The organism is Vibrio sp. S12_S33 (assembly GCF_963889785.1).
GTDB classification, from domain to species: Bacteria; Pseudomonadota; Gammaproteobacteria; order Enterobacterales; family Vibrionaceae; genus Vibrio; species Vibrio aestuarianus.
Genome location: NZ_CAWPQZ010000001.1, coordinates 1 through 57,671, shown reverse-complemented (window position 1 = coordinate 57,671; position 57,671 = coordinate 1). Strand labels below are relative to the sequence as shown.

General features: G+C 43.8%; 36 protein-coding genes, 1 other RNA gene and 1 pseudogene (1 of these 38 running past the window's edge). 24 read left to right on the top strand and 14 right to left on the bottom strand.

The features are described 5' to 3' along the window. A protein-coding gene (tesB, locus tag AACW06_RS00190; protein WP_192073508.1) for an acyl-CoA thioesterase II crosses the window boundary here: on the bottom strand, window positions 1–9 show its start. It extends 852 nt beyond the left edge of the window; the window shows 9 of its 861 coding nt (coding positions 1–9); the start codon lies at window positions 7–9; the stop codon falls past the left edge of the window. A gap of 137 nt (window positions 10–146) precedes the next feature. Here tesB and AACW06_RS00185 point away from each other — a divergent pair, with 137 nt between their 5' ends. Then, entirely contained in the window at window positions 147–578 is a 432-nt protein-coding gene (locus AACW06_RS00185; RefSeq protein ID WP_192073507.1) for a YbaY family lipoprotein, read from the top strand. A gap of 29 nt (window positions 579–607) precedes the next feature. On the opposite strand, the gene AACW06_RS00180 is transcribed toward AACW06_RS00185, so the two are convergent. Continuing rightward, a complete protein-coding gene (locus tag AACW06_RS00180) occupies window positions 608–910 on the bottom strand; it encodes an MGMT family protein (protein ID WP_192073506.1) in 303 nt (100 codons plus the stop codon). 52 nt (window positions 911–962) lie between these two features. On the opposite strand from AACW06_RS00180, the gene AACW06_RS00175 reads away from it, so the two are divergent. The 6 genes from AACW06_RS00175 (at window position 963) to AACW06_RS00150 (ending at window position 7,748) form a co-directional block, all read left to right on the top strand. After that, window positions 963–1,700, top strand: a complete 738-nt coding sequence (locus AACW06_RS00175) for a hypothetical protein (protein WP_192073505.1) — start codon at window positions 963–965, stop codon at window positions 1,698–1,700. Window positions 1,701–1,828: 128 nt separating this feature from the next. After that, on the top strand, window positions 1,829–3,850 hold the full coding sequence (locus tag AACW06_RS00170) for a GGDEF domain-containing protein (RefSeq protein ID WP_192073504.1): 2,022 nt from the start codon (window positions 1,829–1,831) through the stop codon (window positions 3,848–3,850). Between the two features lie 163 nt (window positions 3,851–4,013). Next, an RNA gene (ffs, locus tag AACW06_RS00165) (signal recognition particle sRNA small type) lies at window positions 4,014–4,110 on the top strand. Window positions 4,111–4,232: 122 nt separating this feature from the next. Continuing rightward, the gene (locus tag AACW06_RS00160; RefSeq protein WP_192073503.1) at window positions 4,233–4,856 is read left to right on the top strand and encodes a TnsA endonuclease N-terminal domain-containing protein; all 624 of its coding nucleotides are present in this window, start codon (window positions 4,233–4,235) and stop codon (window positions 4,854–4,856) included. 1 nt (window position 4,857) lies between these two features. Further along, complete coding sequence (locus AACW06_RS00155) at window positions 4,858–6,765, top strand: Mu transposase C-terminal domain-containing protein (RefSeq protein ID WP_192073502.1); 1,908 nt, start codon at window positions 4,858–4,860, stop codon at window positions 6,763–6,765. Next, window positions 6,762–7,748: a TniB family NTP-binding protein gene (locus tag AACW06_RS00150; RefSeq protein ID WP_192073501.1), complete on the top strand. Its 987-nt coding sequence runs from the start codon at window positions 6,762–6,764 to the stop codon at window positions 7,746–7,748. The genes AACW06_RS00155 and AACW06_RS00150 overlap by 4 nt, the downstream gene beginning before the upstream one ends. 2 nt (window positions 7,749–7,750) lie before the next feature. Here the strand turns inward: AACW06_RS00150 and AACW06_RS00145 are convergent, their stop codons facing one another. Further along, entirely contained in the window at window positions 7,751–8,053 is a 303-nt protein-coding gene (locus AACW06_RS00145; protein WP_050907887.1) for a helix-turn-helix domain-containing protein, read from the bottom strand. Between the two features lie 83 nt (window positions 8,054–8,136). Here AACW06_RS00145 and AACW06_RS00140 point away from each other — a divergent pair, with 83 nt between their 5' ends. Together AACW06_RS00140 and AACW06_RS00135 are read left to right on the top strand one after the other, a co-directional pair. After that, a complete protein-coding gene (locus AACW06_RS00140; RefSeq protein WP_192073500.1) occupies window positions 8,137–8,706 on the top strand; it encodes a hypothetical protein in 570 nt (189 codons plus the stop codon). 109 nt (window positions 8,707–8,815) lie between these two features. Further along, complete coding sequence (locus AACW06_RS00135) at window positions 8,816–9,121, top strand: hypothetical protein (RefSeq protein WP_178310196.1); 306 nt, start codon at window positions 8,816–8,818, stop codon at window positions 9,119–9,121. A 362-nt stretch (window positions 9,122–9,483) separates the two neighbouring features. On the opposite strand, the gene AACW06_RS00130 is transcribed toward AACW06_RS00135, so the two are convergent. From AACW06_RS00130 to AACW06_RS00110, 5 genes are all read right to left on the bottom strand, one after another. Then, window positions 9,484–10,659 carry a hypothetical protein gene (locus tag AACW06_RS00130; RefSeq protein WP_192073499.1) on the bottom strand — a complete coding sequence of 392 codons (1,176 nt, stop codon included), beginning with the start codon at window positions 10,657–10,659 and terminating at the stop codon, window positions 9,484–9,486. 47 nt (window positions 10,660–10,706) lie between these two features. Beyond that, entirely contained in the window at window positions 10,707–11,735 is a 1,029-nt protein-coding gene (locus AACW06_RS00125) for a nucleoid-associated protein (RefSeq protein WP_192073498.1), read from the bottom strand. 830 nt (window positions 11,736–12,565) lie between these two features. Then, entirely contained in the window at window positions 12,566–14,899 is a 2,334-nt protein-coding gene (locus AACW06_RS00120; RefSeq protein ID WP_192073497.1) for an AAA family ATPase, read from the bottom strand. Continuing rightward, on the bottom strand, window positions 14,874–15,539 hold the full coding sequence (locus AACW06_RS00115) for an ABC-three component system middle component 1 (RefSeq protein ID WP_192073496.1): 666 nt from the start codon (window positions 15,537–15,539) through the stop codon (window positions 14,874–14,876). The genes AACW06_RS00120 and AACW06_RS00115 overlap by 26 nt, the downstream gene beginning before the upstream one ends. Then, window positions 15,520–16,749: an ABC-three component system protein gene (locus AACW06_RS00110; RefSeq protein WP_028303909.1), complete on the bottom strand. Its 1,230-nt coding sequence runs from the start codon at window positions 16,747–16,749 to the stop codon at window positions 15,520–15,522. Before AACW06_RS00110 ends, AACW06_RS00115 begins: the two co-directional genes overlap by 20 nt. 551 nt (window positions 16,750–17,300) lie before the next feature. On the opposite strand from AACW06_RS00110, the gene AACW06_RS00105 reads away from it, so the two are divergent. Both AACW06_RS00105 and AACW06_RS00100 read left to right on the top strand, forming a co-directional pair. Next, window positions 17,301–22,283: an AAA domain-containing protein gene (locus tag AACW06_RS00105; RefSeq protein ID WP_192073495.1), complete on the top strand. Its 4,983-nt coding sequence runs from the start codon at window positions 17,301–17,303 to the stop codon at window positions 22,281–22,283. Next, window positions 22,280–23,716, top strand: coding sequence for a hypothetical protein (locus AACW06_RS00100; RefSeq protein ID WP_192073494.1), 1,437 nt, complete (start codon window positions 22,280–22,282; stop codon window positions 23,714–23,716). The genes AACW06_RS00105 and AACW06_RS00100 overlap by 4 nt, the downstream gene beginning before the upstream one ends. A 477-nt stretch (window positions 23,717–24,193) precedes the next feature. On the opposite strand, the gene AACW06_RS00095 is transcribed toward AACW06_RS00100, so the two are convergent. From AACW06_RS00095 to AACW06_RS00075, 5 genes are read right to left on the bottom strand one after another with little or no spacing between them, the layout of a single operon-like run. Beyond that, window positions 24,194–25,018 carry a class I SAM-dependent methyltransferase gene (locus AACW06_RS00095; RefSeq protein WP_017050260.1) on the bottom strand — a complete coding sequence of 275 codons (825 nt, stop codon included), beginning with the start codon at window positions 25,016–25,018 and terminating at the stop codon, window positions 24,194–24,196. A gap of 11 nt (window positions 25,019–25,029) precedes the next feature. Next, the gene (def, locus tag AACW06_RS00090) at window positions 25,030–25,542 is read right to left on the bottom strand and encodes a peptide deformylase (protein WP_017050261.1); all 513 of its coding nucleotides are present in this window, start codon (window positions 25,540–25,542) and stop codon (window positions 25,030–25,032) included. 17 nt (window positions 25,543–25,559) lie between these two features. Continuing rightward, the gene (locus tag AACW06_RS00085; protein WP_192073493.1) at window positions 25,560–31,715 is read right to left on the bottom strand and encodes a non-ribosomal peptide synthetase; all 6,156 of its coding nucleotides are present in this window, start codon (window positions 31,713–31,715) and stop codon (window positions 25,560–25,562) included. Then, window positions 31,702–37,251 carry a type I polyketide synthase gene (locus AACW06_RS00080; RefSeq protein WP_192073492.1) on the bottom strand — a complete coding sequence of 1,850 codons (5,550 nt, stop codon included), beginning with the start codon at window positions 37,249–37,251 and terminating at the stop codon, window positions 31,702–31,704. The genes AACW06_RS00085 and AACW06_RS00080 overlap by 14 nt, the downstream gene beginning before the upstream one ends. Window positions 37,252–37,311: 60 nt before the next feature. Next, the gene (locus tag AACW06_RS00075; protein WP_192073491.1) at window positions 37,312–38,988 is read right to left on the bottom strand and encodes a non-ribosomal peptide synthetase; all 1,677 of its coding nucleotides are present in this window, start codon (window positions 38,986–38,988) and stop codon (window positions 37,312–37,314) included. Window positions 38,989–39,386: 398 nt separating this feature from the next. Between AACW06_RS00075 and AACW06_RS00070 the strand changes: the two genes are divergently transcribed. Further along, a complete protein-coding gene (locus AACW06_RS00070; protein WP_238336601.1) occupies window positions 39,387–40,109 on the top strand; it encodes a 4'-phosphopantetheinyl transferase family protein in 723 nt (240 codons plus the stop codon). 366 nt (window positions 40,110–40,475) lie between these two features. On the opposite strand, the gene AACW06_RS00065 is transcribed toward AACW06_RS00070, so the two are convergent. Continuing rightward, window positions 40,476–41,396 carry a hypothetical protein gene (locus AACW06_RS00065; protein ID WP_192073490.1) on the bottom strand — a complete coding sequence of 307 codons (921 nt, stop codon included), beginning with the start codon at window positions 41,394–41,396 and terminating at the stop codon, window positions 40,476–40,478. A 196-nt stretch (window positions 41,397–41,592) separates the two neighbouring features. Between AACW06_RS00065 and AACW06_RS00060 the strand changes: the two genes are divergently transcribed. The 12 genes and pseudogenes from AACW06_RS00060 to AACW06_RS00005 form a co-directional block, all read left to right on the top strand. Continuing rightward, complete coding sequence (locus tag AACW06_RS00060; protein ID WP_192073489.1) at window positions 41,593–42,387, top strand: hypothetical protein; 795 nt, start codon at window positions 41,593–41,595, stop codon at window positions 42,385–42,387. A gap of 201 nt (window positions 42,388–42,588) precedes the next feature. Then, complete coding sequence (locus AACW06_RS00055; RefSeq protein WP_192073488.1) at window positions 42,589–43,800, top strand: TniQ family protein; 1,212 nt, start codon at window positions 42,589–42,591, stop codon at window positions 43,798–43,800. Window positions 43,801–43,803: 3 nt separating this feature from the next. After that, a complete protein-coding gene (locus AACW06_RS00050; protein ID WP_192073487.1) occupies window positions 43,804–45,891 on the top strand; it encodes a type I-F CRISPR-associated protein Csy2 in 2,088 nt (695 codons plus the stop codon). A gap of 6 nt (window positions 45,892–45,897) precedes the next feature. Continuing rightward, window positions 45,898–46,941, top strand: coding sequence for a type I-F CRISPR-associated protein Csy3 (gene csy3, locus AACW06_RS00045; protein WP_192073486.1), 1,044 nt, complete (start codon window positions 45,898–45,900; stop codon window positions 46,939–46,941). Then, window positions 46,938–47,543 (top strand): type I-F CRISPR-associated endoribonuclease Cas6/Csy4, encoded by a 606-nt coding sequence (gene cas6f / locus AACW06_RS00040; protein ID WP_192073485.1) that lies wholly within the window; start codon window positions 46,938–46,940, stop codon window positions 47,541–47,543. Before csy3 ends, cas6f begins: the two co-directional genes overlap by 4 nt. Before the next feature lie 459 nt (window positions 47,544–48,002). After that, window positions 48,003–51,698 (top strand): ATP-binding protein, encoded by a 3,696-nt coding sequence (locus tag AACW06_RS00035; RefSeq protein WP_192073484.1) that lies wholly within the window; start codon window positions 48,003–48,005, stop codon window positions 51,696–51,698. 2 nt (window positions 51,699–51,700) lie between these two features. Further along, window positions 51,701–52,333 carry a hypothetical protein gene (locus AACW06_RS00030; RefSeq protein WP_065819582.1) on the top strand — a complete coding sequence of 211 codons (633 nt, stop codon included), beginning with the start codon at window positions 51,701–51,703 and terminating at the stop codon, window positions 52,331–52,333. Beyond that, window positions 52,333–53,574, top strand: coding sequence for a hypothetical protein (locus AACW06_RS00025; RefSeq protein WP_192073483.1), 1,242 nt, complete (start codon window positions 52,333–52,335; stop codon window positions 53,572–53,574). Before AACW06_RS00030 ends, AACW06_RS00025 begins: the two co-directional genes overlap by 1 nt. After that, on the top strand, window positions 53,567–54,439 hold the full coding sequence (locus AACW06_RS00020; RefSeq protein ID WP_050907717.1) for a DUF7281 domain-containing protein: 873 nt from the start codon (window positions 53,567–53,569) through the stop codon (window positions 54,437–54,439). Before AACW06_RS00025 ends, AACW06_RS00020 begins: the two co-directional genes overlap by 8 nt. After that, window positions 54,436–55,275, top strand: coding sequence for a helix-turn-helix transcriptional regulator (locus AACW06_RS00015; RefSeq protein WP_050907718.1), 840 nt, complete (start codon window positions 54,436–54,438; stop codon window positions 55,273–55,275). Before AACW06_RS00020 ends, AACW06_RS00015 begins: the two co-directional genes overlap by 4 nt. A gap of 593 nt (window positions 55,276–55,868) precedes the next feature. Continuing rightward, window positions 55,869–56,219, top strand: a pseudogene (locus tag AACW06_RS00010) (Tn7 transposase TnsA N-terminal domain-containing protein); the annotation flags it as partial. A gap of 575 nt (window positions 56,220–56,794) precedes the next feature. Beyond that, window positions 56,795–57,671, top strand: an 877-nt coding sequence (locus AACW06_RS00005) for an Ig-like domain-containing protein (RefSeq protein WP_202883924.1), incomplete at its 3' end; no start/stop codon positions are given.

Genomic DNA, 57,671 nt, shown 5'->3' with positions numbered 1-57,671 from the left:
CTTACTCATAGATCCTCACCTAATTATCAATATCTTTATTGTATTTTTTACTGAGTCATTATTTTGTCAATATCTAAAAGCTTATATGACAGAAAAGTGAACCATGCCTATACTCACCGACAATTCAATATCATAAGTGAGGTTTTATGAAAAAGGCATGGTTATTAATCGTATCAGCAGCTCTAGGTTTGGTTCTAGTTGGTTGTCAGTCATCACCAAAACTATCTTCCGCGAAACCAATCCAAACTATTACTGGAACGGTAGCGTATCGTGAGCGAATTGCATTGCCGGACCACACATTAGTTACCGTGACGCTACAAGATGTGTCATTAGCGGATGCACCAGCCCCAATCATTGCTAAGCACCGCTTTGAAACCAATGGCATGCAAGTGCCGTTTGAATTTGATTTAGCTTTTGACAGCAGAAAAATTGATGCACGTCATACCTATAGCGTAAGCGCTCGTATTGAAATTGACGGGAAACTTCGCTTTATCACGGATACGCATTATGCCGTAATTACTGATGAGAATAACACTAAACATGTCAATTTGCGTTTGATTGGTGTCGGCAGCAAATAAAAAAGTTAACGAATAATAAATGGCAGCATTTATGGCTGCCATTTATAGAGCCGTAATTTAACTTTACCACTTTCCGTAACCTCGACCCCTTCTGCGATAAGCTTTCGTTTTTGACGTTCTAAATCATCAGCTTTCAAGGATATTTCCCCTTTACTATTAATAACCCTATACCAAGGTAATTTACTGCTTTCTGGTATGCGGCTTAAAGCCTTGCCGACGTGGCGAGCATAGCCGGGGTAGCCTGCTAAATGTGCAATTTCACCATAGGTTGTTACTCTTCCTTCTGGAATTTGGTGAATCACCGCAAAGATCTGTGCTAAAAATTGGTCCATACTAATAATGTCCTAGTTCGATTGTTACCAAGGAACGGTATAAGGAGAGGGCATGCTATTTTCAACATTTCAATTTCTGATCACAACAGCGTTAGCTGTAGTTTGCGCGCGCGCCATCGGTTTAAGTGACGGTAACATTCCCGTTTTGGCCGTTGTCATTCCTGCTTTGTGGATTTTGCCACAAGGTGGAGTGGCAGGTTTAGTACTTCTTGCAGCGATGACAATATACGGCTTTACGTTGTCTTATCAACCGATTGCTTTATCCGTTAGTATTTGGGTGCTGCTGCCATTATTGATGGTGGCATTTTCCAAGCGAAGTCGGCTTGGAGTTGTATTAATCAGTGCGCTTATTGTTGTCACTCTGCAAGTGGGTATTATTGTTACGCAGTCGGCAGGAAAACTGGGCGGTACTGGTTGGTTAACCATCATTCAAACCTTGTCGGTGATACTGGTCTGGTGGGCAGCTTCACATTGGAAACCCTCAAATAAACATCGCTGGTGGGCTCTATGTCTGTTATTACCCTTGTGGATGGCGGACTTCTCTTATGCGGTGCTGATTGCACTCAGCATCATTGGTATCATGGCATCGATGGAAAGTTTAACTAAACTTACCACGTTTAGTTGGAACCCTTTACTGTGTTGGACATTGCCTACTGTCGGCTTTGCAACTTTGGTTGTGTCACCAACGAGCGAGGTACCTAGCTCGGTATTTGTGGTTTGGATCTGCCTATTGTGTACGGCGTGGATGACGGATTATTTGCTCAAAAGCACAGAAGAGCAAATAGAATAAACGTGAATGCAAAATCACATTTAGTGCAAATTCATAGACAGTAATGTTAGCTCATACTTATGTATACCAACGGCATTGGTATATGATGTTTTTATCAAAAAAAACAGATAAAAATAATGTTACACGTCATGTTTAAAGCTTTTTTACATCTTTGTCTTTTGGGGTTGATATTAGCGGCTACTATCGCGGTGTCAGCCCCGATAGTAAGTGATAAAACCTACCGCGTTGCCACAGAAGCTGATGATGTCGTCACTCGCGTTTTGTTTGATGCCGTTGCTTACCAATTCCATCTTGATATTGACTATGTCAATTACCCCAGTTTTGATGCGATTTTAAAATCGGTTGAGTCTGGTGAAAGTGATTTTGCCGCGAACGTTACCTATACCAATGAGCGTGCCGAACGATTCGACTTTTCTAGCCCAACCAATATTGAATACACTTACGTATTCAGTCATATCAATGTTAAGTTGAATGAAATGAGAACTGTAGGCGTGCCGAAAGGGACCATTTATGGAACATTGATCCGCGCTCATTATCCTCACATTGAATTAATTGAATATGATGGTGCCATTGAAGCAAAAGCATTACTCAAAGCGGCAAAAGTGGATGGTGTAGTTGATGCGATTAATCAGCTAAAACCAATGTTGATGGAAGGTCTTGATGCACAGTTGCTTAATGATCAATTACCTATTCAACCCGTTTCAATCATTACACCTAAAGAACAGAATGCATTATTGTTGAAGCAAATTGAGTCGTATGTACATTCTGCTGTTGTGCAAAAATTATTACGTGAGTCGGTACAGAAATACCAATTTGATATTCGGAAACAGGCATTGCGCCAGTCCGTTATCGACAGCGGGCTCAATGTGCAGCGACCATTAAAAGTAAAGTTAGAAAATGTTATTCAATTTGCGCAATATCAACGCAACGGTGAGGTCAAAGGGATCAGTGCGGATATTGTATTTCAAGCGTGTGATATCTTACTGCTTAAATGTCAATTAGTCAGTACGGCTGATGAAACATGGGAAAGCATGTATGGTGATTTACTTGATAAACATATTGATATTCTTGCCCCGGTTACGATTTCTCAACAGCGGAAAAGTCTGCTTTACTTCAGCGACAGTTACTATCGACCAGAAGCTATTTTGGTCAAGCGTGAAAACTACAAAGATAATGTCTATAGCAATGTATCTGAACTAGTGGTAGAGCGTATAGGTGTGATTAAAGATGATTTTTTTGAAGAACTACTTAACGGAATGTTACCGCATAAAACATTAAACGTTTATCAAACGCAAGATCAACAGATCAAAGCGCTGTTAAATAAAGACGTTGATTATGTCATTTTAAGCCGAGCCAATTTCAACCAGGTGCTGCGTGAAGCGGATAACTTATTACCTTTGGTCGAAGATATTTTAATCGGTAGTTTTTATTCTTCTGATATTGCTATTGGATTTCCTAAAAATAGTATGGGAGCCTCACTTGCTCCGCTGTTTTCTCGTGCTATTAAGATGATTGATACCCAAAAAATTATTAATAGCTATGACTATCAACCAGATTGGCGTGCCACGCTAGCCGTAGAGCAAGCATTTTCACGACAAACTCAATGGTTGTTTATGTTGGTGCTCGGTTTTCTATCCATTGTCGCTCTGTACCTTCATTCGCAATCAAACACGGATAACTTAACTAAACTGCGTAACCGCCGAGCGCTGTATAGCCGCTACTCCGGAGGATTAAATCGTTACGTAACACTGATCTATTTAGACGTGAACAACTTTAAACCGATTAACGACAATTATGGGCATGAAGTGGGAGATGAAGTTCTTAAATCACTAGCCGGTCGTATCAATAATATCTGGCGCGGTCGCAGCTATCGCATTGGTGGTGATGAGTTTATCCTTATCGGCCAATATAATAATGACTCGCTCTCTTCCATTCTAAAGCAGTTAGAATCATTCTTATTTATTGATGAGAAGAGAGGTTTAAGCATTGAAGTGAATGTGGCGATTGGTGTATCAAACCAACGCGATCATTTCATGAGTTTGCAAGATGTACTTCATGAAACCGATATTGCAATGTACCAAGCAAAACATCGATATACAGAGCTCAAATCTACTCCAAAACTAAAAGTGATAGATACATCAACTCGTTAATAAAGGGTAAATATGTATTTTTGCTTCCCGAATTGTTTAAATGCTAGTCACTTAAAACCAAATGACGAAATCTGTCAGGATTTCGGCTTGCATTAGTCAGAGTGATGCTTGATAATCCTCGCACTCTTTGGTGATTCAAACCAAGATAAAAAATCTATGGAGGCCCTGGTCCTCCCGCAACAATAGCTCGTGAACTCGGTCAGGTCCGGAAGGAAGCAGCCGCAGCGAGTGACTTGTGTGCCGGGATGTGGCTGGGGCTTCCACCCTTCTTGTCGCTGAAAGTATATCCTGTCCCAAAAAAAACATAAGATGTCCTTTTAAAACTCATAAAGTGTCCTAAACTTATTTTGGTTGTTTTATTACAACGAAATGAGGACAGGTTATGTACGTTCGCAATCTCAGAAAACCATCTGCAAACAAAAACGTTTATAAGTTTGTTAGTGCCAAAAATGGCTGTACCATCATGTGTGAAAGTTCACTGGAATATGATTGTTGCTACCATTTAGAATATTCCGATGATGTTGTTCGCTACGAGTCACAACCGAAAGGTTATCGATTCTCTTATCAAGGGAAAGAACGTCCTTATACTCCTGATTTTTTGGTACATAAAAAAGATGGAACGTCCTATTTCCTCGAAGTAAAACCACTATCAAAAACATTTAGTTCTGAATTCCAAGATATGTTTCGTCAGAAGCAAGCCGTTGCAACCGTGTTGGGAGCTCCTCTACTATTGGTAACAGAAAGACAAATTCGCGGCAGTGCTTATCTGGCTAACTTAAAGCTGGTACATCGATATAACGGTTGCATTGAAAATTCGGAGCATCTCGAAAGTATTTGGGCTGTTCTTAATCAATCGATATCCATCCGTATCAAGTCACTTTCAACGTTACTGAATCTATCGACAGGTGAAATTTTGGCTTCAGTGTTTCGTTTGATAGGGCTTGGAAGAGTAAAAGCGAAGCTGGACACTTTACTTGACGAACATTCAGTGATTTCGGTGGCCTAGCATGTCGTTCGGGCCGTTTAAGGATGAGTTTGGCTCCATCACCGATGAAGTCAAACAACAGCATGATGCGAGTCCAGAAGCGAAGTTAGCTCATCTCAAATATGCATCCCTTACAGCTACAAAAGTTATTGAACGAGACCTTTCTTCTTTTCCTGAAGACCAAAAACAAAAAGCACTGGAACGTTACAGGCTAATCTCTTTGATCGCTAAAGAGATAAAAGGCGGTTGGACGCCTAAAAATCTTAATCCCCTTATCGATAAGAATATCGTTGGCCTGTCGATACCCAAACCCAGTGATCGAACGGTAAAGCGTTGGTACAAAGCGTTTTGTGAAAATAATGGTGATATTAAAAGCCTTGTCGATAGCCATCATTTAAAAGGGAATCGCCAACCTCGTGTGTGTAATGATGAGCCATTTTTCATTGAGGCTGTTGAACGATTTCTAGATGCTGTTCGTCCTTCTTATGCCAAAGCTTATCGGGTCTATGATGACTTAATTGAAATTGAAAATAGCACTATCGTTTCCGGCAAGATAACTGCGGTCACTTATCAAGCGTTCAAGGAGCGGTTGAAGAAGCTTCCCCCTTATACCGTTGCCCTAAAACGACATGGTAAGTATTACGCAGATAAATTATTTAACTACTATGAATCGGTAAAAATGCCGACGCGAATACTTGAGCGTGTGGAGATCGACCACACACCACTTGATTTAATCTTACTTGATGATGAACTTCTTATTCCATTGGGACGAGCGTATTTAACATTACTTGTTGATGTTTTTAGTGGTTGTATCATTGGGTTCCATCTTGGTTTTAAAGCACCTAGTTACATATCAGTATCAAAGGCAATTATCCACTCAGTTAAAACGAAGGCGTATGTCAATGAATTGCCTATTGAATTGGGTAATCAATGGCTTTGCCACGGTAAAATTGAAAACCTCGTCGTTGATAATGGCGCGGAATTTTGGTCTAACAGTTTAGATCAAGCTTGTACCGAAGGTGGTATTAATATCATCTATAACAAAGTGCGTAGACCTTGGTTAAAGCCTTTTGTTGAAAGAAAGTTTGGAGAATTAATTCAAGGTATCGTCGGATGGATTCCTGGTAAAACATTTTCGAATGTACTTGAGAAGGAAGACTATGATCCACAAAAAGACGCGGTAATGCGTTTTGGCGTTTTTGTTGAAGAACTACATCGTTGGATTATTGATGTACACAATGCGTCGGCAGATAGTAGGAATACAAGAATACCAAATTATCATTGGCAAAAGAGTGAAGATGTATTGCCACCGCCTACGCTAAGTGAGAGTGATGAGAAAAAATTCCGTGTCATTATGGGACTATTTGATAAAAGGACATTAACTAGTCAAGGTATAAAATATAAACACTTAATGTACGATAATGTGGCTTTAGAGCATTATAGGAAGCAGTATCCGCTATCCAAAGATAGCAAGATGAAAACGATTAAGATTGACCCTGATGATTTATCCAGAATTTTCGTATTTCTTGATGAAATGGGTGGTTATATCGAAGTACCTTGTAAATATGACCCATTGGGTTACACCAATAAACTTAGCCTTTGTGAGCATATAAGAACAGTAAAAGTACATCGAGATTTTATAAAAGGTCAAGTCGATTCGTTATCGCTAGCGAAAGCGCGTCAGGCTTTGCATGAAAGAATCAAGTTAGAACATGAAAACATACGGCAAATGTCTTTACCTCAGCGCTCTAAGAAAGCTAAAAACGGTAAGAAAATGGCTGAACTTGCTGGCGTTAACAGCGATAGCCCCAAATCTATAACTGCCGATTATCAGATAGAAGAGAGCATACAACCAAGCGAATCAACACCCGTTGATGACCTTCAATCACTTTGGAACAAACGTCGAGCATTGAGGAAGTCAAACAAGTGAAAACACTTCATTCAACGAACAACGACGTCGATTTATTACTAGCGGAGTTCCATCAGTCATTTGTCGTATATCCTGATGTTGAAAAGGTGTTTGAAGGTTTAGATTGGATTGTCCGCCGCAGCCAGTTTGGTAAGTTTGCTCCTTCAATGCTGATTACTGGTGGGACAGGTGCGGGTAAGACTTCAGTCGTTGAAATCTATTTGAACAACCATTTTTCCGCTTCAGAAATTTTGATAACAAGAGTCAGGCCAAGCTTTGTTGAAACATTAGTTTGGGCAATTGAAAAGCTGAATGTTCCTTACAACAGTCGGTCGAAACGTTCTGAGATTGGCCTACAAGATTATTTCATCGATAGTGTTAAGAAATCTAAACTTAAGCTGTTGGTCATAGAAGAAGCTCAAGAACTGTTTGAGTGCGCATCTCCCAAAGAAAGGCAAAAAATACGTGACCGACTAAAGATGATCAGTGATGAATGCCGGTTACCTATCGTCTTTATAGGTATTCCTACCGCCAAACTTATTTTGGAAGACTCCCAATGGGACAGACGAATTATGGTGAAGCGAGACTTACCATATATCCGAATAATGAACGAAGAGTCTCTTGATGTTTACATAGCTTTATTAGAAGGGATTGAGCAACAGTTACCGATTCCTGTATCTCCAGAGTTATCGGATATGGATATCGCTATGCGTTTGCTCGCTGCTAGCAAAGGAATGTTAGGTAATATCAAAGAATTGATTGGTTATGCACTTGAATTGGCGTTACTTTCCGGGCAAAGCCAAATGACGATATTGGAGTTTACACAATCGTTTCAAACTATTTATGGTTCGGATACCTCAAACCCTTTTGAATGCGAGCTTGAAAAGTTATTGATCCCACAGATCATAGAATACGAAGGTTACTTAATCGATCCTGATAGTGGTGACATCAAATTTACTCAACAGATATTTGCGGATGTGCCGTTAACCGACTTATTGCGTTAGACTCATTTCTTGGTGGTCAGTTTTTCCAACAAGCCCTGTTTCTCTTCATCACTCAATTTATCAATTAAGCAGACCAACTCAGCAGTTACATCGTCTTTACAAAAGAAATAATTCAACGGCACACCCAATTCTTCAGCCATACGCGATAACGTTCCGATATCTGGAACATGACGGCCCTTTTCGTAATGGTTCATTCGACCACTTGCCGAGCTTTCTTCCATACCTATTTTTACACCCAAGTCTTTTTGGGTAATTTTGGCTTTTTTACGCGCTGCTTTGAGCCTCGCAGGGATTGGGTTTTCCACTTAGACATTCTTTTTTGTACCTATAGATAACTTAGATTGTCTAAGTTTTGCTTATTTTTGTATACTTAGCAATCCTAAGTTTTATGTCTATTTATGCAATCGTTATGAAGCAAATAAAAAGGCTGAGCAAGCCTGCATGTAACTTTCTGATTAAGAAGGGGATTAATGAGTCTACTAATGTTCAGGCACAGGATGGGATGGTGAAAAAAACGGAGCACTCCAAGGGTATATATGAAGATGATGAGTATGTTTATCACCAGATAAGTGACCAAGTTATAAACGGCTATCTTGAGAAAAAAGGGGAGGAGCAACACAAACGGTGTGCAAAAACAGGATTGTGTGAACAGATGACCTTTGTTTCAGAAGTCGAAGCAACGAAAGCAGAGGAGACTATCAATAAAGAGTCTTGTTCTTACTCGGAATTGTTAAGTTTAGAGAAAGAACGGGATCAATATCTTGAGAGGTTATCTGTGTTGTTAGCAGAGGAAGAAGAATATGCAGAGCTAATTCAACGCTTCCCTCACACAGAGGATCTACTGCAACCAATAATTGCAAACGCCAACTACCGTTCCGCAACTGTGCTTGGAAAAATAAATGCTTTAACTTCAGCTCTGGAAGTTCTTCAAACAACAGAAAACACAATATGCGAATAACCTCGGTGGAAAATATATCGCTCAGGACTAAAAGTCTGTTTGGGGCTCCTCATTCTCATGACACAAGAATTGGGTAAAGTATCAACTAGTATTATTTTAAGGAGTATAAATGTTCTATATCGGTGTTAGCCATTATTACGCGACAGGAGAGGGCGTAGTAATTTATGTTGCTAGTGGTAGTGAAAAAGAAATACGATCAGCTATTCCTGAGTACTTTCATCAAGGACTCACTATTTTAACCCCTTCAGAGTGGCTAAAAGCCGAAGCTGGGGACTATGAAGATGAATACCACCAATCGGATGTAGAAGTTCTTCAAACCTATTTGCCAGTTTTATGGAGTCAAATTGAAGAAAGAGCTTTAGGAAGAGGGTGTGGTCTGGATTTTTATATGAAACATCATTTTAACTACTCCTAATGTAGGTTAGCTAATTTCAATTGAGGGAAGCTCACAACTAAGTTGAATGGTCTGTAACCATCCCCCTCTTACTCAGCTACCTACACTGGAACTATTGAGCAAATAGAAACGTTAATGTCTTGGAACATGATGGTTAAAGATTAGATTGTTGTGGTTGGGATATTAGCTATGCTAAGTAATTAGCGCTTATAAACTATCAAGACCTGAAATACTTAGCGGCGTACTTTTCTAGCCAGAATTAATTGTATTAGTCGATACAAACAAAAAGCCTTCGACAATGTCAAAGGCTTTTCTAACCTGTACTAGTTCAAACCTGATTATGAGCAGCATAGCGCCTCTAGTAATATGTTTATTGTGATAATTTATCCAGCTACTATGGGAAGCGTAATCGCTTTGTATGTGACCAGCACTGTAAAACCAAGTAATACGATAGCAAAAATCATAGTAGCTACGAGCTTGAGCCACACTCTCAGTTTTCTTGTGTCTAGGTCCTGCTCTAATGTTCCAAGCTCACTCTTTTGCCCATCTTCAAGTTCATCACCAAGACGTTTGAACAGGTCTTTATATTCATTCTCAGTAGCACTTAATGTCGCAAACTGACCTAACAGATTCCAACAGACTACAACAACTAGGAAGAACACCATAACGCAGTACGAGATATTCTTAAAAAATTGAAGACTTTCCATCGAGCCTGTTGCTTGCATTTGAGAAGTAGCAAACCATACACCTAATGGAATCGAGAATGTTTTGGTGGCAACTTCATCAAAAATTTTATTTACTTTATCAATGTATTCTGTTGCTTTCTCTCGATACTCTTTACGAACTTTATCAAATGAATAGTTTCGAACATATTGCTCATAACTAACCAATAGCTTACTTGTAAAAGCGTTAAAATGGTTAACTAGATGAGACAATCTTGACTTAGGGTCAAGATCACTTAGTAGGTTGTAAAGGGCCTCACGAACTAAACTGTTCATCGCTTCTTTGTGCTGGTCTTTACCGAGCAACTCATCATAAAAACCAATATCGATTTCTGCACTAAGCACTGAGTTATTAAGAGACAAAGTTATGTCTAGTGGCTGACCACATAAAATAGTATATATGTTGCCTTTGTTTGTATGGGCAACATCTTTAACTAAGTTACACACTTTCGAAACATTTAGATAAGTTGTGAACTTAGCATCTTTAGAATCTTTTGTGAGAATCTCGTTGAGATCGCTGATATAGACAGCTTTAACTGGATTGAGCAGATAATCTGTATAGTTTGTTAAATCAGCCCAAGTAGAGCATATAAAGTGATCTTTGTTTTGAGCTGATTGTTTGCTTAATTCGATCTTAGCTCGATTGCACGCATTGTAGTGCTTGTCAGTAATCTCATCATTTACTGTTAAATCAAGCTTTCTAGTATCGTCTTTATAAATACCAAATGAAGCCGAGCACAGCTCAACTTCATTCAACTGCTTAAGCTTGTCAACAATATCTGCGTTAAAGTCTACATAACCAGACACGTCGTTACCGTCAACAACCACATCGGTCATCAACTCTCTTATCGACTTGTATAGCTCTAACGTCTCAATGTTCATAACTAGTCATTGTCTTTAGCTTCTCGCTGAAGGTCTATAATGCTCTGTTTTAATGTCTCTGGGATATCAGTAAAAATCAACTGTTCATTTTCAAATGTAACAGTCTTACCGAGCAATTCGTTGTCAAAGCTAATTGATACACCTTTACCACGCCCGCTTAAGCGAACATAACGTTTCAACTCTGCTGAACTAATCGCTATTTGTTCACTTAGTTGATGTTCATCGTTACGAGCAATTGCTAAGAAATCGTCAGTTGAATCAGGGAAAACCGCATTAGCGACATGTGTTAGGAGCACTTCTTTACCCGCTTTCTGTTGCTCTTGGATAAAGCTATGAGCACTATCTAATTTTGATTGCGTCTCATCACTACCTAAGCCTAGCTCAGAAGAATAAGTTTTGATCGCAGTTTTTAAAGCACTCGTTTCACGAGTTGCGGCTTGTTTATCACGCTGACACCCAATGAAAGACTCAAAGTAATCACGCATTTCAACGGAACGACCTGTCTTGAACTTGATGTAACGACTGCTCAAGTCCTCTTCCCAGTCAGTTAAGTTGATAGAAGCACCTAAGTGTAAGCGGTTAAGGTCTATGATTGTAGCTGAACTTAAATCAAGATCTTTACTAGCGTTAATACCGTCAATTCGATTTAATACGGTAATTGCTAACAATGTATTCTCACGATACTCATACATGTAGAATGCGAGTATACCACCTTTTACACTTTGGAGCTTAGGCTCACTGATAATCTCAGCAAATCGTTCAGCCATGTCCTTGGTAGTTTCAACGAAGGTTTTCTCTTTGTTATGTAGGCGCTTTAATTGCTGCTCGAAAGCTGGTTCAAGCGTCGGATCACCATCTACACCAAATTCACCAATGTTAAGCGTTGATTGAGAGAACAATTCAATTAGTTGTCCAGTTAGCTTGCTTCCCAAGCCCTCAGTGGAGTTTTCTTCATCACGCAGATTTGTTACTACAGGGGCACCATCTTTGTCACGAGTAACTTCATGAAGAATGACGTTCTTTATTGCCATGCTCTAGCCTTCATATAAAAATATTATGCATATGGTACAGTACGCTAGTATTTTCAATGAAGCATTTTGTTTGATGAAAGCAGCTTAGCTCTCAATAATATTAATTAATATGGGTAATAGTCCATATCATCACTTCACATCTGACGTCTCAGTCTAATCCTTTTAGGGAATGTGTTAATATTGGTTTTTTAAACATCATTTGCTCCACTCCGTGCTTAGCCAAGACTTCGTCATATGCGTGTGGCTTTATTGCTCTGATGTACCGTAACCTGCAATGGCTCTCACAAAGCCTTTCTTCTTGGTATACCTTTCGATGCTGGATGTTTCGTATGTCGTTGGTGCAACTCAAACATCATAGGGGGGATGTTTGAATTTACGATGTTTTGGATTCTTAACAAATTGGTATTTTGTTTGGTATGAGTGTAAGCAAAATCACTAGCGCGATAAACCTCACGATATGGAGCTTTTATTGTGGAAGCTTGTAAATAAACAGCTTGTGAAGAACCACCAACTTCATCGACGTATTTGGGTTTTTCTTTGCAGAAACATAGCTTGTTCGAATGCGTCAATTTAGTGCTTTGGTTCTGGTTCTAAAGTATTTCTATCTAGAGCCTTAAGCGAATGATGTTTTTTAACCTAGAAGCGCCCCACAGTAAGTTATGGTTGACAGAAGGTCCATTAATAGAGATCTGATTTTGCAATACTTAATCTAATGAAGGAAAGCGCAAAACCAGATCCTATTGTTGTTTTTGACATCCTCTTCAGGATGGCTAACCCATCCATATTAACATCTCGGTCACCCAGCTCTACTGCATTGCCATGGGCTGCTTTTACAAAGCATCTTTCGCCAATAGCTGCATGTTGAGTGAACTTGTATTTAAGCCTGCTCTGTTGAACCTATAGCGCATATAGGCAGAGATATCGTCCTCATGCGATGAGACAATCAACTGGCAATGCTTGAGTTCGCAACGGAGTAGGTCGGTCAAGGAAGCAACGTTAATTTCATCCAGAGATTGCGACGGATCATCAATCAAGATGAGAGGCACTTTAGCATAGACCTTGTTGAGAGAGAGAAAGAAGGCAAGGCCAAGAGCGGACACCTGACCAGAACTCATGGACATGACTGCGTCGTGTTCAGACTTCTCGGCAGTCAGAAATCTCAACTGTGTACCTTCGCGGCTCTCGATAAATAGGCCGAGACCACGCTGGTAGTTTTGGATCAGTCGGCCACTGTAGATATGGAATATGAGCTCAATAGCCGAAATTGTCTGGTCGGTATACCTTTGCTCTGTCTCCTTCAGTGTGTCGCGGAGCTTTTTGATTTTACCTTGTGCTTTTTGGGCCGCTAGGGTTTCTTTTTCGATAAGTTTAAGATCGGAAATACAGGTTTGGAGCCTGGCATTTTGAGCCTCGTTAGCTTTAATCGATATGTACTGCTCTTTATCCCTCAAGTCTTCAGCCGTGATTATGTAGAAATCCTGTAGGCCTTTAAAGGTGCTGTTTGTTGTTTCTCGCCAGTCCTCCGGCAGCGCTAAAGCGTCAGCTTCAATCTGTTTTTTATTCCTTAGAATCGCTTTGAGCTTTTCAAGTCGCTCATTTACTACGTCATCACTGTCCGTAAATGAGTCAGTAAATTGAATATTATCGCTTTTCAGCTTCTCCATTAGCTGGGTTATTGCCGGGAGCCGAAGCTTAATTTTGGTCAGCTCTGCATGAAGATTTGGTTCAAATGTAGGCTTGAGAACTTTCAAGCTGCCTTGGATATGGGTGTCGATGAGCTTCAGCTCAGCGTCCATAGCAGCGATAAGGTTAACTAAGTCCTTACCGTCCTTGCTTAGTGATTCAGAGATCTGCTTGGTTCTTGCTTCAATGGCATCCACCATTGATTTGTGATCTTCCCAGTCTGTGCCACAGAGAGGGCACAACTGATCATCTGGATAGGACTTCTTATGTTCATCAATCAGTTGCCTTTTCAGGCGTTCCAATTCGGCTATGACGTTCGTATTGGCGCTGCTTTTTTCACGTAGGCTATTTCGGGATTCAATTTGTAACTCAAACCACTCAAGGCGCCCATCCGCCCAGTTTGGTAGTGATTGGGCTTCTTCGACCTTGATCATCGAGGCTCCGCGCTTGATGATGGCCGCTGAACTCTCCAGTTCATCAATCCCCTTCTTGATTCCTTCAAGCCCATCAAGCTTCTCAAGGTCTTTACCGAACTGAGCTAAGCTTCTCAGAGATTCTTCGTTACGTTCGATGTCGGCATCGATTGCCTCGTTGTGAACCCTAGTTTTTATCGTGGCTTTGAGCGGTAAAAGGGCAATAATTTTTCGAATTGATTCTTGGTAGGCAGCATGATCTTCCGCTGAGTACGCTGAGAATAGGATCTCCTTGTCCCATATTGGTTGGACATCAGTCGTGGAGAGTTTTTTGTACTCAACATTACTTGTCTCTGCCTGCAATGTGCTTTTTAAGCTGGCTATCTCTTCTTGAAGTGATAAAACTTTTCCCTTGCGTTCAGGATTGTTGATGTACCTTGTGAATTTATTGTATATGGTGTTGCAGTGTTCAATCTCAGCTTCGATATCGCTGATGTTAAAGAGGTTTCCTAGTTTATCCTTGCGTTCGTCTACCCGAGTGTGTAACAGTCGGTTTTGTCCTTGCTCCAGATAGTTAAGGAAGGAGAAGTTTTCCCTGAAGTTTTTACCGAAAACTTCGTCAAGGAAGTTGTTGTCGCGTAGATTGATCTTCGCAAAGTCAGATGATTCAAATTCCGGCAGCTCGTAAAGCTTAAAGCTTTCATACTTGTCTGCACGATTGTTCGTTGGTTTTTTGAATATCGCAGCTGGGCAATGTCTTGCTAAAATAAGTTTACGTTCACCATTAATGAATTCAATTTTAATGCAGAGATCGTTCTCGCCGGAGCGATTGTTCCAGAAGAGATTGTCCGCGTAGCCCCTTTTGTTCTTGGTTAGTAAAGTAGAGAATAGGTTTTGTATTCGATTGATTTGGCCAGTGAGCAGCAGTTCAATGGCGTCGAATATGCTGGTCTTACCATAACCGTTCGGCCCGTCAAGAGTTAGCAGGGAAGACCCGCCAAGATCCAAGTAGATATGCTTGAATGCTTTGAAGCTAGAGACTTCAATCTTGGATATTTGCCAGTTCATTATTAATCATTTCCTTAATTATTTCGTCGGCGTTTACGTTTGTGACTTGCTGAATAGTCGAATACGTATCGCTCAGGCCAGCTTCTGCAACGGCCTCAGTTGCTTGCTGTCTTAAGGACACGAGGTTTCCTTGATGACTAGGTAGCTCCAAGAAAGGTAGCTTGATAAAGGTCTTCGCAGCGAAACTGTATTGTGAAGCTACAAGAGGATTTTCTTTGTAATCAATAAATTCCTTTTTGTCAGCAATCACGGATACAAGTTTGTCGTAGGTAAAATCAGTGAGAGCGCTTTCTTCAGTAATACTGTAATAGAGGACATATTTTTTATAAAAATGCGGGTCTTCCTCGATATCGAAGATTCCTTCTTCGTGCTCCTTGAACTCGGCCAAAACGTCAAGGCGATAAATACAAATCAAGTCACAGTTTTTCTTAAAGCTTGGGTTTCTGAGAAATTCCTCAGGAGCAAGCTGATTGATCTGGCTGTTCAGCTCTGCTGGTGTAATGAGTTCATCAAGATTATGTACGACAGCGAACCTAATGGCAGACCCAGAATCACGAATATAAAAACTTGTGGTGTCCAATTCACGCTTACTCTCGAAGCCATGAGCAACAAGTGCTTCATCAATGAGTTGCTTTATCATTCAGTCGACCCTCCGCGTCGTCTTTTGTCATTACGCTAATGCATAGCGACTTGGTAATGTTGCTTTCAAGCTTTTCAGTGGCCAGCTTGTCGTCGAAGTCATCCGAGTTTGTGAATTTTGTATCAAAGGTGAATGAAGCTTCCGCTTTGCTGGCTATTAGATGGTTGTACTCAAAAAGTAGTCTCAACAGGTCACCGTTGTTTTTCATTTCATGGTTCATGTCAGACTCACACTCTTCACTTTCATCTACGTCAAGCGCTGTAGGTACGTAGAACCGATTTTCGCTGTCGAGGTAATGCGGAAGATGGTTGAATGTGGGCTCCACTGAAATAGCCTGTATGAGCTTGGTGTAGCGCCTGATATCGTTCTTCTGAATGTCTTGAAACCGCTCGGATGGCTTCATCATCTGGCATAAGTTTTTTAATTCATTGATATGTGTATCGCGTATGTGCAAGCACAGGCGCCTAGCTCTTTCATAGGTGGCGTCACTCATTGTTGGTAGCGCCTGTTCTAGTCGTTCTTCTAGGTAGGTTTGAAGTCTGGCCTTCAACTCAACGGCATAGTAGTCACGATTCTGATAGGGGTTTTCGGCCAGCAATTCCTCTAGGATATCTCTTGCATTGATACGGCTCTCGTAAGCAGCTTTGTTTTCTGAAAAGCCGTCCACTTGATTTAATTTGTGATTGTGTATCGCCTTGGTACTTATTTTTTCTGAGAGTAAGCAATAGTTAAAATTTATGAGATTATCACTTACCGTGATGGACCGCTTCTCACATATTTTTTTTATTATTGCTTTGGTCAGTCCTTCAATTTCACCCAGTCCACAATGAAAATTGTCTCCGTAGCGGTAGAGTTTCACTATTTCTCCGCTAGCGCCTTTGTGATCATCGGTATTGTCTAGCTGTACGGATACGTGAAAGTAACGGGGCGTCCCTTTTATTTTGTCGTATTCGATTAACGTGGACTGCTCCAGAGCCTTGGAATAGCCACTACGATATTTACTAATCTTCGCTTTGACTTGATGGGCGGTTTGTAGCTCTCCATCTTTATAAATAGCGAAGTCGTCACTACTATCTAGCTGAAGCTCGAAGTCTAAATCACCATCATGAATAAGCTTAAGTGAATGATATAGAGCAACTTTTCCTTGATAAACGAAGCCGCTCCACGAAGATATCGCGCTGGCTGGGTATTTTTCATCTTCTTGACTCACATGAACTCCTTGCTGCCAATGTGACGGAGTCATATTACTGTATTTATGGGGGTTTCTGTACTTTATTTGGCGAACATATTCTGCATTTTCCGGTCTTTATCAAGAATATTGTCAGAATAGCTACATAATCAGTAGATACTTTCGGACCTTTTATGCCCAGACTCTGCTTATGCGAAGCTTGTGGTTTAGGACCTTTACACTTGTCGCTTCGTACCTCAAAAGTGCCAAGTGTGTATTGGAGAGAATACTTGGTCACAAGTTATCAATACAGTTTTGACATGCCAATACTTATCCGAAAGATCCTATACATCAACTCAAGCAATTGACTGGATTCAGTCTATCAAGACGTTGGCTATTTACGTATACAGATATCTATTTAATATGAATCAAGTTTTTTATCATTCTATATGATACATTCCTTCAGAAGAATAGACATTCCTTCTCTTAGTCATGAAAACGACTCAATGTTATAGAAGTGGCTGCGAGGGTGCCTTATCGACAAATAGACAACCAAAAAGAGAATAACAAGCCAGATAGAGAGAGGACTTCAGTTGGAGATAGAAATCTGGGATGGTGGCTTACAAGAGCAAGAAGTAGCTGCTATCGAAAAAATTAAGGCTGCATTTTCGGATAAGGTTTCTACACCTAAGAAGCCTGCACGCGGCGGTTCACTTGGAGATCAGTTGCAAAGCTATGGCTATGGTAGTGGTAACAACGGGATGTTTCCATGGAAAGGCTATGCCGGTTTTCGTTTTGTTGAGTCAAAAAAAGAAGGTGAGTTCGACTTAGTCATTGTAACGCACTGCAACGTTATCATCGTTGAGTTGAAAGACTGGAACCATCAGCCTGTTACAGCACGCGGTGATACTTGGTATAAGGGCGACCAGAACATGGGACGCTCGCCAGTCAGCGTAACTCGTGGCAAAAAGTTCACACTAGACAACAAGCTAAAGCGCCTGGCTCAACGTTTTACGAACAAAAACTATGCCCCTTTTGTTCATTTCTTCGTAGTCATGACTGGAAATGCAGACTTCAGTCAGTTGCCTGAAGATCAGCTTCACCATACGATTTCATTAACGGATTTTCTTAAATTTGCTGATCGAAATACCTTTAATAAACACTTCAGGCCACACCCCAATGCACAGGTTCTGAACCAAGATTTCCCTATTTTTGATAACTTATTCTTAGGGCCTCAGACTGCGCCAAAAGCTCTAAGGGTAGATGGTTACGAAGCCAAGGATAAAATCTTCGAGCACCCGAAGAAAGTGTATCGGGAGTACCTTGCAAAGTCTGAGATCTCGTCTAGTACCGAAGCATTGCTCCGCGTATGGAGCTTCAAAAATGTTCAGGGAAGCAAGGCATACACTCCTGAAGGAAGAGCAGAGATTGTTTCCCGTGAACGTGAAGTGTTACAGCACATAAACCACCAGAACCGGGACTTATATAACCACTGCTTGCGGTCGTTGACGAGTTTCCAAAAAGACGAGGTGACAGCAGAGTACAGTGAGGTATACGAACTTCCCCCTGGTCATGTTCGCTTTAATGAGTTTATAGGAAAATATGGCAAGGCTTTTTCAGTATTAGACCGCTTGAATGTTACTAAGCTGCTAATTGCTAAGTTTGGCAATCTGCACGAGATGAAAATTGCTCACAGGGACATTGCTGATCATAGTCTTTGGATTTCACCATCAAAAGAGGTCGCGCTTTCAAACTTTATCTCTGCTTATCATCAACCTATTGGTACGGTTGGAGATTATCGCAAGAGTCTGTCTGTGGGTGCTGTTGAAGCACAAGACATGCTAGATGGGGGCGATTTGACACCTTTTCAGCAGGATGTTCACGCCTTGGGGCTTGTTGCCTGGCACTTGCTTAGCGGGAAGCGTATGTCCCCTAAGAGCCTGGAAACAGTTCAGGATGACATGCTAAACAGTGAGCAATGGTATTCAGGAGTATTGTTGGATGCTGTTGCAGCAAAGTTCGCTTCTGCTACAGAATTCTTTGATGCATTGAAGCAAGCCGAGCCTGCAGGCGAGGCTATTCCAACATTTGATGATGCTGAGCTTGATCCTTACCGACATGCTATCAACCACTCGCGTCAGTATCGGGAAGATGATGACTTTCTGGTTGAGACTGCTGAAAAAGAAGTCTATGTCTCAGGCGGAAGACTCATAAAAGCTTGGTTGAATGCCGGTGGACAAGGAGATGATTCTGCAACAAACTTCCAGGTTCTTAAGTTTCTGAAATTGCTAGATAAGCTTTCTTCAGTCAAACCGACTTACCTACCGGAAATCCGTGAGTTTGGCATTGCTTCGAAGTCATCGAGTCTGTATATGGTTACAGACCAAGTGCAAGGAGCTACTTGGGATAAGGCGCTGATTGCAGACGATGAGAAAATTGAGCTAGTTGGTAAGTTCGTTGCCGCTGTAGAGCACCTACACGACCTTGGTGTTGCTCACGGCGATATCCATCCTGGCAATGTGATGCTGGAGACTGAAAGTCGCTCTCTTTACTTAATCGATATCCCAGACTTTTCACCGTCCGGGGAAGAGTCAAAGAACCACTGCTACAGTCCTGAATATATCGATGGCTGTACCTCTTTTGAGCGTGATAACTTTGCAGTGATGAAGATGTCATGCGAATTGCTTGGCTTACCTTGGGGGCATGAGTCTGAAACTTACCCAGCCTTGGCAAATGCGATCCGGGCTGAGTTAGAAGATCCTCAATTTGGGTTTAAGGATTTAGGTCGTTTTAAGAAGGCTATAGACAGTGATGACGCATCGTCAGAGCAAAGCCTGATTGAGATTACAGCAGGTAACGCCGATGAAGCTATCACTATCCTGCCCGATAACGGTCATCTGTATGTCAAAGTTGAGCCGAACCATAAGGAGCCAACTGAAGTCAAAGTAACCTTCACTGGGATTGGCGGCAGTTTTTCTGCAATGTTCTGCAAACAGCAGAAAGCCCTGCTTGTTGGCTTCAAGCCATGGCCGCGGTCATCAATTCGCAAGCAGGATATTGACGATAGCCAGTTTGAAATTGGTACTGGCATACGGATTATCCCTGGTCGGCCACAAGAAATGTCTGCTTTGACTGATCTGCTCAATGAAGATGAGTCTTTTGCACGTGCGATAGATCTGGCTACAGCATCTGAAGAAAAGCAAGAGCAAGAAGAAGGTACAGGTACGCTAACTCTTCAGTTGAAGGAAGCCTTCTCAAAGCTAGACAAGCAGGCTGTGGAGCCAGCTTCGACAAAGACGCTGGAAATACCGACCGTGAAACTGTGGCGGGCGATTCTGGATACGGAGACCGAGTCGTACCCAAATATTGAAGTTAGTGGTGAAATTATTCCTGTAGCAGACGCTCATGGAGAACTTCTGATCCCTTACTCTGCTGATGTAGATCCTCTAGGTGGATTCAGCAGTAGTGATGAAGTCGAAGCATTATTGGTTGATCAGGAAGGTGTCGAGCGGTTTATTGGCGAGGTGTCACTTAAGAAGTCAGCACTTAAGGAGATCCGGCTGGTCAAAACCCGTGCGGCAGCATATAAGTTGACCGACTCCGATATTGTATTCTTCCGTACCAAGCAGGATCGTGCTTCATATCGCAAGCGTAAACGAGCTTTGGAGCGACTACTTGATCGAGAAGGGGTAATGCCCGACTTGATGGATCTCTTCGACCCATCTTGCGAGAAACCTGCTCTAAACTACGGCATTTCGTTAAGTGATGCTGACTTCACTAGGTATGACCGTGAAGACCAGCACGGAAACCAGATCAGCCTGAATGAGCAGCAAAGAGAGGCGTTTACCAAGTTGGTTAACAATGGTCCTCTTTCCTTACTACAGGGACCGCCAGGGACGGGTAAAACCGAGTTTATTGCGGCCTTTGTGCATTATTTGGTTGAGAAGCAGAACACCAAACGCATCTTGCTAGTTAGCCAGTCACATGAGGCGGTAAATACAGCAGCTGAGCGGATCAGGAAGCACTGTGCTCGTCTGAATACAGATCTGGAAGTTGTTAGGTTTAGTAACCGTGAAGGGGCTGTTTCTCCAGGGCTCAAAGATGTTTATTCGAACGCAATCACAACTGAGAAGCGTGAACTGTTCAACGCAGAGAGTAAGTACCGTGTTGAAGCCTTGAGTGAAGCTATTGGTTTGGAGCCTGAGTTCATTTCCAGTGTTGTGCTAGCAGAGCTTAAGCTGTTCAAGCAAATTGACCACCTTGAGACATTGCTTTATCAAGTCAATGATTTGAGTGATGAAAAAGACATAAAGGAGCTGAAAGAGATTTCAGTAGAACTCGACCTTTCAATCCGCTCCAAGCTGAGCACAGAGTACGGTATTAGCTTAGATGCAGAAGCAAAGGTCTCTGAAGCAAAAGAAATTCTAGTTTCCAAGCTGTGTAGGGAATATGGTGTCAGACCTGATGAGGCACGCAGAGTCAAAGCGTTAGCTAAGATATCGCGAGATATGCAGGATGCTTTATCGGGAGAGCGGGTTAACGTTGACGAGTTCTATGCGCGCTCGAGACAGTTGGTGGCAGGTACATGTGTCGGTATTGGACAGGGCCACATTGGCATTCAGGATAATATCTACGATTGGGTGATCATCGACGAGGCTGCTCGCTCAATTGCGAGTGAACTAGCCATCGCAATGCAGTCAGCTAGACGCGTCCTGCTAGTGGGAGACCACTTACAGCTTCCTCCATTGTACTCCGACGCTCATAAGGCTGCTTTGGCAAGAAAATTGGGTATTAACAGTTCGCGCACTGAGATCGATGAAGTGTTGCGAAGTGACTTTGCCCGCGCATTCAACTCTAGCTATGGTGAGCAAGCTAGCGCAGCACTGCTGACGCAATATCGTATGGCTCCGCCTATTGGTGATTTGGTATCGCAGACCTTCTATGACGGTAAACTTCGAAATGGCGAGCGAGCAATTCCAGATGTCTATCAGCATGCGCCGCGAGCCTTGCGCAGTATGGTGACCTGGCTGGATACCTCTAACTTGGGCCAACGGGCGCATCATTTGGAAGATCGTGGGATAAGTATCTACAATCGCTGCGAAGCCGATCAGATTATTTCTGTGCTCAAACAGGTGTCAGAGAATGCTGAATTCGTAGCGGAGCTATCGAAGCTCACTAGCAAAGATGAAGCTGCTATCGGTGTGATTTGTATGTATGCCGAGCAAAAGCGACTACTGCGTCAGAAATTCAATCAAGAAATCTGGAGTGACGGCTTCAAGGACCTAGTCAAAATTGACACGGTAGATAGCTATCAAGGTAAGGAAAATAGGATCATCATTCTGTCCTTAACGCGTTCGGATAAGCGGCATAGCCCAGGGTTCTTACGAGCACCTAATCGGATCAACGTGGCGATGTCTCGTGCAATGGATCGTTTGTTGATTGTTGGCAATGCGGATATTTGGAAGGGGAACAACAAAGAGCTGCCATTAGGCTCCGTTGTTCGTTATATGACTGAGTGTGGTCAGGATGCAGGGTACACATTCCTTTCAGCTAAGCAGGGTGGGAAACAGAAATGATGTCTGATAACAAAGTAACTTATCACGAGGTTGACTTCCTGCTGCCCGCGCAGAGGTTCAACATTCAGTTTTCATACGTCTCTCAGAAAGGGCTGCCATTTGTCAGAGAGTTTGTGCTCAGGCTTGTGCATGTCTCCCCAATGAGTAAGGCACAAATTTCGACCTATTTTGGCTTTAGCCGCCATGAAACAGAGGAAGCGATTTCAGATCTGGTTCAGCGAGGTGAACTGACTCTGTCACCAGATGGCCGTCTGGTCTTGACCGAAAAATCACAAGGTTACTTTTCTGAAATTGGCGAGATCCCACAGCTTTCAACAGTGCAAGATAGTGGGGCTACACTGTCATTTGATCTGGCTACTTTTAGTTGCTTTAGCAACAAAAATGTCCAAGACAAGTGGAAAGCTGGTATATCTCTCAAGATTGATGATAGTAACGCTTCTCAAAGCGAAAAGTTGGTAGAGAAGCACTTTCAACACCAGTTCAATCAGATCCTAGATAAGGGCTATCTATCTCATTTGCAGACTCAGGACGGAAAAGAACAACCCTCTGTCTACACAGTGAATTCTGTTAACAAACTGCGACAACTGCCGTTGCGTTTGACTACAGAGTTCCAAATGGATATCGATGGCAAATCTGTCGAACGTGAAGACTATGAAGAGCTAATTAGCTCGGAGTGTGTTCATGAACTAATGGCAATAGAGCTCGCTCGGGTATCAACGTTTAATAATACCATGAGCATCTTTAAATCCATGGTGTCGCTAAGTGATGAAGAGACACTAAAGCTGTTCGATTCTAAGACAAATTTGATCAATCCGAACTATGTAGAGGAGATGCAGGCTTTGGAAAAGCATACTGCTTCAGGCAGAGCGACTTTCCTGGGGCCAATCTACTCTAAAGGCAACTGGCAAAAACTGCAGAAGGCTCTGGCTCCAATGCTTGCTAAGCGCATCGAGAGCAAAGCAGATAAGGGCAGTAGTCGCTTTACTTGGATTGCGCCTTCAGATCCATTCTGGGCAAAGAGTGACCGCTTTATTTCTAGCTTGAGCGACTTTAGTCACAAGTCGAGTACGAAAGAGAAGCGGCTTTACAAGCCTGTACTGTACGTACCAGTTTCCGATGACAGGGACTTTAGGATAGCCAAACAATGGAAGAATGAACTTGGGCAGTTCCACAAAGATGTTAAAGGGCTTGCTGAAGGTTTCTTGGATGGTAATGTTGAAATCCTTCACCTTGAAGGTGAACTAGCTGTTGTTATTTATCATTTCGCTCAACCAGAAACTTTGCCAGTGACTATGCCTTTGGGCTTTATTTCAACGGACAAGGCTACAGTATCGAAAATCGGAAAACTAGTGATTGACTATGTGGCGGGCAGCTCTTCATTTGATAAACCAAATGATTGTGGCTCTATATCGTCAATAGCTAAAAGTAGTTAATCGTTTGGGGGATTAAACCACTAATGGATAGGCTGAGTTTAATTTTCGACTGAGCTCAGCTTATCTGAATTTACCGAGTTAGTGCATTAGTGCTAAATCGATTATGTCCAGAACCTTCACGGTGGGCACTTCTAGCTCAGAAATGCCCCATTATTAGTTTAGCTCAACAAGCTCGTGTTCGTAAACAGCGGTAATTTACCCAAACTGAGCTTATGTTAGGATTACTATAGTTATGCAGCATTTGTGAATTTCTTTGTTGAGTGTGGTGAAGTTGCTTCAGGATAAAAACATCTTAGCCCCACTACTCTGAACGTTAATTAGATGGAACGCCCCACACCAACGCTAAAAATAGTGATGTAGAGGAACATTTCAAGATGCTGTTATTTAGTTATTGATATATATCGGAAAGACTACCTTACATCCTCCCCCCGTCGCCAGTGGTGAGAGGGGAGGGGGACGCAGATTGCAATACTGAAATTAGTAAGGCATCAAAGCGGTTTCGATCAAAAAGAAGTGCTGTGTCAGTTCGCCTTTCTCCAATTCGTGACAGATTATGCGGGCTGGGAGAAAACCATTATTCTCAAGCAGATCATCAAGGCGATTTAAACAATAGCCCCAAAAGAGTCCTTCAAACACTTGAATCTGAGTATTGTCGTCGATGATTAGGTTTCTGTCGATCAACTTGCCTTCATCTTCATGCCATATTCTGCGACAGAGTTGATAGTGTGGGTTATCACTCAACAATCCGCCCTCGTGCATATATGTCCAGGTTCCGTCGCCGGCCACCAGGCTTTTCATGAACGCCAGATCCATTAGCTCAATCACCAGTTTACCCTCGGGCTTTAGGTTGCTTCTGAGCTGCGCAAGTAAGCCGTCCAGATCCTTAAGATTATTGGCAATACCAAACAGCATCAGCACCAAGTCAAACTGGGTATCTAGTTTGAACTGGTTGAGGTCCGCGACCTGATAGTGTTCATAATGACTGGCTTGCTGTTGCGCATAGTGAATCGCCGCTGGAGAAATGTCGAATCCCGTACAGTGCACCTGTCGGTTTGCCAGCATCGAGGTATACAAACCCGGACCGCAGGCAAGATCCAAGACCTTATCGCCGGGTCTGAGATAGTGCTGGTAGAGAAAATCAACCTGCCGCTCGATTTCATCGAGTTTACGGCTGGCAAATTCACTGTTTTGATCCAAATGCTCTTTGAGCATACGTTCGCTAAAGGCCGGGTTACCAAAGTCCATCAGTAAGTGCGGGCACTCTTCTTGGCGGAGGAAGTCATTCAATAATTGCTTATTCATTGTGAGTACTCTTAAGCCGCCGTGACTTGAGCCCGTTGGAATTTCTTAATCTTCTTCATCGCCATCTTGCGTTTGAGCGGAGACAGGTAGTCGATGAAGATTTTGCCATGTAAGTGGTCGATTTCGTGTTGCATGACAATCGCCAGATAGTCATCGTCTTCGATGGTAAATGCTTCTCCCTGGCGATTTAATGCTTGCACCTTGACTCGCTGGTGGCGTTGTACCTTGGCATACACACCAGGGACGGACAGGCACCCTTCTTCACTGTCAATCATTCCCTCATGCTCGATGATCTGAGGATTAATCATGATCAGTGGCTGATCACGACTTGCTGAGATATCAATAATAAGTACGGCTTCGCTGTGGCCAACTTGAGCGGCCGCAAGTCCAATACCATTATCGGTATCGTAAAGGGTGTCTAACATATCGTCGATCAATGTTTGCACGGTGCTGACGTCGTCAACGCTCTGATAGGTCACACGAAGTCTGTCATCTGGCACTTCGATAATAGGTCTGATAGCCATTGTTGTTTTCCTTTTATTTATTCTTGAATAACCAACGATTGTTGCGTGAGTAATGGTTCACTGATTGTCGAACTTACCCCTTGTATCATGTCGATAAACGCGGTGAATAAACGTTCTAGCATGGAGTAAGAATATAGGTCCTGAGCGCCTTCCACGACGACAGAGCCGCGGCCATTGTTGATGAAGACCGTAAATACGGTATCGAATCGGCAGTAACGGTTGTCGAGCTCTAGCGACTGCCCTGCTGGTAATGGGGTGCTGTCCTGACCATGAAATGCGAAGACGTTCTGGACCAGAGGCGCATAATTGTAGCATCGACGTATACCGGAAATATATGAAATTGTTTGATTAACAGGTCGATGTGCCAGAAATGCACGATTGATGTGAATGCGCTCGCGGAGGTCGTTAACGTCGGTGTTCGTTTCTGAAACGGACACGCGAGTCGGGATCACATCGACAAAATAGCCGATGGTGTCCAACAAACCGATATCCACCCTTGGTGAGTACGGGAACCCGATGACGATATCAGCGCGTTTTGCCACCCGTGATGCGGCGGACTGATATAGGGCTAATGCGGTTTCAAATAGGGTGCCCTGTGCGGCGCTGGTCAGTTGTGTGAGCTGACATAACACCTCGGGAGTGATATCGAATTGTTGGCGAAAGCCGAGATTACTAGGTAGATCACAGCGGTCGTTAGAGGTGAACTTAAGGATACCCTCGTAGCCTTCAAACTGATTCGTCCAAAATGCCTTAAGTGATTCGTCTTGTTCGGATGGGGTTGCGGTCATGACAGCCTCGCTATAATCCAAGAAGTCGTACCCTGCTGGGGGAATCCCCTGTTGGTGGTAGACACCAATCAATGCCCTGAACATAAACTGCATGCTCGCGTCATCGGCGATGATGTGGTGGATATTTATAAATACAACCGACTGTTGTGTCTCTGCGATGGATAGAAGGTCGAAACGGATCAGCGGACCGAGCTGAAGATCAAAGGGAGTTTCAGCTAGGGTTTGGCACACTGCGATGGCGTCGCCTAACGTTTCAACAGAATGGACAGTGAGCTCTATTTCCTGTGGCTCGCGAGCACTCATGTGCAGGTTATCCTGTTCATCGAAGGTTAACGCGACATTTAACACACGGCTATGACGCATCAGGGTGTTTACCGCCTGTTGTAATCGCTGAGCGTGCAACGGTTTATCGAACAACTGGGCTTGTGGAATGTTGTACAAAGCTTTGTGAACGGCGAACTCGTGCGAAAAATACAGGTTGAGTTGTGCGAGGGTCACAGGATACGTTGCCCGTTGGGAGTGACTCAGTACAAGCGATGCACCATGCCCCTCATGTGTCAGCGCTGAGTTATCGCTTAGCCATAACGCCAGTTCAGCCACGGTTTGATGACGCAAAAAATCAACAAAGCTAATGCTGTGTCCGGTCAGGGCGCTTAATCGATGAAGGACTTTGGGTACCAATAATGAATGGCCGCCAATATCAAAAAAGCGTGCGGTGACACAGAACTGGTCATCATCAATAAACTCTGTCCAACAACGGTGGATCAGGGCTTCCAGATCATTGCGAGGGAGAATCGACGCCTCACTCGCATCGAATTCATACTGGCTGAGGGCCCGTTGGTCCACCTTACCGTTGACAGTCAGGGGCAGGTGTTCGACAAAAACCAACCCTGATGGCACTTGAAAGGGTTCAAGCGTGTTGCGCAGGTAACTCATCACGGTGCTGCGCATATCAGCGACATTGACGTCAGCGTTGTTGGGGACCAGATACGCGACGATGTGTTTGTCCGGTTTTTCAACCACGCCAACGTGGGCATTTTTGACCAGAGGGTGAGCCAACAGAACGTGGTTGATGCCTGACAGTTCAACCCGATGGCCACGGATTTTGACCAAATGATCGCGTCGACCTATATATTCGATGTCACCTTGCGGGTTGTACCGAGCCAGATCGCCACTCAGATACAAATAGCGACAACCGTCAAGCGAGTAAAACGGATTGAAGCAATACTTTTCCTGATTGAGCTCAGGGCGATTGTGGTAATTGGGCTTGAGCCAGGGGGCCCCAATGGCGATTTCGCCTACCTGACCGCATTGACTGGCATGACGCTCAGCCCCAAGCAGATAGACGTGTGTATCATTGATCGGCTGCCCGATAGGGACGCAGTGATGATGATCGCGTAATGACAGGATATCAAACCAGGTCGCAAAGGTGGTTGTTTCGGTAGGGCCATATCCATTGACGAACTGAGTAAGATGGCAGTGGGGGCTGGCAAGGAACGCGCGCACCGTATTGAGGTTAAGCGCATCCCCGCCAATTAACAGTCCGGTTAGGTGTCTCAAGGTTTGCGGACGAGTTGTGGCAATATCGTTGAACAGCGAGACCGTTAGCCAAGCCGTGTTGATACCTTGAAGAGCCAGTTGACGCGATAGTTTGGGGTAGTCGAGCAAGGTTTCTTTATTAACGACCGCACAACTCAGCCCATTGACCAAAGGGACAAATATTTCCAGCAGTGAGGCGTCAAACGCCGGAGATGAGGCGACAAGAAAACGCGTCTGTTGCGACATCTGAAGAAAGTTCGGCGATTGGGTGAGTCGCAAGATTGAATCAAGGCAGATTGCAACGCCCTTGGGTGTCCCCGTCGAGCCGGAGGTATACAGCAAACAGGCTTCGTTTTCACTGGCGCTGGATGGCGCTGAGGTGTAGCGGGTGAAGTGGAGAGGGCTTGCACCGATTGTCGTCAAGAGTGCGTCTGGCTGCTCTGTTGAACTCAGGCCTATGCTGCCACCTAACCTCGCATCATCGATGATGAATTGCAGCCTTTGCTGAGGGTAGCGACGATCAAGCGGAACAAACGAACAGCCGTTTAGCAATAGCGCAAAGATGGTCACAATATACTCATAGCTAAGCTCAAGTTGAACGCCGATACGCTGCCCGCGGGTGATGCCAGCGTGAGTCAATGCCAGTCTCAGTTGCTGTACGTCGTCACTCAACTGACGATAGGGGTAGTGGGTATCATGGGTCACGACGGCAATTTGTTGGTCAAGGGATGCCCACACATTGCCCAGCGTTTCCAATACCGGCTCAGGACGATAAGCAGGCCCTTTTTTCGGTGCGTGTTTGCCAAGCGAATGAGGGGAACTCACTGTGAGGTCGACGGATTCGTTAAGCCTTTGAGTGAAGAGGGTGCAGATGCTGTCCACATATTCTGGGTAAAGAAAGTGCGGATTAAACTCAAATTCGATCTCGATGTGCTGATTGACGACAAAACAATGCGCAAACAGATCAAAACGCGCACTGACGGTCGGTAAAGGGAAAAACTGACTGTCACAGTGAGCGAGTGTTAACCCTCGGTCGTGCCCGGTATTTTGCAGGGCAATCCCAACTTGTAAGCGATCCAGATTGATTGAGGACTGATGCAGGTTCAGATGCTGTTGGATTTCATCAAGATAGGCTCCGGCATGACTCAGACAGTGCTGTAATGTCTGGTGGGCGGAGAGGGCATCGCTATCACGCTGATAGCGAAAAGGAATGGTATTGACGAACATACCTATGGTGTCCGCAAAGCCTTCTCGATTGGCGGTGGGAATGGCTAAAACCACCTCCTCCAACGCAGAAAACTGACACAGGGCTTCGCCAAAGTGATGGGTTAACAGACTGAAAAGGCTAATTTTTTGTTCTTTAGCCTGAGCGAGTAACTTTTCACTCAGCTCACTTGGGAGTGAGACACGATGTGGGGGGATAAAAGACGATTGCGCGTCCGCCTGTGGCAGAGGTCGGGCGGCTTTGGGCAGCACGTCTGGTAAGCGACAATCAATCAGGTGCTGGCGCCAAAAAGCCAGATCGGCTTCCAGCGCGGACGAACAGCGCTGGTTAGCCATGGTTAGACAATACGCTTGATAGTCGTGCTGAACGGTGTCACTGAGCGGGTACCCCTTATGCAGACAATCATAATGATCACTGATGGCCTGCAGCAGCAGTTGGACCGACCAACCGTCTAAAATCAGATGGTTCGAGAACAGCAGTAAGATGTGCTGGCCGGGGCCAGTGGTCAGTAAACGCACACGCAGCATCGGCCCGTGGTACAGATCGAATGGCGTGGCGATTTCTTGCTCGAACGTGGACCGCCAGTCTGAGTCACGCAGGGCCTGAAAATCCAGCGCATGCTGAACCGGTTCCAATTGGACTTCACCGTTGCGCTCGACAAACCGACAATTAAAGATGCCGTGCTGACTGACCGTATGCTGGCAGGCTGATTGGAAACGCTGATGATCGATGTCACCGCTCAGGGCATAGCCTAAGGCGATCACATTGTCTAATGGGCGCAACTGTTCAACGTACCAGAGACGGCGTTGAGCGGGGGAAATCGGCCAGGTTTTCTCCTGGGCAAATGACGTTGGCGAAGCCGCAGAGCGGTGGATGTCTAGTCGCTCAATCTGCGCTGTCAGGGCTTGAATACTCGGGTTGTCCAAAACCTGCTTGACGGTCAGTTTGATGTTGAACTCTTCGTTCAATGTGTTGAGCAATTGGTAGATCTGTAATGAGTTTCCGCCTAGCTCAAAGAAACTGCGAGAGTTCGGAATGTCTGAGTCCTTGGTGTCCAGCACACTCTGATACAAGGCGTGTACCTTCTCTCCAATGGTACCCGTTGGCGCCAGCGGGCTTGAACCGTGAGACGCGCATGGACGAATGTGGTCTTCAATAGCCTCAATATCCAGTTTGCCGTTTCGTGTCAGAGGGATCGCGCTCAATAAGACAAGTCGCTCAGGGATCATGTAGGCGGGGAGGACTTTGGCAACGTCCTGACGTAACTGACGCTCTTGTTCGATGCTGTTGTCTGCGACTTCGATGTAGGCGACTAATCTTTCATTCAGTGTCGTCTTATCACAGCGCACATAGCACTGCTGAACAACCGTCTGCTGATGAAAGGCTTCTTCGACCTGAGTGAGATTGACACGCAGACCACGAACTTTGACTTCGTGATCCTTGCGGCTGACGAATTCTAAGTTCCCACACGGCAGCCGGCGCACCAGATCCCCGGTGCGGTAGTGTCGTTCGCCGTTATAAATAAAAAATTTGCGCTCGGTTTCATGTGGGCAGGTATAGCCTCGCGCTAAGCCAAGCCCTCGGGTGATCAACTCGCCGATCTGCTCGCCAGTGACGGCTTGGTTGTGCTCGTCGATGATGGCCACTTCCGTCCCTGTGATCGCGCGGCCTATAGGAACACTGTTGTGACTATCGCTGAGCCCGAAAATATCGAAGGTGGTGGTGAAGGTCGTGTTCTCGGTCGGGCCATAGCCATTGAGGAAGGTGTCTAGCTGACAGTGGTCGCTGCGCAGGAACTTGCGTACCAGATCAAGATTGAGCGCGTCGCCGCCGATCATCAGCGTCTTTAGTGTGGATAACGCTTGTGGGTGGCGCGTGACCAGGGTGTTGAACAGTGCCACGGTCAACCACAGGGTGCTGACATTACCGATGTTGATTTGGCGTTCAAACTGTTCAAAATCGAGCACATCCTGCTTCGCGATCACATAGATCTGCGCGCCATTAAGCAAGGGCAGCCAAATCTCAAGTGTCGAGGCATCAAAGCCAATCGACGAACAGTGTGCGATGACGTCCTGAGTCTGACACGTGATGTTATCACTATTGCTGACCAGACGAAGTACGCCCGCATGTTCGATTTCGACCCCTTTTGGCCGCCCCGTCGATCCAGATGTATACATGATATACGCCAGCGGCGCCGAGGCGGGCTCAATCTCGGGCGTGGTTGTCGTGTTGTGCTGGTGTAAATCGTCATAAATATAGACAGGCACAGGGGGTTGGCTGAGAGGGCGATCACTGATGATACAGGTCGCGCGACTGTCCTGGGCGATATACGTCAGTTGTGACTCCGAGAAACTATCGTCCACTGGCAGATAGGGACGCCCTGTTTTCAGGATGGCCAGCATGCTTACCACCGCAGCGACGCTGCGGTGCATAGAAACCATCACGGGCTCAGAACCATGAGGGTGGTGATTGAGGATCGCATTGGCGACCCGGTTGGCGGCGGCATCCAACTCGCCATAGCTGAGTTGCTGATCGCCATCTGCGATGGCGATATCGTGGTAATGGCGTTGAACGACGTCAGCGAACTGGTGATGAATAAGATGCCTGTCACGACTGTACATGGTGGTCCTCAAAGAAATTAACGAGTTCTAAATATTCGACTAAGTGCTGGATAAATTGCTCAGGTTGCGGGAAGTTCAGCCCTTTAGCCTGCAATAACGCGTGCGTGTTATCGACGATGACATTGCCATAATCTGGAGCAATGATGTCGTCATCCGAGTTGTCGCTGAGGTAATAGGACAGGATGGGGTACAAGGCGTTATTGTGATCGGCATTGCGGGTCGCTTGTTGTCGCCATTCAGGCAGAGAGACACCTTCTATTTGGTATCCTCGCGCCACCAGGTGGTGAAAGAGGTCATTCATTTGGGCCACGTAAGGGGTGGGCAGGTTGTAGACCTTGTTTTGATTGGCCAGACAGATGGTGACAATCAGTTCTGACATGAAATCGACGGGGGTGATGTTAATTTCATTGTCGATGACAGGGTAGCAGCCAAGCTGAAGACAGCCTTTCACATACAGCCAGATATGATCGTTGTCGGCATTGAAGGTCCCATGTAATGAATGACCCACAAGGCTTGAAGGACGGACGACATTGACCGAGAAGCCGCGTTCCATAGCTTGCTCTAGCAAGACTTCCGTTGCCCATTTGGAGCGCGCGTACCCATTAAGGTGCTTAGCGGGTTGGATTGCCCGAGTTGGCAACGACTCCACATAGTGGTTGTGACGGTCGAGTTCTGACACACAGGCCAGAGTCGACACAAAGTGAATGTGCTTGTGGCGACACTCGGCGGCGAGCTCAAGGACGGAAAGCATGCTTAAGGTGTTGCTGGCTTTGAGTGTCGCGTAGTCGAGGATGTGGTTGACGTGAGCGGCGTTGTGCAGCACATCGGTGATTTCCTGACTGAGTTGCTCGTAGCAGGAAGGGGCCAATCCCAACTTTGGCTCAGCGACATTACCGCACACTACGCGGAGTTTTGTGCTGTCGGTGTCAGGGGCAAAGCGCTCCAACTGAGCGAGCATACGTTGCATCGCGTGAGCGTTATCTTCGGCTCGGACTAACGCCACCACGTGAGTGACATCGGGTCGGTGTAAGAGCTGGGCGACCAAGTTAACACCGAGTAGGCCCGTGGCTCCTGTCACCAGAAAGACGCGGTCGTCGGTCTCGGCTGGAGCCGACACTGGCCAGAGATCGGCGCGAAGACGTAAGTCATCGTAGTGATCGGATTCGGACTCGCAGTGACGCCCACAAATCAAATCCGCCAGATGGTTTATGGTCGGGGCGTCAATGAACTCACTGAGAGAAACAGTAAAGTCGAGGGCTTGCTTGACGCGTTTTGCCAACTGGGTGAAGACCAATGAATCTCCGCCGCACTCGAAGAAATGGCTATCGCCTGTCACATCAGTGCTGTCCAAGAGCTCCTCAAACAGAGAGGTCAGAGTGCTTACCACGGCGCCGCGATCTCGCTGGACGGAGGACGAAGCGGCCAGCAGATCAATGGTATGACTCAGGGTCGGCTCATTCATAAAGGCATGAAGCTGCAGCGTCATTGCGAGTTGAGAGTGGATTTCGGCGACCAGCGTAGAGAAGACCACCGATTCTCCGCCCATATCAAAGAAATTGCGATTAGGCTCAATGTGGTCGACACCAAGCAGGTGGCAAAAAATGTCGGTGACCTTGCGCTCGATCGTTTCCCTCGAGAGGGCATTGGTTGATGCGTCTGGGTTAGCCACCGCATGAGAGGCCCATTCCGAGAGGCGAGGATAGATATCATGGGTTGAGGCAACGCAATGTGATAGAGAGAGATGATCAAACACCCAGGAGAACGCGTTATCACAGTCCTGATGATTGATGGCTAATGCTTTGATTTCCGGCGAGAGTGTTGGGTCATCTTGGAGGTCCCAACCATCCCAGGAGATACTCATCCAACGCGTTGGTTGGTGCGAGCGAGTGACGACAAAGTCGTTCATAAACTGGTTGGCGTAGGCATAAACACCAAGATTAAAGCCGCCTAGTTGGGTGGAAATCGAAGACATTAACAGGCAAAAGTCTGGTTGATACTTATCACACAGCGCCCCCAGAGCCAGAGTACCGTCGACTTTGGCCTGATAGTGTTGAGCGATCGTCGACGTGGCGCTAGAGAACACGGGGTTGAGCCCCTCCAAGGCGGTGTAGGCAGCACAGTGAATGACACCACGCAGCGGTCCAAACTGATCATTGAACCCCGCCACTTTACTCATCAGTGTGGGGCCGTCTGCGACGTCAACATTGGCATAATGCACGCTAGGTGAGTCGAGCAGCGCCGATAGTGCCTGACGGTTCTCTAGTGAGTTCGTCAGGGCCAGAGGCAGGTCTGAGAGTAAGGTGACGACCTGCGAGCCTGGCTTACGTCCAGTGAGCACGACCTCAAGCTGGGTGTGCTCGATAAGGTACCGGGCCCAGCTTAAGCCTATTTTGCCCAACCCTCCGGTGATCATCACATAGCCGTTGCGTTGCCAGACGTAGGGTTCGCAACTGGCCTGAACGGGAACCAGCGTCTTGTGCCAGACAGACTGTTCGTCGACATAAACAGATGAGGCATGTTGGGTGAGCGCATCTAGATCCGTGGTGAGGATCCGCTCGTCGTCGGGTTGATGACCGATGAGACGTACGGTGAGGTGTGGCGCTTCTTGCGCAATGACCGTGATTAAACTGCTGAGTGCGCGTTGGTAACACTCGGATAACTCGTGACTCATCGTTGGATGGGTGACTTGCACAAGGATATAGCAAGTCTTACTGTCATCGGCGGTCAAGCGTTCCAGTTGCTCAAGAAAGGCAGATAACTGCGACGGAGTGATGTTCTCTCCGGCGTGAAAGCCGCGATAGATCAGCTGGCCTTCACGTTGGTACCAGCCTGAGTAGTGTGCGACAGAAGACATTGAGCCTGCCGACCGCGTTGGCCTAGGATGGCATAGCCAACTGTCTTGATAAAACCATTGGTCGACTGTGCGTTTAAGTCCAGAGTCTGAGGACACAGGGGCTGGGGATTGATAAAACTCAGTCTGGTTAAAGCCAGGCCCAGGCAGGTTGCACTTTTGCCATGTCAAAGGTGGCAGGGAAACCCAGGCCATCTTTCCGCCAAGAGACCAGAATTGGCCAAGGAAGTCGGTTAAAGCAGGGGCGTCGAGTCGGTCGGGCACCTTGAGTAGCACCGTCGACAATTCCGCCTTGTGCGCGATGAACATATTGGTCATCGAAGGACTGACGCCAATATCGGTCAATACACAGCGTGATGTATTTAACGCACGTAAGATGCCGGTCATCTGGACAGGCTGAAGCAGTTGCTCGATCCAGTATTCTGGGTTGGCAACGCGACGAAAAGCGACTTTTTTCCCTTTTAAGTTCGAGTAGAGATGGCCTTTCACTGAATGATAGGTGAGCGAAGTCAGGACTTCCCGTAACGGAGTCACGGCGCGGGAAAGCATCGGGTTGTGAAAGGCTTTATTGGTCTGGAGGATTTTGCAGCGAATCGCGTCTTTCCGCAGCCTGTCGGCTAATTGATGGACGGCTTGGGTTTCACCGGCCATGACCGTCATGTGTTCGCCATTGAACGCAGCAATGGTCAGCGTGCCTGATAAATACTGACGAGCACGGGCTTCGCCGGCAAAGATCGCGATCATCGCCCCCTCGTCACACGCTTGGATATGAGACGCTCGGCAGGCTATTAAACGCACCGCGTCCTCCAGCGACCAAAGTCCAGCAATCGCAGCCGCTATCCACTCGCCAAGGCTGTGGCCAATGTAAGACTGGAACGAGACCCCTTGTTGTTTCAGTGTATGGGCCAGAGCGTATTGGATGGAAAACAGGATCGGTTGGGCGTATAGAGTCATCCGAGACTGCAGATCGGGGTCATAGTCAGGCTCCAAGGCGACGCGTTTGAGGTCCGCTGGCATACCGGGCTCACGCTCAAACAACGCGATGCACTGATCGAAGAGTTCGCGAAAGCGTGCACAGTGTTCGTACCTGCTCAGTGCCGCGCCCTGAATCGCGGCGCCTTGACCTTCGACCACCAGAACCGACTCTGGGTGAGAGATCGCGTGTACGACCTCCCGGCTCGGTGCTCTCAATGACTGGATAAGTTGTGGCACGGAGTCAGCGACATGATAGCGACGGTAAGGTTCATCGAGTCGACACTGTCTTTGGGTGCCTGTGATATCGGCGATAGTCGCTTCAGGATGGCATTCGAGCCAGTCGGCCAGCTTCAGCTCCTGGGTGGCCAGAGTACTATTGTGACGGCTGCTCAGTGGCACGATATAAGGCTCAGCCTGAAGTAGGGGCTGGGGCTGGCGTGTGTCTGGTGAGGCCGACAGGATCAGGTGACAGTTAGTGCCCCCCATGCCAAATGAACTGACGGCCGCGTTTTGTTGGTGAACTGGGTACGGCGCGTTAGCTGTCGGGAGATAGAAGGGTTTCTCGTCCATGTGGAGTTCTGGGTTGTAGGCTTCGAGGTATGGCGAACCGAGCATCAGATTGTGTTTCAGGGACAGAGCCACTTTGATCAATCCTGCAACACCTGCGGCGGTGTCGGTATGGCCAATATTCCATTTGACACTACCTAATGCGTACTGCGTCTCTGATGTGGCTGACGGATAACGACTGGCCAAGGCTTCGACTTCAACCGGGTCACCGAGAGTCGTTGCCGTTCCATGACATTCGATAAACGTGATGTCAGAGGGGGTTAACCCACTGGATGACAGGGCGCGTTCAATCACTTCGACCTGACCGTCGATACTTGGCGCGGTGTAACCCACCTTGCGCGTACCGTCGTTATTGGTGGCTCCTCCTTTGATCAGTGCGTAAATCGGGTCATTATCGCGTAGGGCATCAGACAAGCGCTTTAAGACCACCACGCCGACACCGCTGGCAGGCACGGTTCCGTCACTGTCAGCGGAGAAAGGCAGACAGTGACCTTGCTTCGACAGGACGCTGCCTTCCATGTACTCATAACCTTGCCCATGCGGAGTATTGATGCTAGCTCCGCCCGCTAAAGCGAGATCACTTTCTCCGGCTATAAGGCTTTGGCAAGCCTGATGGACCGCCACTAACGATGATGAGCACGCGGTAGAAATGGTATAGGCGGGTCCCTGTAGATTGAGTTGGTAGGCGATTTGGGTTGCGACACAATGATGGCTGTTGCCTAAGGCCAGTGAGTATTGCAAGTGATTGTCTTTCTGATAGGGAGAGTTGGCCAGGCAATGGGTGTAATACTGATTGGCGCCCACACTGAGGAAAGCCCCAATACGATTGTTGGCCTGGTGTTCAACCACATTGGCATCGGCCAGTGCCAGAACGCTGTGCTCTAGCAGTTTGCGATGTTGCGGATCCATTAATTTGGCATCGCGAGGCGACATATTGAAGTAAGCCGCGTCAAAATGGTAAGGGCGATCCAGTATCCCTTCTGCTGCGACTCGGTCTGTGTTGACCGCGCCGCTCGGCAGATCGGTGGCGATGTGATGATTCACCAGCAATTGCCAGTAATGATCTTTGTCCTCAGCCCCAGGAAAAGCGCAAGAAATGCCGATAATTGCGACATCGGTGACGTTGTTAGTATTTGAAATCATAATTATAAAAGTTGTCGTAGTAGATGGGCGCTGCAGGCCTTTGACCTACAGCGCATGTAATTACTGTTCAATCAGGCTATCGATCAATTCGGCTTGTTCAGAGACGGTCGTGTGGGCGAAGAGGTCACTCACCTTCACGTTGAGGCTGAATTGCTTATTCAGCTCGCGCTGCAGCTTCAGCAGCAGCACTGAATTTCCGCCACATTCAAAGTACCTGTCGTCCAAATCTATCGCAGGGTTACCGAGTAGCTTGCGCCAGATGGTAAGGATAAGATCAGCGCTGTCCTCACTGGATTGTGTGTAACACTGACGTTCATTGAGATGATGATGCAGTGCCTGGACGTCAATCTTGCCATGCGGAGTGAGAGGAAACTGCGCCACTTTCACGATGTGAGTTGGGCACATGTACGCAGGAAGGATAGCGTTTAAACGGTGTCGTATCGCGAGTTCATCGAGCTGGGTTTGGCAATAAAACGTCGCTAACTCACCGTTCAATTGTGTGGTGACAGACTGCACTTGATTGTCACAAGATTGGATAGCGCGATCAATTTCGTTGAGATTAATGCGGTAGCCATTGTGCTTGACCGTATTGCCAATCCGGTGAGAGTAGACCAATTGTGCGTCAGCGTTCCACATCGCCATATCCGAGGTTTTGAAATAGCGAGTCCCGTCAATCACCCTAAAGCTTTGCTGAGAAAGGTGGTCATCGTGTAGATAGCCTTCCGAGACGCAGGGTCCGCCAATGTAGATTTCCCCGATCTGATTGGGGGTTGTGATTGCCTGGCCATGCTGGTCGACGAGCAAAAGGGTACTGTTTGATAGTGGATTGCCTAATGGGAGAGTAGCTTCCCATTGCTGGCAATGATAAGACACGTTCCACACTGAGGTTTCAGATGGCCCATAGCAGTGTACCAACTCAAAGTCATAGTCAGGAAAGTCATGTTTGATCGCATTCGACTTCAATTCCTCACCGCCAAAGTAAAGTCGACGGATCGTCGGTTGGTGGATGAAGTGATTCAATACACCGAGATTGACAAGTGCCGTTGTGACAAAGGCCATTGTGATTTGATGTCGTTCAATCGCTTGTTTGAGTGCCGGGGCATTGATCAGCGTTTTTTCTGGCAACAAGCACAGGGTGCCTCCATTGAGCAACATGACCCAGAGTTCAAACTGAAAGGCATCGAAGGCGATCGATGATAACTGTGGCATACAGTCAGTCGCAACGATATCACCGTGGGTATCGATAAAGCTCAAGATATTGGTGTGGCTGAGTTTGACGCCTTTGGGCTCGCCTGTCGAACCGGAAGTGAAAATCACGTTCATGATCGGGCTAGGGTCAATGTGCGCTGGCACTGTGTGAAGAGGTTCAAGGAGCAGTAATGAATAGTCGAGAGTCAATTCGACTGCCAGATCGAGGGGGTGGCGGGTAATGACAGCGCGAGATTGTGATTTATCAAGAATATATTGCTTACGCTGTTGAGGATAGGCAGTGTCTAAGCAGACATAGGTGCCGCCTGCCTTCAGTACACCCAATATCGAGACAACCAATTCAATGGAAGACGGAAAGTGGAGCACAACAAGCTGGCCGGAGAGCCCTTGACTTACCAACGACTGAGCAACCAAGGTGGCACGATGATTCAGTTGTTGGTAGGTCAATTGTTCCTGTTCACTGTTCAGCGCTACCTTATTGGGCTGAGCGGCGACGATTTGGTTAAATCTGTTGATCACTGATGACATGTTAGATCCTAGCTACTGGTTTTATTCATCATCAATTCCTTAAGTTATCGGAGCTGACGATGTTGATTGAAGTTAATTATCGGTAATTAATATATCCGGCACGTGCGCTATAGTGGTGTTGGTAGGCGAATCTTAGGACTCGCTGTTTGCGATTTTTATATTATTAATAATTATTGAGGTTGTTCTCCTCCCGAACAGTGCTCGCGCATCATCCATGCTCACAACAAATTTTTCAACGTTGCATATCAACTAGTTTGATATTGATCCAATTTTGGACGAAGGGTTACCTATTTGTCTCGCCCATGAAAAAACATGGCTTGATGGCCATCGTATTGAGCAGTATGGTCGGGCTTTTATGTTCGAATTGGTGAGCTATGTATTGTGATTTTCTGAACCGTTTGGATTCTGTACCCGCGTCGAAAACGGGAATCTCGCACATTGAACGCTATATCGCTCAGAGTGGGCGGGCGGTGTTGTCTCAATGTCAGTTTGCTCTCCCTGAATGCGACCCTGAATTAGCGGCGACGCTCAATATTACTCTCCCCCTATCCGTACAACGAAGCGTAGCAAAGCGCCAGGCAGAGTTTATTGCTGGAAGGTACATGGCCAGTTTAAGTATGTCGGTCTTGTCAGTGGTTGAGCAGAAGGTCTTGATTGGTTCTCATCGAGAGCCACTGTGGCCACAAGACATGACTGGGGCCATATCCCATACCGGCGCTCGTGCTGTGGCGCTGGTTGCAGAGCAGGCGGTTCACCCTTTTGTCGGTATCGATGTCGAACATTGGCTAGATGCGGTTACGGCAGCCGAGATAGAGTCGCAAATCTGTCAGGGGCGTGAATTGATGCTTTTGATCGAGCAAGGGTTGAAGCGTGAGGAGGCAACCTCTCTGATTTTCTCGGCCAAAGAGAGCTTGTTCAAAGCGACGTTTCCTTTCATAGGTCGGTATTTTGGGTTTGAAAGCGCCTGTGTCGTCGAGTTTGATAGGACCGACCAAACACTCGTTCTGGCGCTTGAGCCGTCTCTTGCACGGCACTGCTTAGGGCAAAACTTATTTCGATGCGAGTGTTTTTTACAGGCGTCAACGGTGACAACTGTTATCTTAAGTTCTTCTCGTAGATAGTAGCGTTAACACATTATTTTCAATATCTATATATTGCCTGGGGTTTATCATCGATATCATATGTGCAGCCTAGCACGCTGACTGCTGCTATAAGTACTTACAAATGCAAAGTTTAACCTTACCGTTTGAATACCTATGCATAACTTGTCCAATGTAAAACCAGATTGTGGCATCTTTTGATTAACAAAAGTTATCACAAAGGAATAAACTAGATCTCTCATCTAACCAATAATTGTCCAGCAATGTTTTAGGACCGACTCAAATTAGTCTACACAATAGTATTTGCGAGCAGAGCCAATCATCAGGTATTCGAGCAAAGAGAAAGCGACACGCTCCCTCTTTGTTCTCACCAGTAACGTAATTTAATTAGAACTCTTGAATGGATGTTAAAGGTAGGTTGGACTCTGCTAATTTCTCCCTTTTATCTATAAGGGTGTGAAACCCTTTTATCGCAGAGAGAGTGGCATACTGAATAATCTTTTGAATATTTGTATTAGGAGCCTCATTAAAAGGGAGGCCTGTCAGTTCCACCGCGAATTTCCAATATGTGGCACACATATCAAACGTCCAATTAGGACGATTTTTTCTGAGTTCGCAAAAATCTTCGTTATTATCTACTGGTGGTTCACCATCCATATAATCTAGCCACAGAACCATTCGCATTTGAAGAGAGGCAGTCAGGTCAATGGGGCGCTTATTCCAGCCAGGGAACTGAAAATGAAGCGTCCTGTCTAGAACTATATCGTAATGTCTGTAGTTATCCGGAATAAAGTCTTCGACTAACTGGTAGTAACCTAGCGAGTACATACCATGCTGGAAGGCATGGGAATCCTCAAAACTTTCGATTTTTACTGTTCGGTACGCTTGCCCTTTCTCGTTCAATACCGCACTAAAAAATGTTCTGTCTGAGCCAACTCGCGCACGCAAACTCTCAGAGAAATGACTTGGCTCATGACTTGCTATGAGCTCCTTGACTCCTTCATCCTTCAGTGACGGGCGTGTACCGTCGATAGTTGAGGAATATACCTTGCCATTAGGTGAATATAAGACAGCCACAGGGGAGATGTCGGCAGTATCACCCATGGATAGTTGATGGATAGCCTTGTGCCAACCTCCAGACATACCATTTTTTTCTGCAATGATATCAAGAGCCCGGCTGGTACTCAGCTTGCTGCCTGAAGAGGCAACTTCTTTCTTAAGTTTCTTTACGTCATTACGGCAGGCTTTCACTGTTCTGCCGGACGGGAATACTAAATGGTTGGTTTTATTCGATTGGGATTTAGACACAACTAACTCCTCAATACAGGATAATGTGTAGCCACCAACACGCCTGCATCTCTAGTTAAGTTGCAAGAGTAAGAGAGTCTGTTTGTCTACTGTTGGTCTGAAGCGACCTTCGCCATTGGGTGGCTAACTGGGACACATGAAGACCCATACCACAAAAGCTAACATAAACCTCCTCGTTTTGACAAGCGGTTAAGATTTGAAGGATGATAAATATGTTTTATTTAACAGAATATTAGAGGTTAAGGTGTTTACAGTTTATGGGTTAGTTGATCCGTCCACTCATACGATATTTTACGTTGGGCGCACAGGGCGTGATGTAATGGTAAGGCTACAAGAGCATCTCAATGAGCCGCATACTTTCTCTCTTAAGCATCAACGAATAGAGAAGATTTGGTCTGAAACGGTTGAGCCTATTCGTGTGGTTGTTCTTGAATCGGGCATTTATGATGAAAAAACTGCCTTCAGCAAAGAGGTCTTCTGGGTGCAGCTGTTATTGAATACTGGAAACCAATTAACTAACGCTTCGGTTGATTTTGACGACAAGTTATTTTTAAGGGTTGATACTTTGGAGACAGAACCTACCCCTAAGCTCCCTTTCCCAAAAGATACAAATCATCAAAAACAAAACTCAAAAGAAAACGAGTCGTACATATCAGCCTCACATAGTTGGGAGCGAGATATTTTAAACACTGAAAACGAACCAACAATGGTTGAGCGTTATCTAGAAAAAATGGATGGGTGTTTTTTCCAAATCGAACACTATCTTCCTCCTCATAAACTGCTGAAAGAAACATGCTTAACAGATAAAGACATACGAATCCGACGACTCAAAAATATAGAGAATGGTCACCTTATTAACCGGGGAATGCCAATAACTTCTTTAGAAGAAGAAAAAGCCAAAGCGTTTTATGAGGCCAATTCAGATCTTGATACTTTAGAACGCTACTTTCAGCGAAGCCGTTTGTCTTTGGAAAAAATGATAGAGATATAAAGCACAATTTTCGTTCCTTTGGGCTTCAAACCTATTAAAGGAGTTTTCACCATTTCATATCAGTAGCGTTTTGTTTTGCAATGCTATGTAGAACTAAAACTTAAAATATTCAGTAAAATCATAGAAAGATGCTGAATATATTTGACTTTATCCAAGGCTGAATAATACTAAAACTTAGATATTCTAAGTTTTAGGTTGGCAATGGATACGGAAATCGAACTCTACCCAGATGAAACACTCGAAAGTTTCGTACTGCGGCTAAGTAACTACCAAGGCTATGAGCGATTTGCTCATTTCGCTGAAGATATTTGGCGAGATACGTTACTGCAACATGAAGCCATTCCCGGAGGTTTCTCGTTTGAACTAAGCCGGGTCAATCTATACAAAGCTCAGACAACCAGCCAAATGCGGGTTCGAGTTCTCTTGAACTTAGAAAAACAACTGAAACTCAATGATTTTGGTATTCTGCGATTAGCCCTCGCTCATTCAAAAGCAGTTTTCTCTTCAGATTACAAAGCAGTACATCGTTTTGGTGTCGACTATCCTCAAGTTTTTATTAGAAAACGGCACACACCCGTTTGTCCTCAATGTTTAGCTGCAGCTTCTTATATCCGTCAGGAGTGGCAATTTATTCCTTATCTAGCATGCCATAAACACCACTGTAAATTGGTTCACCGGTGCCCCAAATGTGGAAAATTGTTGGATTACCAGTCATCCGAATTAATTGACCATTGTGAATGTGGTTTCCCTTTATCCCAGATGCATCCAGAAAAAGCCGAAATAGTAGAACTGCAAGCAGCCCAATGGTTAATGGGTGAAAAGCCAGTAGAATCTGGACTTATGACAAAGGATATGGGCATCTCTTCTCGTTTCGGTTTTATATTGTGGTATGTGAATCGATATGGGGACTCAGATGACATCAGTTTCGAAGATTTTATTCAGTGTTGTACGGGTTGGCCGAAAAGGTTGGTTTCTGATTTGGATGGCATAGTTGAAAAAGCAGACATGCTACGGGTCAGGCCGTGGAACAAAATGTATTTTAACGAAGTTTTTGGCGATTTGCTTAGAGAGTGTCGTCATTTACCAAGTCGTGAATTGGCTAAAAATCAGGTATTGAGTGCGGTTCTAAATTATTTAACAAAGCTGGTTGCGAAACATCCTAAATCTAAAAAGCCTAATATCGGAGATGTGTTATTAAGCTCTCTGGAAGCTTCTACGCTACTTTCTTGCACTACAGATGAAATATATCGCCTGTATGAGTATGGCGAGATTAAAGCTCAATTGACGCCCAAATTGCATTGTAAATTGTCCCCTCATGAATCGGTATTCACACTTCGGAGCGTTGTTGAAGTGAAGTTAGCAAGGATGAGTAGCGAATCCGATGGTTTATACCATTATCTGCCGGAGTGGTAATCGATGAAAAAATTAAAAGAAATAATCGATATCGAAGATTCTAAGTTACGTTTTACTGAGTTGAAGAAAGCGTTTATGCCTTTCACTATTCCGGTTGAAATTGATGGAGCAGAGAGAGAAGCCTTAACGGTATTGTTGAATCTTTCGTTAGGTCAACCCAAGGTAAAGGACTATTTGGATACTCACCGCGCTGAATTGTACTTTTCAGATCCTGATAATTTGTCTAAAACAATGAACGAGGTGCAGTGGTTTCATACTCATAACCTCAAATATCCAGATTGTCGGGTTGCAAAACAGCGGATTATTGCCTCACCTATAGAAACTAAAGTTCCAACACTATGTAGTCAGTCATTGGAATTAGTCTACGGTTGGGCACATGATTCTGGTGCTTATAAACACACAATTTGGTCTTTAAGCCAGTTCTTTTGGCGCGGAAAAATTGAAAATATCCCTTCATTACTCATGGATGCGGATGAGTACTGGCAGTTCTTACTTTCTGACTTTGGGTTTACACAGGAACAACAAGCAAAATTTAAGCAAGTAACTGAAAAGAACCTGCCACGTGAAGCGTTTCCTGACCAAGTTCATTCACATAGCAAACAGGTACGTGTTCCTTGGAATGACGATTATTTATCGATTACTCCAGTAGTTAGTCATGCAATGCAACAGGAGTTAGAACAACTCGCCAGAGATAAAGAGTGTAGTCTTAAATTCAAATCGGTGGATTATCCAAATTCAGCTAGCATCGGTAACTTATGTGGCTCCCTCGGTGGATATATGCGGGTTATGAATTATCCCACTGGTGTGAAAACCGAATCAGACAGGACATTAGCATCTAGTCGAGCGAGAACAAGTCGTTACTTTGATGATTATCAGCTTACTTCAAAAAGGACATGTTCAGTATTAGGTCATTTAGCTGGTTTTGAACCATTAAAGACACAAAAAGAACGTTCTCATGTTCGCAGGTATCAACTTGAGATAATTCGGAAACAGATTGCCCGGTGGTTGTTGCCTTTAATTGAGTTGAGAGACAACTTGGTTATTGAGCCTGTGGGTGTTTTGTCTGATTTTGATGATGGGTTGGTTAAACAATTTCTGAGCGTTGATGAGAAAGACTTGCCAGATCTTGTGACTGGTTTAAATCAGCGGTTGAATCTGGCTTTGCAGAATAACAGATTTTCTTCTCGCTTTGCTTATCATCCAAAATTGATGCAGACGTTAAAACGAGAATTGATTTGGGTATTGGATAAGTTAAGTAAACCGGAAGAACCTTCTGACCAAGGGGCTAATCAAGAACAGTATATCTATTTATCTTCAATGCGCGCTTATGATGCCTTGGCTTTAAGTTGTCCATACCTGTGTGGCGCACCATCACTGACCGCTATTTGGGGATTCATGCATCATTATCAGCGTGAATTTCTGGATTTAATGGGTTCTGATGAAGATGGTATTGACTTTACCAGTTTTGCTTTTTTTGTCCGGCATGAGTCAATAAAAACCAGTGCTAAGTTAACAGAACCGAATACGGTGGTAAAGGCTCGGGAAGTTTCACCGGCTAAACGCCCAACAATATTAAAAGAGCAGTTTACTGACTTAGTGTTTGATTTGGTTATTACAGTGAAATCAAATCATCGCTTATCGGATCATCTGACACAACTTAAAGCCGCACTACCGATTAATTTTGCAGGGGGGGCTTTATTCCAGCCAGAAATCGATTCTGGAATTAATTGGATACGAATTTTTAGCAGTAAGGTTGATTTATTTCAGGTAATTAAAGGATTACCTGGCTATGGATGTTGGTTGACTCCTTATTCTCATCAACCGACAACGCTAGATGAATTGGAGTCAATATTGTCTGGAGATGGCTCATTAATACCAGTAGCCAATGGTTTCCACTTTTTAGAAATCCCATGCTCGAGAAGCGGCTCTTTAACAGAAAAACATGCGTATGCAGACAACAGCATTGGATTAGCGAAAAGGCAGAATCCAATTGAAATTCGTTTTGCTGGGAAAGATCACTTTTTTGAACAGGCGTTTTGGTCGATAGAAGTAACTGAGCAGACTATCCTTATAAAAAACAAAAGGATTTAGTGGATTATGGAACTTTGTAATCAGTTGAGTTATGTTCGCTCTTTATCGCCCGGGAAAGCTTATTTCTACTATCTTGATGACAATAAGAAAATGGCACCGTTGAAAATTGATCGTACTCGATTAAGAGCACCTAAAAGTGGCTATGCGGAAGCTTACTCTGGGGACTTTCAGCAGAAGAATGTGGCACCTCAAGATCTTGCCTTTTCTAATCCACAGTTCATTGAAGAATGTTATGTTCCTCCGGGAGTTGACAATATTTACTGTGCCTTTTCATTGCGTATAAAAGCAAATTCTTTATTTCCAGATGTATGTGCGGATAGTTCTATTCGTTTGACGTTAGCGACACTTGCTAAATCTTATAAAGAATTAGGTGGATACCAAGAACTAGCAAAACGTTACGCAAAAAATATTCTGATGGCGACTTGGGTGTGGCGTAACAGAGAGTGTCGTAATATCGAAATCGAAGTCAGAACTGAAAAAGATCAGTGGCGTATAGCTGATGCGAGACGTTTAGAGTGGAATGGTTCTTGGGACTCTGATTCTCTGAAATCGCTAAACGGATTAACTGAATATCTGACACAAGCTTTGTCTGATCGCAGTCGTTATTTCAACATGGATGTAAAAGCGAAACTTAGTGTCGGCTGGGGAGATGAAGTTTATCCGAGTCAGGAGTTTCTCGACACAAAAGAACAGGGAAAACCAACAAAGCAGCTAGCAACTACAGAACTTTATGATGGAGAGAAAACAGCGGCATATCACAAGCAGAAGGTTGGTGCAGCAATACAACTCATTGATGATTGGTGGGATAAATGTGCAGATAAAACTTTACGGGTAAATGAATATGGAGCTGATCAGCAGTATGTGATAGCCAGAAGACATAGTTCGATGGGGCATGACTTTTATTCCTTGATCAGAAATACAGATGGTTATATTGACCAGATGAAGAGCAAACAGTCTATTCCAAATGAAGTTCATTATATGATGGCAGTACTAGCGAAAGGCGGTTTGTTTAACGGTGCAAGTAAGAAAAGTAAGAAGGAGCAAGGATGATGTCTCAATTTTATTTTTCAATTCGTTACTTGCCTGAACAAGCTAATAATGAGCTCCTTGCTGGCCGTTGTATCTCCACAATGCATGGTTTTATAAGTAACGATCGGAATAGCCAATTTAAAAATTCAGTTGGGGTATCATTTCCACGGTGGGATGAACACTCAGTTGGCAATGTGATTGCATTTGTCTCCACAAATACAGACTTACTCGTTGGTTTATCTTTCCAGCCGTATTTTTCAACTATGGTTGGTGAAGGAGTATTTGACATTTCATCTGTAGAACCAGTGCCAGGTGATGTGGATGAAGTTCGTTTTGTTCGTAACCAAACGATAGCAAAGAGCTTTATTGGTTCGAAGAAACGGCGAATCAACAGAGGGATGAGAAGAGCTGAAGTAATTGGACAAGATTATTTCCCTGAGTCAGAAGAAGAACGAGAATTTGATTTTTTTCATAGTGTTCCTATGAACAGCTCTTCAACAGATGAATTTGTTTTATTTATCCAGCGAGAAGTTTTTACAGAGGAAAAACAAGAAGGATTTAACAGCTATGGACTGGCTACAAATGATAAATGGAGAGGAACAGTCCCCGATTTCGTGCTTTGACCTTATTTCCAAGTGTTATATTTATGTTCTATAAAAAGAACAAAAAAGAGTTTTTACACTAAAATAGTAGAGAAGAGTCAGGTTGCTGACTAATATTTATAGTGAACTGCCGAATAGGTAGCCAAAAGTATGTCAATCCCCGTACTCAGATCATCCAGTGAGCTAACTGCCGAATAGGCAGTAAGAAGAGGACTGGAAGAAAGCAACCTTTAACTGCTGGGCTAGCAGAGAACAAGCCATATGAAGCCTTGGAATTTTCTGGGGCTTTTTCTTTATAACCGAAGAAAATGTCTCCACATAGCTTACAAGCACACCTCACTGCAAAATGTCAGCCTATTGGTTAAGTGGGATATTAGACTTGAAATTATGAGATAAACTGCTGTATATAAAAACACCTATAAACATGCATTGCTTTAATGTACATTGAATTAATGTATGTTTTAGTTGCAAGGTGTAATAATGGAAAGTGGGCTACAGAAAATCTACCTCCATCACAGTTACTTCAAAGGAAAATTTACAGAAGTAGAGTGTGTTGGGCATACCAATAACATGGGAACGAATGGTGCTGGTAAATCAACCATGCTTAGCCTTATTCCTTTCTTCTATGGTAAAGAGCCGAGTTCACTGGTAAACCGGGCTGGTGAGAAAAAAGCATTTTCTGATTTCTTGTTACCATCAATGCGATCAATGCTGATTTTTGAGTATAAGCGTTTGGGTGAGCTCAAATGTGTTGTAATGTATAAGTCGAAGAAATCGGTCGCTTATCGGTTTGTTGATTGCAGTGCCGAAGGAGGATTGTTTCAACAACATCTTATGGATCAGTTGGTCGGCACTAGCGATGTGCATGACTGGTTGAGACATGTAGTTTCTAAACACTTCTACGTAAGTAATCAGATTGGAAGCTCAATTGATTACCGAGCAGTTCTATTAAATGATAAAAAGCGCCTGCAAAAGAAACGTAAATCCCATCAATCTCTATCCTCAACAGCTTACCAGTTCTCACTTTGTTCAAATGACACTCAGATGCAGCATATCGATTCTTTGACAGCAGTAATGTTGAGACACGATAAGCTACTCGCTCAATTTAAAACCATGGTAGTAGACAGTTTTTTATCTGACCAGATAGATATCGGAGAGGCACCTTTCCACATAGATGATGCGGAGTATATCAACAGCCTTAATGTATTGGTTGAGATTGAAAAGCATAGCGCTACGTTTCATGATGCTTTGGATAAAGACGTAGAGCTCAGAGAACAATGGTCATTATTGTTAGCCTATAAAAAACAGTTAGACCAGGCTGCTTCTAAAGTGGAATTAAATCTGATTACTACAGAAGATTTAATAAAAGACTTGGGAATTCAAACAGGTGAGCTGGAATATGATTATAAAAGTAAAACAACCGCATTAAGAGAACGTTATAACAATGAATATAATGCCTTAGAAGGTAAGAATAGCCTAATTCAGACGATATATGATGAAAGAGAACGCTGGGATGGAAAGGAGAACATTACGACCAAGATATCTCAGTACGAACAGTTGTCTGATTATGAAGTCAAAATGAACAGCGATAGCGAACACTACAAAGGTTTATTAGAAGCGGTATCACAGCAGGCTGATGCACACCAAATAAAAATTGGTCAACTGGAAACTGATACAACGAATAAGTTAAGTAAGGCAAAGGAGGACCTATCTACATTAGATAAATCAATGTCTGAGCATTTGAGGCTTGCTCAGCAAAGACAAAATGATCGCTCTGACGAAATGCATGTGCAAATTCGTGAATTTTTGAAAAGCCGAGCTTCAGAAAAACAACGCATTAACGATGATATTCAAGCGTTCTACGATGATAAAACAAAGGCTTCTTTGTATTCTGAAGACGAGAATAAAGAAATTAGTTCATACGAAAACCAAATTAGTGAAATTGACGAGCAATTAGTAAAGCAAGCTATATATATATCGGAAAAAAGAGAACAACTTGATACTGATACAAAGCTTCGGGACGGCAAACTAGATGAATTGGATCTTAAAAAGAAAGCTCTAGGTAAGGCCGAAAAAGAAAGAGAGAAAATCACTAGGCAGTTAAACCCTGAACCTGATAGCTTGCATGAATTTTTGAATGATACGAAAGACTCCTGGAGAGACACTATAGGGAAAGTGATTCGACCTGAGCTCCTTAACCAGAAAAACTTAAATCCTCAATTTGTCGATGGTTCCCAAGCTCTGTATGGACTCGAAATAAATCTCAACCTTGTTGAGCAGAACGAGTTTACTAAGTCTGAGAATCAGCTAAAGCAACAAAGAGAAGCCCTCAAAAAAGATATTCTTAACTATGAAGAAGATATAACCCGAATAAAAACAGAACTTGGAAAACTCAACAAGCAAGTCTCTCAGTCTGAAAAGGATCTATCCCAACTGGGAAGAGAAGAAGAAGGATTGAAGAATGAAATGAAAGAGATAGGTCTGTCAGTAAAAGCAAAAAAAATTGATATAGAGAGGGCCATAAACAACAGGGTTGGGGAAATTGATAAACGTATTCAGCATAGTATTTTAGAGCTAAAAGCATATGATCATGAAACGGATAGTGGTGTTGAAAAGTTAGAAGAAACTGCCAAACAAGAGATACTTACTTTAAAGGCCAACGCTTCGGTTGAAGAAGCAGCAATACAAGAGCAAATTGATCTGAAAGGCCAACTGATTAAAGATATTAAAGCGACTGCGGGTTATCAACTTAAAGAACTCGAGGATACCTTTGAGGCGATATTGAAAAATAGAGGTATTGATCCTTTGACTGAGCAAGTAGCCAAAGAAAGGGCGGCCAAATCTAAGAGTAAATATGAACTAATAAAAAGTTACACGCAGTTAATCAATGATTATCGTAGCTGGGAAAAATCGTTGTGGGTACATATAGATAAGCATGAAAAAGAGGCAACTGAACTTTCAGCATCAGTTGCTCGCTTATCTAGTCAGCTTGAAGACAAAAAGAAAAAGTACCAAGAGCGATTGAAAGAACTAGAGGTCAAAACTAAAGAACATAAGGCAGAGCTAGGTCGGTTAGAGAGAGAGCAGAAAAGTGTAAATAACGCTTATGAAGATGTTAATGATGCACTTGAAAAAGTTCCGACTACACATAAGTCAACCGAAATTAGGGACAATTTGTCTTTAGAGCTGCTACTTGAACGACTAACTAGGAACATTAATAGGATTAAAGTACTGCGTCGAAGTATCGCTGATGCAGTAAAAAAAGTAGGAGAGGTTTTAACAAGTATCGGTTCAAAGAATAAAGTCTATGTTTTGTGGGAAAACATGGAGCAAGACAGGAGTCTGCGTTCAATTCATGCCAATTATACGGAAGATTTCTTTATTGAAGGTATCGATGATGTTAGACGTTTATTAGAGGTAGCCATCCCCGACATCAGAGAAGTTACCCTTGAGTCACTCAAAACGGTAGGTGAACGGTATGTGCGTTTCTACCATTCATTGGACACATTAAATAGAAAAGTGAGATCAATTTCCTCAACACTTGGTGAAGAAATAAATACAACAAATCATTTTGAAGCTCTAAGTGACATTAACGTAGAGTTGGTATCAAAAGTCGATGAGTTTGATATCTGGAAAGATTTAAAGGCGTTTAGCGAAGTCTGGTCTAAGTGGATGGAGAGCGATAGGAATGTCCTTCCTAGCAAAGAATTTGTCACGATATTCCGTAGTACCACAGACTCTTTGCGTAGTTGTCAGATAAGTAATGACATTGAATCTTTAGTCGATATTGATATATCGATGAGAGAAAATGGTCGACCTGTAAACATAAGAACCGATGCTGACCTCAAAGGGCTTAGTAGTGAAGGTATCTCTACACTGGCAGTGATTGTTGTGTTCTGCGGTATGACTCGTTACTTATGTAAAGACAGTAATGTGAGGATACATTGGCCATTAGATGAACTTGGTAAAATTTCAGATGAAAACGTGATGATCTTATTCGAGCTAATGGATGAACATAACATCTCGCTGTTTTGTGCTCAGCCTAACCCATCTCCTGTATTACTCCGCTTCTTTACCACCAAGAATTATGTGGACAAAAACCTGGGTATTAAACGTTATGTTTCAGTAAAAGGACGTAAGCAAAATCCTTTATTACCTGAAGAGGAGGACAAGTAATCATGAGCACCAGATTTGAAATTACGGTTGAATATCTGCTTGATGAAAAAGTGATATGTGAAGTTTCTTATCCCGAAGCTTTTCGATTCCTCCAAGACTCAATAAATCGTTCCGAAGTTAATGCATTTCTGCATCGAATTTCCAGACAAGTTGGAAACACGAATGACAGCAAAGGTTACTATTGCTCATATGAGACATTAGAAGATCCAAAGAGACGAAAAAAAGCGACTAAACAATTCTCCCATATGCTAGCCGACCTAGAACCACTGCTTGATTGGCTTAGATTAGTGAGAAATGTAGATGCGGAATCTCGTCCAGTAGAAGCTGGCGCAAGAATCTCAGAGTCAGAGCTACTATCTGCAATAGAAGAGTCCTCTTCGATGTCCGAACTGTTGAATCAGATCGCTTCTAAATTTAAAAAAGTGTCAAGATCTGTTGAATCAAAAACTAAGCTGAGGTCTGTTCTGACGTATTTAACTGACAATGGATACCTACTCTCGGTTGGTAGTTCTGGAGCTGTGTATATAGCGACAGCTAAATGGTCTTTATTATTTGATCAATTAGAATTCATTCACTCATTTGAAGGTTACGAGTTACCAGATGATGAGCCGGAATCTCAGCAGGAGCTCTTCTGATGGGACGTAAAGAAGATTCAAAATCAGCGATTCGTGCACTAAGCAAGCATATCGAGGTAGTTGATGAAAGCTGCTATGTAACTGCTGGTCAAATTGATGACACACCTGAAAATGAATCTGCAATAACAGCCTTAGAAAAAAATCGATTAGCTTATTATGTAGACGACAACCTTGGTGTTCAGGTTCACAGCAAAGTTAGGAGTTTGTTGGATCATGTTACTAGCAGATATAGATTCAGAGAAAAAGTAGGAGCATATTCCAGTCTTATTGAGGATTTAGAATTCAGTATAGAAAGCTACAAGAAATCGAAGACCCGGATGCACACTCCACACGAGCAATACTTTGATGAAATCAGAGAGATAGTCATGGAAATAATGGACATGCTTACAGATGCCTTAAGTATGTATCATCATATTGTTTCTGATGAATTTAGTGTCGTGTCTGACATTGATGAACGTATAAGACAGACAACCCGCTGTAAAGATGAATGCTATAAGCTCAGAACGACAATAAGCCACTTAAGTGTGGTAAAGATAAGAGAATGGGTTGGAACTGATTTACTGCTTGAACGTTTACTAATGAAAGTCTTTAAAGCTCATATTGATCGTAGTTTGAAAGATTTGGCAGCTACCAATCGCAAGCTAATTAGCATGGTGGAGAAACTACAAAAAGATAAAGCAGTTCGTCGATTAAACATGCTGATTGATATCTTCTCGAACAAATTCAAAGAGCAACCTGGTTATCGGCCTGATGTATCGGGAATCATGGACCTGCCTACCTGTGTCTCTCTTGCTGAAAGGCAACGTTTGGGGGGATATGTTGATACCAGTAGTGCAAGAGATGAAGAGCTCCTGATGGATATTGCGCTGGATACTTTGGAAAAGGTTCAACCAGAGCCAGATACCGAGCAACCAGAAGGAATTAATGAGGACATTGCCGATGCAAGAGGAGAGACTCTGGAAAATGTTTTTGATCCTCTGACAGAAAATGTAGAGCTGCTATTTCAGGCTATTACCGATACATCCTACAAAGAAGATATTTCAGCGATGAATGCTTACGGTGTTCTTGATGTAGAAGCAACACCTGAGGATTGGATGATTATGGTGATGAGTTACTATGAGGCTCAGAAAAAATCGATTTCCAGATATGCTTTGGTTGAGGAAATTAGAGATATAGCTCAACCATTTGACGGAACATTATATATTAAGGATATGATTTTCAGGAAGAGTACTCGTGAATAAGAAAGTAGTTAAATTGGCCCAACAACTGGTTAAGTTATCAAAAAGACAGTTACCTGATAAACCATCGTATAGACAAATTTGTGATGAAGTAGGGATTGGTGAGTTTAGACGTGGAAAAATTCATCTAACATATTGTGAGTTAAGAAAGCTAGAGCATTTTCTTGATGATTTGTTAGGGACTACTGTTATCGATGTTTCTTTAGATTTCGATAGCCGTTTTGATGCTTCTTTAACACTTTCACAGGAAAAATGGGCTAAAGGTGATGTGTTTAAATCGATGATAAATATGTCATCTTCCACATCGTATATACCTCTGGTTAGTGGTGAGGATATAAAAACCTCCATCGGTACAGTTATTTCGGTTAGAAAAGAATTCTTAGATGTAAAACGGATCAATAAGTTAGTAGTCATTGAAAATGGAGAAGTGCTGGTTTACTGGGAACACGTAATAAAGCTTCTTCCTTTGGAGTACAAAGACGCTGTCATCGTATATCGGGGACATGGTGACAATCAGACTGCGGTTAGGGAAGTTATTAGAGGACTTAGCAAAGAAACGAAGGTGTTAGTTTTTTATGATTACGATGCTGCGGGAATTGATATGGCGTTAAACTTGGCCGAAATAAGGTCTATCGACTTACTTGTGCCGAAAGTGTTGTCACCAGAAGTTTTAAATTTGACGAAATCAGATGAGTATCATGAGCAATATCCTCAACTAACTAAGCGCCTGCAAGATCCTGAGACACCTATTAGAGTAAGAGAACATTTGTCAAAAATAGATGCTGGGAGGCTAGCGATAACACAAGAACATTTAATTGTTCACAAAGCGACGTTAGAAGTAATTGAAGTTATGGAGTACCAAAAATGATTGGTGGTGGTCTAAGCACAAAAGAGAGCCGCTTTCGGGCAATAGAAATGTTTGCGTATTGGGAAGGTATGGTTAATGCGTCTATGTTAGCTGATTTGTTTCAGGTAACGGTAAACAATATTACAAAGAGTTTAGCTGAGTATCGTAAGGAATATCCCCATGCTCTTGTATACAACAAAAGTGAAAAAAGATTTGAGCCAACAGGTGACTTTTCCCCTCAATACATAGAAAGGTCGTGGGAAGAGTATTCTGCTTTTTTAAGACTAAATTGCTCGATTTATTTTTCTTCTCTTTGGGGAGAAAATACTTTGGACTTTGGTCCCTCAAGCTCTTGTCAAGTAAACCCAGAAGTTAGCCGTTATCTTTCACAAGCTATTGCTAAAAAGCTTTCTATCGAGGTGACTTACCATTCTCTAAATCATCCAGAAGGTTTAAAAAGAATACTACACCCGGTTGCGTTAGCTAGTAGTGGGTTACGCTGGCATTGCCGTGCATACGATGAGCGTAGAGGAGAGTTTAGAGATTTTAACATTAATCGTATGAGAGATTTATCGATAGTTGGTGGTTCTAAATGGTTAGCTAAAGATGATCGTAGTTGGATGCAAACAATAACATTGAAAATTGCTCCGCAACCCACTCTTACTGATGAACAGAAAAAAGTAATCATGATGGATAGGGGGGAAGGTGAGTATTATGAAGTTAAATTGAGAGCAGCAATGGCAGAGTATTACTTACAATATCATCTTATAGACAAGCAGATACGGTTAGATGATCCTGTTACAAGACCTCTTTATTTAGAAAATTATGAAGAGGTTAAAGAATGGCTTTTTGATTAACACAGTATGTCGCATGACTTACTCCTGCTTTGTAGGCGAATTAATTGAGACTAGCTTTTTAAGCAATATGTCAGTTTGGATATACAGAGCCACACTACGAAAATGGGACACTCCACTAAGTGATTTTTCAATACCTAGAGTTGTACGCGTATTACTAAATTAGTAAATATGCAAACAAACTTCTGTCCAAAACTGAGCTAAGATACAGCTCTTCAGTGTTCAGATCTCCAGTGTTCTGGCTGATGTTTGTCATGGTTAGTCGCTGCATGGTTAATCGTTGTGATCACCCAGCGGTGTGTTTTTCTACTAATGTTGCCTGAATCTGTAAGTAGTTTTCTTTCACCGCATTCACCAGACTTAAACAGAAGCAAGAAATAGGACACCTTATGCTTTCATGTTAGGACGCCATATGGTTTTGCACTGTTCTTAACTAATTGATTCGTAGTCGGGTGTTAGGACATCTTATGGTTTCAGCGACACTTCTGAAGCCTGCAATATATGTTCGCATAAATTGCAGGCTTTCTTCATATTTACACCATAAGACTTCATAGTCTATTTTTTTGTTGTAGGTTTACAACAAAAGTGACTTGGCTATGTTTGACCAAACTAAGAAATCATCTCACTTAGACAACATCTGTAAGTTCATGAGCTTGAAGAACGATGCTGTTGTTCGCACTTTCTCTATTTTGGAATTCGATTTCTGTTTTCACCTCGAATACAACCCAAACATCAAGAGTTTTACTTCTCAACCTTTTGGTTTCCACTATCAGTTTAATAACCGCAAGTGCCGATATACTCCTGACTTTTTAACAATAGGTCATAATGAGCAATCAACATTCTTCGAGGTCAAACACTCTAGCCAGATTCTTAAACCTGATTTTAGGGAGCACTTTGAAGAGAAGCAGAGAGTAGCGCTGAATGAGTTCAACAGACGTTTAGTTCTATTTGATTCACAGCCTGAGTTCTTGATTTGACAGCGCTATTACGGGTCATTAGCAGGTTCCGTAATGACTCGACTGATCCTGTATGCTTTTAGGAATAATTTTTGCCTCTGCTCCAGATAATACGCTTCTAGCCGCATTCTCTGCTATACCAAATTAATGAATCCCAATATCAATGGGGAATGTTCGAATATCAAAAGATCACATAGAACGTAGGACTGGGGGGATTATGAGGAGATCTGTCAGAGACTGAATAGCCAACACATCAAAGACAGTTTCTACTTAAAGCGAGGCGAGTTTATGTTACGAGGAATGTACATGAAGGATTTTTAGATATCTAGAAGCTTGTTTGTGAATTTAATGTACTTTTAATTAATTGTTAGAACTTATTAAAACTTATTAAAACTTATTAAAACTTATTAGAACTTGTTATAAGTTTGAGCTAGTCTTGATTATTGTAGGTGGCTAAATTTTGTTACGTTAATTTTGAATCAAAATATACGTTGGAGAGTTGATGTGTTAAAGGCATCTAGAATTCTCGATTGAAACTTTTTTGATATTTTTTTCAAGGGGTTAGAATGAATATAATAGTATCGGTCAGTGAGAGTGGTGTGGTAACGCAAGGCTTATCACAGAAGGAAGAAGGTACTGTTTATCTTGTTTTTGATGAATCAGGTACTTTGGTGGCTTCGGCAGTATATGAAGACTCGAGTGAACGAGAATCTTTAGCTGATTATGTTTCTCTTGATCAAAAAGAGTCTATCGAGCAGCTAATTATAGATGGATTAGACCCCACTTTATTTGAAGAGTTAGCTCCAGCCTCAGGTGAAACTTTAAGTTCTTCCATCGGTGAAGTGTTTACTTTGAATTTTGGTGATGTAGATTTTCCAAGTGTTTCAACTTTTTTTGAAACAAGCCCAATTTTACTCTTTCCTAACCTTGAAAGATCTGATGACTTACTTGTGACAGGCATTACCATCTCGAGCGATACGTTGCCAACGTTAACCATTGTCAATGCAGCGGACGGTAGTGTGAACGCCACTGAAAACAATCGTGGCGTTGAAATTAACGTCACACTTCCAACGGGCGTAAAAGAAGGCGATACGGTGACGTTAACCATCACTAACCCAGATGGCAGTGAGACCGAGCAAACCTACACCGTGACGGCTGCAGATCTGAGCAATGGCAGCTCTAATATCACCATTCCGGCCTTGACAGCAGATGGCACATACAGTGTGACCACGCAGATAAGCGATTCGTTGGGTAACACCACCGCTGAAAGCGCGCCAGTGACGTTTGATTTAGACACCACCATTCCGGGTGATACCGACGGTGATGGCGTGAGTGACACGGCGCCAACGTTAACCATTGCCGATGCGGCGGACGGCAGCGTCAGCGTGGCCGAGAACAGTGATGGTTTTGAAACCAATGTCACGCTTCCAACGGGTGTGGAAG

Bases quoted from the DNA above. Each gene is read 5' to 3' on its own strand.
- AACW06_RS00080 (WP_192073492.1), bottom strand. From the start codon at position 37,251: ATGATTTCAAATACTAACAACGTCACCGATGTCGCAATTATCGGCATT.
- AACW06_RS00180 (WP_192073506.1), bottom strand. From the start codon at position 910: ATGGACCAATTTTTAGCACAGATCTTTGCGGTGATTCACCAAATTCCA.
- AACW06_RS00115 (WP_192073496.1), bottom strand. From the start codon at position 15,539: ATGATAAAGCAACTCATTGATGAAGCACTTGTTGCTCATGGCTTCGAG.
- AACW06_RS00035 (WP_192073484.1), top strand. From the start codon at position 48,003: ATGGAAAGTGGGCTACAGAAAATCTACCTCCATCACAGTTACTTCAAA.
- AACW06_RS00100 (WP_192073494.1), top strand. From the start codon at position 22,280: ATGATGTCTGATAACAAAGTAACTTATCACGAGGTTGACTTCCTGCTG.
- AACW06_RS00185 (WP_192073507.1), top strand. From the start codon at position 147: ATGAAAAAGGCATGGTTATTAATCGTATCAGCAGCTCTAGGTTTGGTT.
- AACW06_RS00140 (WP_192073500.1), top strand. From the start codon at position 8,137: ATGTCTATTTATGCAATCGTTATGAAGCAAATAAAAAGGCTGAGCAAG.
- csy3 (WP_192073486.1), top strand. From the start codon at position 45,898: ATGGAACTTTGTAATCAGTTGAGTTATGTTCGCTCTTTATCGCCCGGG.
- AACW06_RS00175 (WP_192073505.1), top strand. From the start codon at position 963: ATGCTATTTTCAACATTTCAATTTCTGATCACAACAGCGTTAGCTGTA.
- AACW06_RS00025 (WP_192073483.1), top strand. From the start codon at position 52,333: ATGGGACGTAAAGAAGATTCAAAATCAGCGATTCGTGCACTAAGCAAG.
- AACW06_RS00015 (WP_050907718.1), top strand. From the start codon at position 54,436: ATGATTGGTGGTGGTCTAAGCACAAAAGAGAGCCGCTTTCGGGCAATA.
- cas6f (WP_192073485.1), top strand. From the start codon at position 46,938: ATGATGTCTCAATTTTATTTTTCAATTCGTTACTTGCCTGAACAAGCT.
- AACW06_RS00075 (WP_192073491.1), bottom strand. From the start codon at position 38,988: ATGTCATCAGTGATCAACAGATTTAACCAAATCGTCGCCGCTCAGCCC.
- AACW06_RS00170 (WP_192073504.1), top strand. From the start codon at position 1,829: ATGTTTAAAGCTTTTTTACATCTTTGTCTTTTGGGGTTGATATTAGCG.
- AACW06_RS00135 (WP_178310196.1), top strand. From the start codon at position 8,816: ATGTTCTATATCGGTGTTAGCCATTATTACGCGACAGGAGAGGGCGTA.
- AACW06_RS00155 (WP_192073502.1), top strand. From the start codon at position 4,858: ATGTCGTTCGGGCCGTTTAAGGATGAGTTTGGCTCCATCACCGATGAA.
- def (WP_017050261.1), bottom strand. From the start codon at position 25,542: ATGGCTATCAGACCTATTATCGAAGTGCCAGATGACAGACTTCGTGTG.
- AACW06_RS00120 (WP_192073497.1), bottom strand. From the start codon at position 14,899: ATGAACTGGCAAATATCCAAGATTGAAGTCTCTAGCTTCAAAGCATTC.
- AACW06_RS00095 (WP_017050260.1), bottom strand. From the start codon at position 25,018: ATGAATAAGCAATTATTGAATGACTTCCTCCGCCAAGAAGAGTGCCCG.
- AACW06_RS00050 (WP_192073487.1), top strand. From the start codon at position 43,804: ATGAAAAAATTAAAAGAAATAATCGATATCGAAGATTCTAAGTTACGT.
- AACW06_RS00085 (WP_192073493.1), bottom strand. From the start codon at position 31,715: ATGTACAGTCGTGACAGGCATCTTATTCATCACCAGTTCGCTGACGTC.
- AACW06_RS00055 (WP_192073488.1), top strand. From the start codon at position 42,589: ATGGATACGGAAATCGAACTCTACCCAGATGAAACACTCGAAAGTTTC.
- AACW06_RS00160 (WP_192073503.1), top strand. From the start codon at position 4,233: ATGTACGTTCGCAATCTCAGAAAACCATCTGCAAACAAAAACGTTTAT.
- AACW06_RS00130 (WP_192073499.1), bottom strand. From the start codon at position 10,659: ATGACCGATGTGGTTGTTGACGGTAACGACGTGTCTGGTTATGTAGAC.
- AACW06_RS00125 (WP_192073498.1), bottom strand. From the start codon at position 11,735: ATGGCAATAAAGAACGTCATTCTTCATGAAGTTACTCGTGACAAAGAT.
- AACW06_RS00030 (WP_065819582.1), top strand. From the start codon at position 51,701: ATGAGCACCAGATTTGAAATTACGGTTGAATATCTGCTTGATGAAAAA.